Source organism: Planctobacterium sp. R6 (assembly GCF_055755215.1).
Genome location: NZ_JBVTQY010000031.1, coordinates 1 through 56672 on the forward strand (window position 1 = coordinate 1; position 56672 = coordinate 56672).

A 56672-nucleotide genomic window follows, 5' to 3' on the forward strand; every position below is an offset into this window, starting at 1 on the left:
TTTCACTCAAACCTGTCATCCACCCCCTGTCTAACAATACGAAAAACTGAGGCGACAACTATCCTGACACAGGGGGGTACCGAGAAGCCGGAGCCATCAGCCTTGACTGGGTAAGCTCTGTCGAAGACGAAACCAAAAATAACTATTTTAGCTGCCCCAGAAGCCGTCGCAGTCGCTGCCTGATTGATCCCGATGTGTTTGATTTAAGTGGCGTCAGCTATTTGCTGACCACTATTTCTGTGCCCATCCTCTCGCGGGGTGAATTTATCGGCGTTGTGGGTGTCGACTTTGATGCCAATTTCGTAAAAGCCCTGATGACCAAAAGCGATGCTGCCCTGTTTGACGGCAAAGGCGAAGTGATGCTGCTGAGCGAAACCGGCAATATTATCGGCTACAGCGAAGACGCCGGTGCCTCCGGTAAATCGGTGTCTGAACTGGGGGGAAGTTTTGAACGGGAACTGGACGCTGCGGTTTCGGCCAGCGGCAATGTCTATTCCAGTAATCATCAGGGGCGCATTAACGTGGTTACGCGCACCGAAATTGGCGGGGTAGACAAACAGTGGTATCTGCTGGTGAGTGTGCCTGAGGATGTCATGCTGGACACCTCAAATCGCCTGCGGGATGAAATCTCTGCCCGCAGTGATGCGGCCCTTTCACAATTGATTATCGCCGCGGTTATCCTGGCGGCAGTGGGTTTCTTTGGCATCACCTTGATATCCAACCAGATAGTTAAACCCATCGAGAAAATCCGCGACCTGATGAAAGATATCGCTGAAGGTGAAGGTGATCTGACCCGCCACATCCGGGTGTATGTCAATGATGAAACCGGCGAGCTGGCCACCTGGATCAATAAATTTATCGATAACCTGGCCAACATCGTACGCACCATCGACAGCAACGCCAGTTCAGTAAACGCCGGCTGTGAAGAAAGTCAGCAGGTTGCCAGTTTATGTGGCCAGGAGCTGGCAAAGAGCCGCGATTCGGTGGACCGCATCGTATCTGAAGCGGAGCAAATGTCACTGGCCTCACTGGAAGTCACTAAAAACATTCAGCACGTAGCAGAAGTCACCGATGGTACTAACCAGCAAGTACTGGAAAGCAGTGCCGCCATGGATGATCTGGTGAGCACCATGGGTCAGGTCAATAACGAAGTGAATAAAGCCACCAATGTCATTGGTCAGCTAAACGACGATATCGAACAAATCACCCACATTTTGACCACCATTCAGAACATCGCCAATCAAACCAATTTATTGGCGCTGAATGCCGCTATTGAAGCCGCCCGGGCCGGTGAACAAGGTCGCGGTTTTGCGGTGGTAGCAGATGAAGTCCGCACTCTGGCCAGCAGTACCCAAAGCGCAGTAGAAGAAACACAAAATATCATTCAGAGTATTCAAACCGGCTCAACCCAGGCGGTGGATGCCATGGCGCACGGCAATCAGATCACCACCGCTGCCACCTCCCTGGTGGAAGAAACCGGTAATCATCTAAACGGTATTCGCCAATCCATGGAGCAAATCACCGGTATGACCTCGGTAATTGCTGCGGCGGCTGAAGAACAGAATCAGCTGGCGCATAATATGTCGAACGATATCAACAAGGTGGGCAGCGATGTCAGCGGTGTGGCACAACGCGCCATCGATCTGGCAGACAAATCAAAAGTACTGGCAATGAGCAGTCACAACCTGATTGAGATTGTGCACAAGTTTAAAGTGTAGCGAGACTGCCAATGAGTGTGAGCCAATGCTCACACTCCCCCTGATTTACTTAACGTGTTTGCCGCCGGTCCAGCCACCTTTTTCTAACACGGTCTTACCCAGGGCTCTTGGCGCCTCTTCCAGGTCGGTGGCCATGGAATCATTCCAGCGATTGAGAAAGCCATACAGGCAAATCGCCCCCAGAATTTCCACAATTTCGTCTTCCGACCAATGTTGCTTCATGCGCACCATCAGTGGTTCATCTACCGCATTGGGCACACTGCCTGCTGCCAGCGCATAGTCCAGCGCCACCCGCTCTGCCTCGGTATACAAGGGGCTGGTTTGATACTCCCATACCGCGGCCACCTTTTCCTCGGATATACCGTGAATTTTAGCGGCAATCAAACTATGAGCTTCACAGTACTGACAGCCTGCTGCGCGACTGGCGAAATGGGCTAACAGGCGTTTAAACCCCAAATCAACAACACCGTCTTTGGCCATTACAGCCTGGGTCAACACGCCGAATCCCTTCACGATTTCAGGACGTCTTTGCATGGTGAGCAACGAGTTGGGAACAAAACCCAGAATATCCACAAAAATATCGAAATGCTCGGCCAGTTCCGGCGTTGTTTCTGGGGGTAGCGGGGCTAAATGTGCCATGAATTTTCCTCTGTCAGTAATTATTGGAATAATGAGAATAATTTGAATAGTGAAGATAACAGACCTACCATGGAGCGCACCTGTTGCAAACGAATTACCTGGTCAGGGGGTGTAATCTTTGGCGAACAAAATGTGATTCGTTACGGGTTGAATAAATCAAAAACAGCGCAATATTAAAGCCTTCAGATTTTTGCTGTGAAACTTGTATTCTCTGTCAGACTACAGAGGTAACAGCGTTGCTAATATCTGGTCACTCTGGACTCATTCTGAACACGGGAACTTACTATGCATGCACTCTCCATCAAAGGCCTGAAAAAAACCTACAAGGGCGGCACACAGGCATTAAAAGGCATAGACCTGACCGTGCAGGCCGGTGACTTTTTCGCCTTGCTGGGCCCCAATGGCGCAGGCAAGTCTACTACCATTGGCATTATCAGTTCACTGGTCAACAAATCCGAGGGACAGGTGGAAGTGTTTGGCCATTCCATCGACACTGAACTGGAAGCGGCCAAAGCCTGTATTGGTTTAGTGCCTCAGGAGTTTAATTTCAATCAGTTCGAAACCCTGTTGCAAATCGTCTGCAATCAGGCCGGCTTTTATGGCGTACCCCGCCCACTTGCACTACAACGGGCTGAAAAGTACCTGAAGCAACTGGACCTGTGGGAAAAACGCAATCAACCAGCCCGCACTTTATCCGGTGGTATGAAACGCCGCCTGATGATTGCCAGAGCCTTAATGCATGAACCTAAAATGCTGATTCTGGATGAGCCCACTGCCGGTGTCGACATCGAAATCCGTCGTGCAATGTGGGGATTTTTAAAAGAAATAAACCAACAGGGCATTACTATCATCCTGACCACCCATTATCTGGAAGAAGCCGAAATGCTGTGCCGCAATATCGCCATCATCGACAAAGGCGTTATTGTGGAAAATACCAGTATCAAAGGATTGCTCAGCCAGCTGATTATGGAAACCTTTATACTGGACCTGCCCGGCTGTAGCGCCGATCCAAAACTGGAGGGCTTTATCTACCGCATGCCGGATGTGCATACCCTGGAAGTAGATATTCCCAGAGACAATAGCCTCAACAAATTGTTTCAACAGTTGACCGACAAAGGCATTGAAATCATGAGTATGCGCAACAAAGCCAATCGACTGGAAGAGTTATTTGTCAACCTGGTAGAAAATGGCCGCAAAGCACAACAACAGGAGGCCAAATAATGACTCACTATAACTGGGTAGCCTTAAAAACCATCTGGCGTAAAGAGATCACCCGTTTTACCCGCATTTGGGTGCAAACCCTGGTTCCCCCGGCGATTACTATGACCCTGTACTTCGTGATTTTTGGCAGCCTCATCGGTAGCCGTATTGGCGAGATGGGTGGCTTCTCCTACATGGAGTTTATCGTACCCGGTCTGATCATGATGTCGGTCATCACCAACTCCTACGCAAATGTGTCGTCGTCGTTTTTTAGCTCTAAATTTCAGCGTAATATCGAGGAACTCATTGTGTCACCAGTGAGCACCTGGGTGATTATTGCCGGTTATGTGGGCGGTGGCTTAAGTCGCGCCGTGTTAACCGGTATCATTGTCACAGCGATATCCCTGCTGTTCGTAGATATCAGTCTGCACAGCCTGCCCGTTATCATCGTCACCCTGATCCTCACTTCCACCCTGTTTTCACTGGCCGGGTTGATTAATGCCGTTTTTGCCAAAACCTTTGACGACATCAGTATCATTCCGACATTTGTATTAACGCCGATGACCTATCTGGGAGGGGTGTTTTACAGTCTGAGTTTATTACCGGAATTTTGGCAATGGGTAAGCAAAATTAATCCTATTGTGTATATGGTCAGCGGCTTCCGTTTTGGCTTCCTCGGGCAGTCTGATTTTACCGTCATGACATCATTGCTGGTGCTGGTGATTTTTAACCTGGTTTTCTCGGCAATCGCCTGGCGCCTGATTTCCACCGGCACCGGAATTCGCTCCTAAAATGCAAGGTAACTCCCGCTCAATCAGCACCAATCAGCAGGACATCCATGACAAATTGCCGGAGATTGTTCTGCGCCACCAACGCAGTGTGAATCAAAAACCGATTCAGCCTCATACAGAAGCGGCTTTTCAGCAGATATCGGCCTGGCTGGCAACGTTTGAGCAGCGTTCAGTCATTCTGGACTCCTGTTGCGGCATCGGAGAAAGTACCTGGCGACTGGCAGAGCAGTACCCTGAAGCTCTGGTGATTGGTATTGATAAATCCGCCGTACGCATTAACAAACACGGCAAACAGGATGAATATCAAGGCACCGAAAAGGGCCAGCACGCTGATGATTCTGAAGTGATTTCTGGTGGCAGTAACTATCGGGTGATACGCGCTGATGTCATTGATTTTTGGCGTCTGGTAAGGGCAGCCAACTGGCCGGTGACAAAGCACTTTTTACTGTATCCCAATCCCTATCCCAAGTCTGCTCAGGTACAAAAACGCTGGCATGCCAGTGCCTCACTGCAGGATGTACTGGCGATTGGGGGAGAACTGACGGTGCGCAGCAACTGGCAAATATACATCGAGGAATTTGCCACAGCGTTAACCCTTTGTGCTAAATCCCCGCGTGTTTCACAGGTAGAACAAGGCGTTGCCATCACGCCCTTTGAACGCAAATACTGGAACAGCGGGCAACAAAGCTGGCAGGTCAACTGTTCGCTCTGAGCCAGGCACAGTAATCAACGCACAGCAGGCATCGCCTGACTGAAGTAAAACCCCTGACCGTATTCAATATTGAGTTTTTGCATCGCCGTCAGGGTTGCATGGCTTTCGATGTGTTCCGCAATAACTGCGACGTCATTCAGTCGGGCTTTTTGCAACACCTTGCGCAGCGCTTCCGGCTCCTTAGCTGTTAACGATTTTAGCGCATGACTTTCCACCTTCACGCCATCTATCGGATAGGACAAAACGCTTTCCAGTTGCTCACAGGGCGCACTGAATCGGTCCACCACAATCTGAATATCCAGGGTTTTTCCCAGCAGCAAAAAGGTTTTAAATTGTTCCGGGTAACTGAACAGAGTGTGAGCACAAATCTCTAAGGTTATGCGGTGAGCGTTGGGATAATCCCGCAAGCTGCGTTCAATGAATACCGCCGTCTGAGGATCAAGCACGTCCTGTTCAGTAATGTTGATGCTCCAGTTAACCTGTTTATCCTTGAAATACTGTGCACTTTGGTGAAACACCTTCTGGGTCAGTTCTCCGTGGCAACTGTTTTTCTCCACCAGATACAAAAAGTCACTGGGCAGGAAAATCTGCTCCCCAGGGTATATCAACCTGGCGAGACACTCATAACCCCACACGGAATTATCAGAAAGATCCATGATTGGCTGGAAAAACGGAACAACATTTTCGAGGTTGAAATCCCGACTGATTTCACGCACTTGCATATTATTACTCTGCCTGTTGAATCGCAGGGCGGTAAAAATACTTAACAGTCTTAACACACCTGCTATTTTTGAATATAGCAGCTAACCGGATCTTGTCGAATTCTTGCTGATTAGACCTGTGATTGCAGAGTATTCGATAAAAAAGTAAACTAGCCCGTTAGCTGTTCCGGGCCGCCGCTGAATGGGTATTTCAGGGCTTTTTGTGGCGGATTCAGCCAGAATTAAATGCAACTGTTGGTTCGGCAAACCAGCGCGAAGTGAGAGAGAGTTTTGAAAAAAGCGGAAGCAAGCCTGGAGCACCTGTATCGGGTGTTTACCGTTCCCGAGCAAGGGGACTCCAAACTGGCAGAAATAGAACAACAGTTGTCGGCCAACTTGTCAGAATTTTTGGGCCAGCACGTGGTCACACAGGCCCGTTCATTAGAAGATCTGGAACGCGATTTTGCCGATTTTCGGGTACCCGAAGAGCCCGAATTTGTTTCCGCACACGCTGAACATTTGCTGGACAAACTGGTAGCCAATTCAGTCAATACCTACTCGCCGACGTTTATCGGTCACATGACGTCTGCACTGCCCTATTTCCATTTACCTCTTTCCAAACTGCTGGTCGGTCTGAACCAAAACCCGGTGAAAATAGAAACGTCCAAAGCCTTTACACCACTGGAGCGTCAGGTCCTGGGTATGCTGCACAAGCTGGTTTACGACAATGACGACAGCTTCTATCAGGCTCATTTGCACAGTGCTCAGCGCGCCTTAGGCGCGTTTTGCTCCGGCGGTACCATTGCCAACATTACGGCGCTGTGGGTGGCACGCAACAATTTGCTGCGCGAATCAGGCGATTTTCGCGGCGTAGCCAAAGAAGGTGTTGCCGCCGCTATGCAGCATTACGGCTATAAGAAACTCGGGGTAATTTGTTCTCGCCGTGGCCATTACTCGTTGTCTAAAGCAGTGGATTTACTGGGTCTTGGACGGGAACAACTGCTCACCGTTGACTGCCCGGGACAAACATTATCGGCTGAAAAAGCCCTGCAAACTGCACAAGAATTTGAAGCTCAGGGCAATAAGGTCATTGCCATCGTAGGTATTGCAGGCACCACCGAAACCGGGCACATAGACCCGCTTAATGAACTTGCCGACGTGGCCCAACAACTGGGTTGCCATTTTCATGTAGACGCCGCCTGGGGCGGTCCTACCTTGTTTTCAAAAACCCATTCGACCCTGTTGGCGGGAATAGAAAAAGCCGATTCCGTCACCATCGATGCGCACAAACAAATGTATGTGCCTATGGGGGCAGGTATGGTGCTGTTTAAAAACCCGGAGCACTCCAATGCCGTGCGCCACCATGCCAACTACATACTCAGGGCCGGTTCCAAAGATTTAGGGGCCACCACCCTGGAAGGCTCCCGCAATGGCATGGCCATGCTGGTGTATTCAGCATTACATATTTTTGGTCGCAGTGGTTATGAATTACTGGTGGACCAAAGCATTGAGAAAGCCAGATTGTTCGCGCAGCTCATTACTGATGATCCGGACTTTGAACTGATCACAGATCCCACCTTGTGCATTCTTACTTACCGCGTTTGCCCGCGAGTAGTACAGGCCCAGTTAACACAGGCCACAGACAGTGAAAAACAAAAAATTAATCAGCGTCTGGATGACTTAACCGTTCGGGTACAAAAACAACAGCGGGAGTCAGGCAAGTCTTTTGTTTCCCGAACCCGTCTGGAAGTCGCCAAATACCAGGGGCAAACTATCACTGTATTCCGGGTAATCCTGGCCAACCCACTCACCACAAAACAAGATTTGTTGGATATTCTGGCTGAGCAAAAGGCCATTTCCAGCACCACTCAGGTGTTTCAAAAACTCATCGCCCCGGCAGCCTGATCGGCAAACAAAAAAGCCACCTTTGCAGAGGTGGCTGTTTCAGTTCAGCGAGTAACTCCCGGTTAAGAATCTAATCCAGACTTACCGGCAGGTTGTCTATCAGGCGGGTTTTGCCTAAAAAGGCCGCCGCCAGAATCACCAACTCGGTATCTTCGTGACTGGGATGCATCAGGGTTTCAACACAGCGAATTTCGATGTAGTCGGTTTTAAAACCGGCGTTATTCAGAAACAATGAATGCTCTTTCACCAGTTGCCGGAAGTCTCTGCGACCGGAAATGATCTGTTCCGACAGAGTCATCAGGGTGGCATATAACTTAGGGGCGATGGCTCGCTCTTTATCGTTCAGATAACCATTGCGACTGCTCATCGCCAGACCGTCAGATTCGCGTACAGTTGGCACGCCGTGAATAGTCAGGTTCATGGACAAATCCTGAACCATGGCCCGAATGACCTGCAACTGTTGGAAGTCTTTCTCACCAAAAAAGGCGTGATTGGGCTGCACCATATTAAACAGCTTGCAGACAATAGTCGCCACACCACGGAAGTGACCTGGTCGGCTGGCGCCACAGATCATGTAGGACAAACCTGGTACTTCCACAAAGGTTTGTTGCTCAAGCCCGCGGGCATAAATGGCCTCAGCATCGGGGATAAACAAACAATCAACACCCAATGCTTCGAGATACTCACAGTCCCGTTCCATGGTTCTCGGATAGGCATCCAGATCCTCATTAGGCCCAAATTGCATTGGGTTAACAAAAATTGACACTACCACCACATCACACACTTTTTTGGCTTCTTTCACCAGTTGTAAATGACCGTCGTGTAAATTGCCCATGGTAGGTACAAAGCCAATAACTTTGCCGTCGATTTGCCAGCTGCGTCGCATTTCCCGCAACTTGAGAATGTCAGAAACTTTCTGCATGAATTTGCCTCTAAAAAACCTGAGAGAATCGTCGTCAGCTTACGCGCATTGCGTTCTCAGCCTAGTCGACAAAACTGTGAGCCTCGTCCGGAAACTGCCCGTTTTGCACTTCTTCGATAAATTTCGCCACGGCACTGCGGATATCGCCGGTTTCCTCCAGATAGTTTTTGGAAAATTTTGGCATGTAGTTGGCGCTGATACCAAACATATCGTGCATTACCAGTACCTGGCCATCGGTTTCAGGCCCGGCACCGATGCCAATAACCGGGATGGACACTGCGTTAGTGATCTGCTCTGCCAAACCGTTGGGAACACACTCCAGCACCAGCATTTGAATGCCTGCCTGCTCCAACTGTTGCGCATCCGCAATCATTTTTTGTGCTTTTTGTTGATCACGGCCCTGTACTTTGAAACCGCCGAAAACATTCACCGACTGAGGCGTTAATCCCAGATGGCCACAAACCGGAATACCACGGGTAACCAAACCTTCAATGGTTTCCAGTAACCATTCGCCACCTTCCAGTTTTACCATCTGTGCCCCGGCGGCCATGAGTTTTGCTGCATTTTCATAAGCCTGCGCAGGAGTGGCGTAGGACATAAATGGCATATCCGCCACCACCAGGGCCCGTTCAGTGCCATTTTTTACAGACTGGGTATGATAGGCAATATTGTCCACCGTGACCGGTAAGGTGGAATCTTCCCCTCGCAGTACCATGCCCAATGAATCACCAATTAACAACACATCTATACCGGCCTGATCAAACAACTTGGCAAAGCTGGCATCGTAGGCAGTTAATACGCTTATCTTCTGCTTTTCCTGCTTCATTTTCAGCAAGACGGAAGTGGTCACTTTTTTCATAAAACTACTGCCTTATTCTCAAGGTTACGGGTAATCAGTATCAACCGGCGTCTTTTCAAACGCGCGTTTAATGCTGCACTATACGAAGAAACCATCTGATTTCAAGCGATCTGAATATTCTTTGCCGCCAGCAATTCGGTCAGTCCGTTTTTCGGGACTGCCTGCAACCGTTGTCTGACGGTGCTGCCATCCGGCAAGCTGAGCTGGGGTGCGATTTCAAAAAGTGGGTATAAGACAAATTCGCGGTGCTGAAAGTGATAATGAGGCACAGTGAGATGCTCGGTATTGATGACGCGTTGTCCGAACAAAATAATATCCAGATCCAGGGTTCTTGGCCCCCAGCGTTCCGCTTTTCGTGTTCTGCCCTGCTCAAGCTCAATGTTTTGCAGCGCTTTTAACAAAGCTTCCGGCGTCAGCAAACTGCTAATAGCTGCGACCGCATTGACATATTCCGGCTGGTCACTGGGCCCCAGCGGCGTGCTACTGTAAAAACCGGAATGCTTTAGCAGCTGGGTATCAGGAAGACGTTTAATTGCCGACAAGGCATTGTGAAGTTGCCGCACCGGGTTATTCAGGTTGGCGCCCAGTCCGATGTAGACGATTTCCCGGGTCACGACTTTTTATTGTGAAAGTGACGTTTTCTGCGCGCCGGTTTACCATCTCTGCCTCGCAGATTGGCCAACATCTTTTTGCGCTGTGGTGCCCCGGCATCCTGAAATTCAGTCCACCACTGTCCCACTTCGGCGATCTCACCGCCTTCCACATCACCACGCAAAACTAAAAAGTCATATGCGGCTCTGAATCTGGCGTGTTCAAGGGTAACCCAGGCCCGCTTGCCAAAGCGTTTGGGTAAACGATGCTGTAGTAACCAGATATCGCGGATCACGGCCGTAAAGCGTTTGGGGATCATAATGCGCTGCATTTGGCGATGTAATACATCATTCATGGCCATAATAAAGGCATCGTGGCGGTTAAATCCCCCTTCGCTCATGTGTTGCTCCTGCCGCTCTTCAACGGCATACCACATCACAGCGGCATAAAAGAACGCGGGCGTCACCCTTAACCCGGAGTTGATGCGGTTGTCGGTATTAGCCAGCACCTTTAGTAAAAACTGATACTCTTTACCTTCGGGGTTTTCCAGCAAGGGCTGAATCTGCGGGAACAGTTGACCAAACAAATGATATTGGTGCATCAATTTAAAGGTAGCCACGCCGGCCCCATTGATAAACAGTTTGATCACTTCTTCAAACAATCTGGCGGGTGCCACATTGCTCAGTAAATCAGCCAGTTCTGGAATAGGATCACTGGCTCTGGCGGTGATGGTAAAATCCAGTTTGGCCGCGAATCGCACCGCTCTGAGCATTCTGACCGGATCTTCACGGTAACGGGTTTCAGGATCGCCAATCAGTTCCAGTTGTTTTTTAGCAATGGCGTCACGTCCATTGGCAAAATCGCGGATACTGTAATCTGCGATATTGTAGTACATCGCGTTAACGGTAAAATCCCGGCGCTCCGCGTCTTCTTCAATTGAGCCAAATACATTGTCTCTGAGTAATTGTCCGGCTTCACTTTGCTGGCTGGTTTGGGCTCTGTCGTTGTCTTCCACCTGGTGGTGACCGCGAAACGTTGCCACTTCGATAATTTCCCGACCAAAAACAATATGCGCTAACCGGAAACGACGACCAATCAATCGACAATTGCGAAACAGACCTTTAATTTGCTCAGGGGTGGCGTCGGTGACCACATCAAAATCTTTGGGATGATGGCCCAGTAACAGATCGCGCACACAGCCGCCTACCAGATAGGCCTGATGACCGCTGCCATGCAGTCGATACAGTACTTTTAAGGCATTAGGGCTGATGTCATCACGGGAAATCGAATGCTGACTGCGAGGCACCACAACATCGCCAGAGAGTTGTTCGGCAACGATTTCGGGTTCACCTTTTCCAGTGAATGCGTTCCTTACTTTGTCAAATACCCTGGAAATAATATGCCTGACTCCGATCTTGCTGGGTTTAGGTAAGAATACCTGAAAATTAGATAAGCTGAGAAAATATATCCTGAAAAATAAGCGATTCGCCAGCTTTTTCGGGCGCGGATTTTAAACTAATCGGTCACTAATTTGAATAACTTTTCGTCAACACCAGCGCCCGGTTACCTTTTTTTCCAGTGTTGAGGGTAAATTGTCCGGGTTCCAATGTTGCACGGCCCAGTTCAACAGCCGGTCTTTATCAGTGCGGAGTAATTCTGGCGGAATATCTGCCCCTAAAAAATCGAGTGCAGAGCACAGGTTTTGCTGCACCTGAGTCTCGTCCAATTCCGGACTGTGATTTTGTTTACTTAATTTTTTACCCGGCGAAGAAACAGCTAATGGAATGTGTAAAAACGAGGGGGTGGGATGATGCAGCAAATTGTAAAGCACCAACTGACAAGCACTGGGCAGCAACAAATCCGCACCGCGCACCACCTGGGTAACATTCTGCTGTATATCATCCAGCACGGCCACCAGGTGATAACCAAAAATTCCGTCCCGGCGTTGCAGCACAAAATCTTCGTTTATAACCTCATCCGGTACCTGAATCTGGCCCAGTCTGGCGTCATTTAACGCCAGGCTTTGCCCCGGATTTTTGATGCGTACGGCGCAACCTGGCTGAGATAATTTTCGCGCCCTGCAGAAACCGTCATACAGAGTTCCCCTGGCCTTTATGGCTTGCCGGGTACAATCACAATAGTAACAATAACCCTGCTGTTGCCACCGGGTCAGGGTCTCCCGGTAGTAGTCCAGATGCTGACTTTGATAATACACTGGCTCATCCCAGTACAAGCCGTGGGCTTCCAGCGTTTTTAAAATGCTGTCCGTCGCCCCGGGTTTCACTCTGGGTTGGTCAATATCATCAATGCGCAGTAGCCATGTACCCTGCTGTTTTTTAGCTATCAGGTAACTGGCCAGGGCAGTGACTAATGAGCCAAAGTGCAGGTTACCACTGGGCGAAGGTGCAAAGCGCCCACGGTACCTTTCGGTCCCGGGCTCGCCCTCTGCGGCGGGTGTATTCTGAACCATGGAAAAGCTCACTTTTCGGACATAAAAAAAGCTGCAATTTGCAGCTCTTCTTATTTAACCTAGCAGTTGCTTTTCTTTAATTTCAGCCATGGTTTTGCAATCGATACACATATCAGCGGTAGGTCTGGCTTCCAGACGTTTTACGCCAATTTCTATACCGCAAGAATCGCAAAAACCAAAATCATCTTCTTCAATGCGCTTCAGAGTCTTTTCAATTTTCTTGATCAACTTACGTTCACGGTCACGGGTGCGCAGTTCTAAACTAAACTCTTCTTCCTGCGCGGCACGGTCAACCGGGTCCGGGAAGTTGGCAGCTTCGTCCTGCATATGATGCACTGTGCGATCCACTTCTTCACGAAGTTGATCACGCCATGCCAACAGAATCAACCGGAAATGATCCAGTTGCTTGCTGTTCATATATTCTTCGCCGTCTTTCTCCTGGTAAGGCTCCAGGCCAGCCAGCGCCAAAAGCCCTAACGTTTTACCATCTTTACCTGTCGGCATAGGTCAACTCTCCTAAACGACTATGAGACCTGCTAAAAAGGGTCGCTATCTTATACAAAAATCTACAAAAAGAGCAATATTTGATATTTGCTCACCTACAATACTTGCTAAACGCGGGTTGTTGGCGGGCTAACAAACCACTGATCACCCGGCAGATTGACACAATTTTTATCGCTGGGCAAATATGGTGTTCATTTATCGCTTTTCAAGCAAAAAATTTTAATAACTGGCTAACAACTGCTTGTTTTTTCGCCTAAACATCGTAAACAAACGGGATTTTCTTGTTTAACACGATTTCTTTTTCACTGATATCGCAGCCATAAGCAAAGACTTTGACGCCTGCCTTGATGGCCTGACGCATTAAATCGAAGTATTCAGGGTCCAGTTTTTTGGCGATAGCCACACGTTTAATGCCGGTGTGCTGCACACAAAATAAAATGCCAGCATTGTTGCCCTGCAATGCCATGTAGGTGAGCTCTCTCAAGTGCTTTTGGCCCCGCTCTGTAACAGTATCCGGGAACAAACCTAAGCCTTTTTCAGCCAGTGTGACGGATTTTACTTCCAGGTACATTTGCGCGTGGTCACTGTTGGAAAGCAGAAAATCCACTTTACTGTTTTCGTTGCCAAACTTAACTTCCCGTCGGTATTGTCCGAAGGCACGAAACTCTGCCAGACGACGTTTATTCAGAGCCTCAAACACTAACTTATTGGCATTGTGAGTGTTAATACCTATCTTGTTGTAATCGTGATCAACGGCAATTTCCCAGGTGTACTTAAGTTTTCGCTTCGGATCATTATTGCTGCTCAACCACACCTTAAAACCGGGCTCAGCACACCCGGTCATGGCACCGGTATTGGGACAATGCGCCGTAACAATGCTGCCGTCTTCCAGGGCGACATCCGCTAAAAAGCGCTTATATCTTTTGACCAACGTGCCGCAAATAAGTGTTTTTGGAAATTGCATAGTGAAGCAGAACCTGTCGGGACATTTAAAGTGGGCAGTGATTGTGTCAAAATTCCCGGCGATAACCAAATACATTCTAAGGATGCCACATGTCAGAAACCCCTACCCAAGGCCAATTATCCGTTGTGCTAAGCACGTCACCTACGCCGGCCCCGTGGAACCCCAATGGGCCACTTTCCATCACGTCAGAAGGGGCAAGTATTCACCTGCCAGGCGATACCGCAACGCAACTACAACAGATTAAGGTGGCCGCCAGAAAACTGGCCACACTCACCCAGCGCGTCAGCCTGCAGGGAAACTGGAATGACGATCAGTGTATTGCCTTTTGTACCAGTTTTAACGACGCCAGACTTCGCTACGAGGTGACTTTTGCTGAGCAGCAAAATACGCCGGCCGTGAGCAATGCCTTAAGAGCGCACGCATTTACCGTCGCGCTGGTGAACGATACCCCGCAAAATGTCTCGCCCGAAGCGTTAGCAGAACGCGCCGTAAACTGGCTGACCGAACTGGCACCTGACGCCATTTCCCACAAGATGATTGTCGGCGAAGAACTGAAAAAAGCCGGATGGAACGGAATTTACGAAGTGGGCCGCGGTAGTGATCGGCCACCTGTGCTGTTGGATCTGGATTTTAATCCAGGTGGTGATCAGGACGCCCCGGTTCACTCTGTTTTAGTGGGTAAAGGCATTACCTTTGACAGTGGTGGATACAGCATTAAGCCCAGTGAAGGCATGTTGTCGATGAAATGTGACATGGCCGGTGCTGCCACCGTTACCGGCGCACTGGGATTGGCCATCATGAACGGTCTGCAACAGCGCACCCGTCTGATTTTGTGTTGCGCTGAAAATCTGATCAGTGGTCATGCTTACAAACTGGGCGACATCATCACTTATAAAAATGGTCTGACGGTTGAAGTGGTTAACACGGATGCAGAAGGTCGGCTGGTACTTGCGGATGGTTTGTTACTGGCCAGCGAATACCAACCTCGCAGGATCATTGACGCCGCCACGCTTACCGGGGCCGCCATGGTGGCCGTAGGTAGTCATTACAACGCCCTGTTTAGCCGGGACGATGAACTCAGGGCGCTGGCAATGCAGATTGCACAAGAAGTGCATGAACCCGCATGGCCATTACCTTTGGAAGCCTTTCACCAGGACAACTGCCCGTCACCCTATGCTGATACCGCCAACAGTCGCCCACAAAAAGGAGGCGGCGCCGGAGGTGCCAGTAACGCAGCAGGATTTTTGAGTCGATTTGTGCCCAACGACGGACAGGGCTGGCTGCATGTAGACCTGGCAGCGGCATTTAACAGCAGCGGCACAGACACCCAACCCGCCGGAGCTACAGCTCAGGGCATTCGCATGCTGGCGAATTTACTCAACTGACAGGGAATACCAGTCAGCGATGATAAGTGACGGGTAAAAAACCGGATTAAAGGATCGTGTCCGAAGCACGCTCCTTTAATCCGGACTCTGAATGAATGGCTTATATTCCGCCCAGACGTTCTGCCAGTTCCTTGTATTTTTCCACATCTGTGCGATCAAATAGCGGATCACCGGCAGCGTCTTTTTCCTTGGCATTTAACAAATGTTCTCGTTCCAGTCGTTGCACCCGAACGTCTTGTATTCCCAGATACTCTGCAACTTCAGCGACCGTCATTAAACTCATTGATTTTCTCCTCCCGATTTATTTTTCTTTGCTTATCAGGGATTTATTGGTTAACAAAATAGGCCAGATAGCTTGCTAATAAAGCCCCCGGCGGCCAGAGTAGTCTCTGGTGGTAAACTTAATAGATAGCACAGAATTGGCAAATAGGTAAACAAAGCACATTTTTTGTATTGGGTGAAAACGTTGTACGCAACGTTAAATCAGGGCAAACTAGCGCGTAAAACACTGACAGAGTTTCCACTTGGCCAAACTAACGATTTTTCAACAGGTAAGAGAATTTAACGACTGGCGTGCCAGTGCATTTGCGTTAACCTTACTGGAAAGAATGTATCCCAATTACCACCTTTTTTGTGAACTCACCGGTTTTTACGACGCTGAACAATTGCGTCACACACTCAATAGTCTCTGGGACTGGTTAGGATCACCGAAAACCAAAATCAATTTTGAATCGCAACGCTTAAAACTGGATGAAGCCACGCCGGACATTAACAACTTTGACAATTACGGCGTGTATCCGGCATTGGATTTTGCCGTGTCATTGGACTCGGTGTTAAACCTGATTTCCGGAGAAGACGCACAGGGCGCCGTGGTTGTAAGCAAAGTATCTCAGGGCTGTGTAGAAGCCTACATAGAGGCATCTGAAGGCGAACAGGAAGACATTAAACAACATCCTCTGATGAGTTGGGAAATTGCCTTTCAGGCGGAATTGATTGCCCTGTTGCAGGGGAAGATCAAACGCAATAACGATCTGGTCAAGCGCTTAAAAGCACTCGCTGTTGAGGAAGGGATCAGTAATATCGGGCTGGAGATTGTTTAAAGTACAAAATTATTCAACAAAATCAGCCCCCAGGTCAGGGTCAGCAGCAGCAACACAAAAAATACCGCGGCTGAACCAATATCCTTGGCCTGTTTTGATAGCGGATGCAATGATGTACTGATGCGGTCCACTGTCGCCTCAATCGCACTGTTCAACAACTCGACGATCACCAGTAAAAATACCGGCATCAGCAAAAGTACCAGCTGCTCGACGGACGTGCTGAGCAAAAAAGCCAGCGGACACATCACCGCCGCCAATGTCAGTTCCTGACGAAACGCCGACTCATGTTGCCAGGCCAGACGAATGCCGTCCATTGAGCATTTTGTGGCCTTAAACAACCGGGCCAGCCCGGTGCCATTGGGTTTGTTGTGCATTAATTAAAAGCCTTTCAGGGTTGATATTGCAATAACAGCGAAGACACTTGTCGTGTGTTCTTCCGTTTTATTTCCTGCAGTGATGCTGGTATTGACCATGCCAATTCGATTTCATGCTCAATATAAATTAAGGCGTTATCTTGCAGTAAATTGTGATTCAGTAAAGCCTCAACCACAGGTTGTAACAAATTCTTCTTAAACGGCGGGTCGATAAACACAATATCAAACTTCTGATCACAGGTACCTAACCAGGTCAGCGCATCCTGATTGACAATCTGCAGCGCCTGCTCATCGGCATTCAGTAATGTGCGTATATTGCGCAGTGAGCCGGCAATGTCTTTTTGCTTTTCCACCAGCGTGACCTGCCGAGCATGGCGGGACAATGCTTCCAGCCCTAACGATCCTGAACCGGCAAAAACATCGAGACAGGTTGCGTTTGCCACATCCTGCATCAGCCAGTTGAACAGAGTTTCTTTGGTGCGGTCGGTGGTGGGACGCAAGCCTTCACTGCTAATCACCGGTAACTTGCGTCCACGCCATTTTCCGGAAATGATGCGAATGAAACCTGCTGATTTCGATGAAGCTGATTGTTTAGCGCGCATTGAAGCCTGGCTCCCCTGTGATATGATGCCGTTCCAAAAAATAACGGGAAATTTGTGTCGGGCACAAGTTTACCAAACTCCCCCTCCGGGATCTGCAAGACAATGCTCTGTATAGTTCATGATATGAATAGATAATGATCGATACAGATAGTGTGCGGATGACCTGGATTGCTGAAACATCAGGAATTACACGTACGATGTCAAAATTTTTTGATTGGTTTAACAAAGATAAAAACCCAAAAGATGCCCCGGCGACTGATCAGCCTGGCCAGGAAGACACGCAGGAGCAGGTCACCGGGCAGACTGCACAGGAGGTCCAGCCAACAGAAGAGCCGGTAACCGAAACAGCTGAAACTATCGCTCAGGACAGCCATGAAAAAGCCGACACAACGACAAAAGAAGAAAACTTCTTTTCCCGTCTGAAACGCGGTCTGGCGAAAACCGGTGACAATATTGGGTCTGGCATGGCCAACCTGTTTCTGGGTAAAAGCATTGATGATGATTTATTTGAGGACCTGGAAACGCAACTGTTGACGGCCGATATTGGTGTTGAAACCACGACCCGGATCATTGATGAACTCACCGAGCAGGCCAGTCGTAGCCAACTAAAAAATGCCGATGAGCTGTACCCGGTACTCAAGAATCAGATGAGTAACATGCTAACCGCCATCAGCGCCCCACTGGTTATTGATGACAGCAAAACCCCCTTTGTTATATTAATGGTGGGGGTTAACGGTGTGGGCAAAACCACCACCATAGGTAAGCTGGCTAAGCAATTGAAAAACCAGGGTAAGTCGGTCATGTTAGCCGCCGGGGATACCTTTCGGGCAGCCGCCGTTGAACAACTACAGGTATGGGGTGAACGCAATGATATTCCGGTGATTGCACAACACACCGGAGCGGACAGCGCCTCCGTATTGTTTGACGCCCTGCAGTCTGCCAAAGCGCGCAATGCCGACGTGTTGATTGCCGACACCGCAGGCCGTCTGCAAAACAAAGACAACCTGATGGAAGAGCTGAAAAAAGTCGTGCGGGTCATGAAAAAACTGGACCCCGAAGCACCACACGAAATCATGCTGACCTTAGACGCCGGCACCGGACAAAACGCCATCAGTCAGATGAAATTGTTCAGCGACGCCGTTGGCATTACCGGCCTGACACTCACCAAGTTAGATGGCACCGCTAAAGGCGGCGTGATCTTCGCGCTGGCTGATAAATTTAATATCCCGGTGCGTTTTATCGGTGTTGGTGAAGGCATCGATGATTTGCAGACATTTGACGGCAAGACATTTATTGACGCATTATTTGAAAAAACCAAACATTAACCATCGTCGGATGCGAATCAGGCCACAATGATCAAGTTTGAAGAAGTCAGCAAAACCTATCCAGGCGGGCATTTGGCCTTAAGCAAGGTCAACTTCCACGTTGCCCCCGGAGAAATGGTCTTTCTTACTGGCCATTCCGGGGCCGGTAAAAGCACCTTATTAAAACTGATCAGCCTGATGGAACGCCCCAGCGTAGGCCGGGTATACATCAACGGCCATGATTTGAGCCGCATTACCCGACGTGACGTCGCTTACGTGCGCCGCGATATCGGTATGATTTTTCAGAACCATCAATTGCTGATGGACAAAACCGTGTTCGACAATGTCGCCCTGCCTCTGGTGATCGAAGGTTATTCCCGCAAACAGATCTATGCCAGAGTGCACGCAGCGCTGGACCGGGTTGGCCTGCTACACAAGCAAAACAATCCACCGGCAACCCTTTCCGGTGGTGAGCAGCAGCGGGTTGGGATTGCCCGGGCGGTGGTCAATCGTCCGCCCATTATATTAGCCGACGAACCCACAGGTAATCTGGACCCGGCCCTATCCCTGGAAATTATTCGCCTGTTTGAAGCCTTCAACAAAGCCGGGGCATCTGTATTTATCGCCACCCATGATTTGGGACTGATTGCGCGCATGCACTACCGCACACTGACCCTGAAAGGGGGCCAGATGATCAACGACGGCCTCACTGAAACGCCAGGAGTGCAGGCATGAGCCTGTTATTTAAGAGCCGTCAAAGCGGGGCACAGCAACATCAGATCGGCCTGTTGCAAAAACTGCTGATGTTTTTTACCAGTCATTTTCGCCAGTGCATTGCCAGTTTTGGCGAAATCATCAGAACACCACTGGCCTCAGTAATGACGATTGCGGTGTTGGGCCTGAGCATTACCCTGCCCGGCACCCTCTATGTGCTGGTGAAAAACCTGAATAATATCAGTGCCGATACCCAACAGGCGGCGGAGATCTCGGTGTTCCTGAAACAACAGGCCAGCGACGCTGACATTCAGCAACTGATCAAACGCATACGCACCTGGCCGGAAATCGAAAGCCTGACCTTTGTGTCTGCCGATGATGCCCTGGAGGAATTTCGCAGACTATCCGGTTTTGGTGATGCCGTTGATTACCTGGACAGCAATCCTCTCCCCAACGTATTGCTGGTGTATCCCAGTGACAAATTCGGCACCCCAGCCACTGCCAAAACCTTACTGGATAATCTCATTCAGGAGCGCGAAGTGGAATCGGGCAAACTGGATATCGAATGGCTGGAACGGCTACATGCCATACTTGCCATTGCCAACGAACTGGTTACCATGATCGCTTTATTGCTGTTTATCGCGGTAATACTGATTGTCGGTAACACCATCCGACTCAATATCTTCAACAAACGCAGCGAAATATTAGTCATGAAACTGGTAGGTGCCACCGACAGCTTTATTCAGCGTCCGTTTCTCTATACTGGTTTTTGGTATGGGTTTCTGGGCGGGATTATGGCCTGGATCACCATTGCCATTTTGCTCTGGTGGATGTCCTCTAACATTGAAGATATTTTAGCCCTGTATAATCAGGACTTTGACCTTGCTGGTATGAGCTTTTCAACCCTGATGTCAATGCTGGGTATATCCATTTTCATGGGTTTGGCGGGTTCAGCGATTTCCGTGTCCCGCTATGTCAGTCAGATTGAACCCAGGTAAATAGATAATGGACCGGGTATTAGGCAATGCTCATACGCATCGCGTTACTCCAGACCACAGCCTGGTTGTAATACCCGTGCAATGCCTTTTGCTCTACCTTGAGCGCCTGAGACAGCTTACGGGTTTTTTGCCAGTTCGCAGTTTCAAAGGTTTTTGCCAGCTCCAGATAAAACAATAAATTATTCTTTTCGCCGCACAAGGCCCCTTTTAAATCATCGGATAATGGCAGGTTTTCCATCAGATTGTTCATATTGCGATCCAGCATGGCATCGATCAGGGAAAACAGCCCCACCAGAAAGCCTTTAGGCGGATTTTCCGGATCGTTTCGGGCGGCCGCTAAGAGTTCGCAAAACTTGGCCCGAATTAACGACACCTGGAGCAATTCCATCGGCTTGGCATCGCCCAGATTGGCCAGCGCCAGCAGCGCAATAAACTTCTTCAATTCCAGCGCCCCCATATAATTTAAGGCATGGCGCAATGAGGTAATTTTGTTGCGTTTATTCACCGTGGGATTGTTGATAAAACGCAAGAGCATGTACGACAAAGCCACATCCCGCTCAATAATGTCGTTAATGCGATCAAAGTTCATTTCTAATTTGGAGCTTTCGCTGATGAGTTCCAGCAAGGACAATTTGGAATTGGGAATGTTCTTTTGCTTCATCACCTCAGGCCGGGCGTAGAAGTAGCCCTGAAAGTAATGACAGCCCATCTCCTTATACAGCTCAAACTCTTCATGGGTTTCCACTTTTTCAGCCACGATTTTCACCTTGGCATCGAGAAACTTAGGCACGTGTTTTTTAATGGTTTCGTAATCGCTCTCGCGAATATCCACCTTCACAATATCAATATAGGGCAGAAACACATCCCATTTGGGATCAAAATCGTGATCGTCCAGTGCCAGTTTGTAACCCAGTTGCTTAATGTGTTTACAGGCAGCCAGCAATTCTTTGCTGATGGGGGCAGTTTCAACGATTTCGATAACCACGGCCATCGGATCAAGTGAAGTGGGAAAACGGTATAGCAGCGTGTCTTCATAAAAATTGATGAACGACACTTTGCCACCGGTGATTTCATCCAGGCCCAGTGTTAAATGGTTACTGGCCAGAATCTTAGAAGTCGCTTCGTCGGGGGCGACATTGGGAAAACAGTTTTGTTTGCCATCCCGAAACAATAACTCGTAACCAAACACATTCTTATCGCGGTCCAAAATGGCCTGACGTGCAACGTATGCAAACATTCTTCTACCTCTTGGGTAAACAAGACTGACCTGTTAACCCTCTACCAATAAGTAATCGAAATCCCGGTGCATAAAACTCTGTTACATTTCATAGGTGATATTCATCCCTGTGACACGAAACAAAATTAAACTTTAGCAGGTCTGACAACGTAACAACAAATATAAATCCGTCGATGTCGCTTAAATTTACAGCAAACAGGCGATGCATTTTCGTTTTAAGGCACCGACTCTGGTGATCTTCAGCCCACTGTGCTAGCATGCCAGCGGCAAAAAATAAAGAGGTAATTATGAGCACAAAAATACAGTCCATGGCCTTAAGCATTCCACAAAGCGGAAGCCTGGATTCGTACATTCAGTATGTGAGTGGCATCAACATGCTATCCGCTGAAGAGGAACGTGCATTGGCGACCCGTTTGAGAGAAGACGAAGACCTGGAATCAGCCAGAAAGCTGATCATGTCGCACCTGCGTTTTGTGGTGCATATCGCCAAATCATACTCAGGCTATGGCCTGCCCCAGGCAGACTTAATTCAGGAAGGCAATATCGGCCTGATGAAGGCGGTAAAACGATTCGACCCCACCATGGGCGTGCGCCTCGTTTCATTTGCCGTACACTGGATCAAGGCAGAAATTCACGAATACGTACTGCGCAACTGGCGCATCGTAAAAGTTGCCACCACTAAAGCGCAACGCAAATTGTTTTTCAATCTGCGCAAAGCCAAAAAACGCCTTGGCTGGTTCACCCATGAAGAGGTGCAAACCGTTGCTAAGGAATTAGGTGTCAGCACCAAAGAAGTATTGCAAATGGAAGCGCGGATGAGCAGTCAGGACCAGGCGTTTGACCTGTCGGCTGACGACGACGAATCCGGCAGTTTTGCACCAGTTCAGTATCTGGAAGACAAAAGCGAAGACGTAGAAACGTCAGTGATCAATGCCGACTGGGATCAAAACGCTTCTGCCCGCTTGTACTCCGCCATTAAAACGCTGGACGAGCGTAGCCAACACATACTGCAAACCCGCTGGTTATCTGATGAAAAGACCACATTGCAGGACCTGGCAGACAAATACAATGTCTCTGCTGAGCGCGTACGTCAGATTGAAAAGAACGCCATGAAAAAGCTGCAAAACGCCATGAGCTAAACGCTAACTGGCATAGAAAAAAACGAAAGCCGCATGTTTGCGGCTTTTTTATTGCGTGTAACTTACCCAAGGTTCACACCAGCCAGCCTGTTTTTTGACCGGATTTAATGTATTTTGTGTATGACAGAAAACGGAAACTGACTAAATACGAACCGGCAATGAAATTGCCCCATTTTAGTCAGTGAACTTTTAATATTTCTTAACGGGGCTCTTAACGGGACAGCCATCACAACTGTACATCAATACATTTTCCAAACCCTACCCTGCGGCGGGAGAACCGTGACGAGGCTGGCGCTAAATCACTTTTCTTTAATCAGTTCCAGGGCCGAAGTAAAGTCCATATCTGAACGTTCTTTAAAATCAGCAGACAGGCGATCCCGGTAGGAGCCATCCGGCGACAGTAGATATTTGTTGGGGGCGGGTGTGACATCCATTAAATCAAAACGCAAAGCCTCCAGTGCTTCAAACCCGTCGGTGCAATACAGCTCTCCCCAACTGGTGAAATAAATCACTTTCAGCTCTTCGGTTTCGGGTTTGTGGCGACGACTTTCAAAATTGATCACCGCCAGACAGTTAATAATGCGATAAGGTACCAGTAAGGCATTGCGCTTTATTTCCGAGATGCGTACCGGCGGGAATAGCGTCTGAAATACTTTGGTGAGTTCCAGTAGATCTCGTTCCAACACGGGTTCGGCATGATAAGACAACATAATCCTGGTCTCGCTGTCCATGATGCCATTAAAAACGCCCCATAAGATAAGTTCTACCGGATTCCAGGCACTTTTCATCAACACCTTTCCCAGCGCCGAGTCATTCCAGTCTATCTGATTGCCGCGATACAGGCTCCAGCGCCGGCGATTATTGCTTTGCGGTTCGGCTTTAACAGTGACAATTTTGCAGTAGGTACCATCTTCAAAGGCACTGCGCAGATAATCGATTTTATGCTCTTTTTTAGAGTAGAAGGAGTCAATTTTACGGCCGATAACAGTAACATCTTCTTTGCTTACCAATTGCTTTTGGTGGGAAATTTTCACCGAGATACGGCGATAGCAACCAATCAGAAATGCGTGAATGCGCTTGCCGATTTGTGAAAGATCTTTGAAATCCCAGTATTTGATGCGATCAATTTTTTTGATTTTCTCCCGTGACCAGCCCCATTGCTCCACGTAGGCCATGATGATTTTGCGTTTAAAATGAAAGGCGTTTTCATCTGCTGGCAAACTTAAGCCACAGTCACTTTTGATATACAGACACAACTGCAACAGTTCAACAGTATCCTGCTCGCCAAGCTCCTGATAGTACCGAATAATCTGTTCAAACATCAGGCCATAGGGATCGATGTGTTCCTGCTCGCCCGGAGCACGGGTGCCATTGTGTACAGCACTGCGCAACTGGCTACACAAGGGTTGCTGACTATCAATATTAGCCAGAAACACTTCCAGTTTGGCCATTTTCAGCACCGATTTAAACGGCGAGTCCATGGCCTTGCTGATTTGCCAGATGGCAGCGCCAAACAATTCTGCGGTATCCATCTTTTCTATATTGCCCAGGTCCATAAACCACTTAGGCTCAGGCGAAACACCGTCCTTTAGGGAACTCAATAACTGCTGATATTGTTTGTCGGTTGCCCCTTCGTGCAATAACCACCAAAAAGGCGCTTTCCCTGCTACCACGATATTGGTGGTGTAAAATTCGGCCTTCAGGAATATCGCCTGAGCACTACCCGAACTCTCACCATCTGCCACACCAAAATCGTTGTTGCGCACTTTTTCAATATCCGACAAAAAGAAGTGTACTTCCATGCCAAAGTGTTTTTCGGCCCATTGTTCAATCTTGTGCAACTTACTCTGCAACAGGCGAAAATGGGCATTTTTATAGCGTGTGCCATCGACGCACACCCAGTAGTCAAAATCCGATTGTGACGACTGTGCGATGGTGCCGATACTGCCCATTAAGACCAACGATTCAATCATCCGGCGCTTGGGCCAGATAGGTTTTAAATCCTCTATCAGGGCTTTTTGGTCGGGAAATATACGGTGTAGCGCATCTTTCAACTCTTCCCTTAGCGAGTAATTGACAAGGCCCAGCGGGGTTTGGGGATCTTCAATGTAACCTGGAAAGGCCGGGTGATTGATATGCAATAAAAACGGAATGATATGAAATGCATCGCGTTTTTCTGACGGCATGAGTTCCAAAGCCCGTTCCGTTCGGGCTTTGTTATACCTGAGTACCCGCAATAACCGGATCGTCAGGTTTTGTTGAAGATTGGTGCTCATATCCGTCGTTCAGCAAACGCCTGTAAAGTGGGCAAGATTTTGATTTTAAAAAGCAAATCAACTTTTGCTACAAAAATCAACTAAATATGACCAATATTAGGCCAACTTTGGCCCGTATGCGAACTCAGCCTTGTATTGTCGGAGGATGAAACGGCCTGAATATCCGGATTGTGAGGCCGTTTTGTCAGTCTTTGAGCGGCAACACCCAATAAACACCGTGAAATTCCGCCACCGCTTTATCACCATCCTGAATATTGACCTGCAACTCCAGCCGGCACTTTTTCTTGCGTTCAACGTAATTAAACTTGCCGCTCAGGGTTTCAATATTACAGATGGCTCTGGGTTCAGCGGTTACCGGCTTGTGATAATGAATATTGGCATCCCCCAGCACAATATCACCAGTAAGGCCGCGCTCTTTTAACTGCAAAAAGATCATGCCCCAACCGGTGAGTGTCGCCAGTGAATAAATACTGCCGGCGAACATGGTGCCATGCAGATTGATGTTTTTGTTCAGCGACGCTCTGGCTTCCAGAGTTTTACCACTGTATTGATGCAGCACGATGCCCATTTGCTCAGAGATGGGAATGGTTTCATACCAGGTTTTCTGCAGCTCACTACACCATTTGGGATGCAACCTGACGATAGACTGCATATCCAGTTTTTTTACCATGTGTTGGCGTTTTTGTTTGCCTAAGGCTTCCGGTGAGTCTTCAATTTTATACCCTGCTGCCGCAAAAAAGGCCACCGAGGTATCCAGGCTGTTGGTGACTGCCCTGGTCGCGCCCTGGCGTTTGGCTTCTTCTTCCAGGGCACTTAATATCAGACTACCCAGGCCTTTTTTACGATGCTCAGCAGAGACGGCAATATGCCTGATTTGAGCTTCTTCCTGAACATTCAGATGAACCCGCCCAACGGCGACTATATCCCCTTTAGGCGACAACAACATGCGATGTTCCGCTACGCTCTCGTATTCGTCTTTTTCAGACCCCGGAGGAAAGTTAAAAGGCTCCCGTAACACTTGCCAGCGAAAAGAAAAATAAGCATCCAATTGCTCTGGCGTTTCTGGCGTACTAATTCGATACATTCACTTTGGCCTTATTTCGTGGTTACATAGACAAACCAGCACAGCACCACCCCGTTTTTTGGGAGCCTGAACTCTGTTTCATCTGAACGATTTACAAAACAACCCACGTATTTTGCATTTTGAGCGTCCCGGGTCAACTGCTCTGACAATATCAGAAAATACAGAATACCGTTGGCTTTCTATTAATGATGCTGTGCAAACGGTGATGTCTTTGCACTCGCCACACCAACCGGTATTGCCTCACCTTAGTGCATTGTTGCTGTGCTTTTATTACCGCCAGCGCCCTCAAAAAGTCACCGAATTAGGATTGGGTGGCGGCAGTTTACAGCGCTTTTTCCGTTACCACTTTCCTTTGTGTGAAATACGCTCAATCGAATATTCAGCCCAGGTAATCCGGCTGTTTGAGCAGTGGTTTTGGCCGGCCGGTTCACCTTATCAGATTGTACAACAGGACGCACAGCAAGCCATTAAAGATGTAGCAGCGCAAGATCTGCTGTTTATTGATCTTTTTGCTGAACAGGGCAGCCCGGATTTTGTTTTTAGTAAAAACTTTTATCAGGATTGCAGTAAAGCGCTGAATCAGGATGGTCTGATGGTGATTAACCTGCTCAGCGCCAGCTGGCTGCAGTCAGAGCAACTACTGGAAATTCTCAGCGAGCTGCAACTGCAGTTTCGCATCCTTGCGGTACCAGGTTACCAAAACAAAGTCATTTTTGCCGCCCGACAGGCGCTACCGGTCATGGACTTTGATTCGCAACTGCAACAGGTCGCGAGGCAATATCAGTTAGATCTGAACGCCGTGGTGTTTATGCGCTAAATGTGCAACCAAAAGGTTGTCGGGCCTTCGTTTACCAGAGCAACCTGCATGTCTGCCGCATATTGACCGGTTTCACAGGGCACGCCGTTGTTACGCACCGATTGGTAAAAATGCTGATAGAGCTGTTTTCCCAGCTCGGGATCACCGGCTCCGGAAAAGCTGGGGCGATTGCCCTTTTTGGTATCAGCCAGCAAGGTAAACTGCGACACCACCAGCACCGAACCTTCCGTTTGTTGCACATTGAGATTCATTTTGCCTTGCTCATCGGGAAAGATGCGATAGTTGCACACCCTCTGCGCCAGCCGCTCCGCTTTTTCCCTGGTATCACCATTCTCTACCCCTAACAACACCAGTAAACCCTGGTCTATTTCGCCCACACACTGGCCCTCAACAGTCACTGAGGCCGAGCTGACGCGTTGTAATAATGCTATCAATGTTGCTCCTTTTTCATTCAGTTATTACCGATATTTACCACACCCGATTCGAAATCGCTTACAAATATCAACTGGTAAGTTTAAAAACTTTGTTTTATTTTAAGCACATACCGAACACCGTTAACAGCTAAACAGAAGGAAACGCGTATGTCAGGTCAAGGTTCAGGCGGCAATGTAATCGCTGCATTATGTAATATTTTCATTCCCGGATTGGGACAGTTAATTCAGGGCCGTATCATGATGGCGTTGCTGTTCTTTCTGGTATGTACTGTCAGCTATGGTTTGGCGGCAACTGTGATCTTTATTTTTATGTGGCCGGTAGGCGCAATCTTCCATTTATGGGCCATTATTGACGCCGCAAAGTTTAAGGCCAGCTGATGAAACACCTACTAGCGACTTGTCTGGTGCTACTGCTCAGTGCCTGTCAGTCCACCTATTATTCCATCTGGGAATCGATGGGTGTTGAGAAACGCGACATTCTGGTGGACAGAGTAGAGTCAGTTAATGAGGCTCAGGAAGAAGCACAGCAGCAATTCTCCTCGGCACTGGAAGAACTGTCCGCCTTAATCAACTTCGACGGCGGTGAGTTGCAGGACGCCTACGAGCAAATTAAGGATCAATACGATGCCAGTAACGACAGTGCAGAACGCCTCATCAGTCGTATTGACAAAGTAGAATCGGTAGCAGAGGCCTTGTTTGATGAATGGCAAGATGAATTGCAACAATACAGCAATGAAAGTCTACGACGCGATAGTGAGCGCAAACTAAAAGAAACTCAACGACGCTACAACAGTTTGCTCAAAGCCATGCATCGTTCTGCGGACAAAATGCAGCCGGTGCTTACCGCACTCAATGACAATGTGCTGTACCTGAAACACAACCTGAATGCCTCTGCGATTGGAGCATTGCAGGGAGAATTTGACAAAATCAGACAGGATATTCAGGTGCTGATAAACGAAATGAACAGCGCCATTGCGCAATCTTCAGAGTTTATCAATAGTATTAAAGCCCCTTGATCCGATCAGCCTGATACCTGTATCAGGCCGATTCTTCCGGTTCGTTGGTATAGGAGCTTGTTGCAACCTGCTCGTCTTCTGGTTTGGGCCGAATATTCAGGATACGCCATTTTTCCACCTGTACCGTTAACACAGCGCCTAACAAGACAATAACCCACGACAAATAAACCCAGACAAACAAAATAGGCACAGCCGCCAGCGCGCCATAAATAACTTTGTAAGACGGAAAGCTGGTAACATAAAGTGCAAAGACTTTTTTCCCTAACTCAAACAATACAGCAGCAAACACCGCCCCGGCTGCGGCATCTTTTGCCCGTACCATCTGATTGGGCACCACCATGTACAGAATAAAATACACACCGAAAGAGATAAGAAACGGCAGAACCCGCAGAACAAAGGTGGTTATGCCTGGCGTGTATTCTTCCGCAAAGGTGGTCAGAGAAATCAGATAGGAAGTCATGGCCAGACTACTGCCCACCAGTAACGGGCCCAATGTCAGTACCATCCAGTAAATCGCAAAGGTGAATATCTTGCGCCGCTCGATGTTGGTGCGCCAGATATGGTTCAGGGTCTTGTCTACATTGGAGATCAGCAGCAGCGCCACCACCACCAAAAAGCCGATACCGATAATGCCCATTTCCGATGCATTGTTGGCAAACTCAAACACGTAGCGCCTGATGGTATCTCCGGCGGCGGGCACAAAATTGTGAAAGATAAAGTCTTCGACTTTAACCCGAATGCTTTGAAACGCCGGAAACGCCTGCAAAATGGCAAAAAACATCATGATAAAAGGCACCAGCGACAACAACGTCACATAGGCCAGGTGACCGGCGGTCACTGCAACCCGATCTTCTTTGCACTGGGTTAAAAAAGACCGGGTAAACTGAATCGCTTTGGGGCGAAGTCGCCGAAACAGTCGTTTAAGTTTTTGCAAAATACACTCAAAAATCGAAAATTTTTGACAGTGTAGCCTGGTTAACCGCGCACGCCCAGCATATGACAGATGGCGTAACTCAATTCACTGCGGTTCAGGGTATAAAAGTGAAAATCTTTCACACCTTCTTTTGCCAGCACTTTTACCGTATCCATGGCAATGCTGGCGCCTAGCAGGTTGCGGGTAGTCTGATCATCATCGTCCAGACCTTCAAACATGTGATGCAGCCAGTTAGGCACATGTACATTGGTAAAACCGGCGAAGCGTAACAAGGTTTTATAATTGGTTACCGGCAGGATACCCGGCACGATATCGATATCAATACCGGCGGCTGCGGCGCGATCTCTGAAACGCAAAAACACCTCGGCGTCGAAGAAAAACTGAGTGATAGCCTGAGTTGCACCGGCTTCAGCCTTGCGTTTCAGATTAAGCAAATCAAATTGCGAATTAGGGGCATCGGGATGGGTTTCCGGATAGGCTGCCACAGAAATGTCAAAGTCAGCCACTTCCTTGAGTAATTTCACCAAATCAACCGCGTAGGAGCGGTGCTCAGTTGAGCCTTCGGGTAAATCGCCTCGCAGCGCCACAATCCGACGAATGCCCGACTCCCAGTAATCCTGCGCAATTTGCACCAGTTCTTCCCGTGAAGCGTCCACACAGGTTAAATGCGGGGCTGCATTGATACCCTTTTCGTTTTGAATGCGCTTAACCACTTCGTGAGTGCGATCCCGCTCACCACTGTTAGCACCATAGGTAACTGACATAAACTTGGGATTAAGCGGCGCTAAGCGCTCTACAGAATTCCAGAGAGTTTGTTGCATGGCTTCAGTTTTAGGTGGGAAAAACTCAAAAGACACCTGAATATTTTTGATTTCAGACAAAGTCTGATTAAGAGCATCTATGCCCTGCGCGTACGAAACCATGTTAACCTTAAGCAATTTAGACGTTTAGATGGCTAAATGTAATTAAACACCGTCTGGACGTCAAGCAGTTTAGCCATCTAATATTGATTAGTTTCCCAGAGTCATTAGAATTAAAGCTTCTGACTCATAATCATTAACAGGGTTTCCCACCATGGCAGAATGGAATGGTAACTATATAGATCCGTACGCAGAACACGGAAAAAAGAGTGAACAAGTTAAAAAAATAACGGTTTCTATACCGCTCAAGGTATTGCAGGTACTCACTGACGAGCGTACCCGACGCCAGGTTAACAACCTGAAACACGCCACTAATTCGGAATTATTGTGTGAAGCCTTTTTGCATGCGTTTACCGGGCAGCCTTTGCCCAACGACAATGATTTAACCAAAGAAAACGCCCATAAGATTCCGGAAGAAGCCAGACGCATCATGGCAGAAAAAGGCATTGAAATTGAAGAGGATGAAGATTAAGCCGGTAAATTGAAGGAGCCGCGTAGCGACTCCTTGCGCTAACTCATAGCGTTTAGTTCAATCCCCCTTCACGGGTCATGTTTTCATTTCTGTCAGCGTGGACAATCACATTATCTTCAATGCGAATTCCGCCGTAAGGTTTTAATTCTGCCACTTTATCCCAGTTGATATATTTAGATTCCGGGGTGCTCCGTAAATCCGCCAGCAGACTATCAATAAAGTAGAGGCCGGGCTCAACCGTAAACACCTGATCGGCTTCAACTGTGCGTGTGCAACGCAAAAACGGATGTGCCTCAGGTGAAGGTTTAGCCGTGCCGCGATCATCCGCCATGTGCCCACCTACATCGTGCACCTGCAATCCCAAAAAGTGACCTATCCCATGCGGGAAAAAGGTGGAAACGATGCCTTGCTCCAGGGTATCGGCGCCACTCAGGTTAACGATGCCAAAATCTGACAACAACTGCGCTACCTTTTCGTGGGCTTTAAATTGCAGATCCGCATATTCAATACCGGGTTTGAGCATATCAATCAGATCCAGGTTTACCTGATCCATGTGCCGGATCAGATCAGCAAACTCCCCATCCTGCTGAACATAGGTACGGGTGATATCTGCCGCATAGCCATGATATTGCGCACCAGCGTCAATTAAAAAAGTACGACTCTGTTGCGGTGCGTCGATATCCCGCACGCTGTTGTGCAGGATGGCGGCATTTTCATTCAGGGCAATAATACTGGGATAGGGCAATTGCTCATCGGTATGGCGAGTCGCTGCCAGGTAGGCGAGATGAATATCCAGCTCGCTTTTGCCCGCTCTGAACGCCTGTTCTGCGGCCCGGTGGCCCTGGATAGCGATCTTGTTCGCCTCACGCATACAGTACTTTTCATAATCGGTTTTGTAAGCGCGATGATAGTGCAGATAATGTAAGACCCGATCCGGATTAACATTGCTAAATCCCAGTGCACTGGCCACTTCCAGATATTCGCCGAGATAGGCGTGCTTTGCTTTGTCGTAAGGCAGGTACTTTTCCACCGCATTGGGTTTCGCCAGTAAATGGATATCGAATTCGTCAGTCCAGAAGTCGTTCGGCTCTTTAGGCACTTTGTGCCAGAAGTCCACCGGCAAATAAAACACCAGCTTCGGCTTTGATTCGCCATCCAGAATTAACCAACAGTTGGGGTTATCAACCACCGGCAGCCAGGCTTTAAACAGGGGAGAAACGGCGAACGGATAATAATTGTCGTCCAGAAACTTGATTTTGCCCTGTCCGGAATGAATCACAATGCCATCAAGCCCTTCGCGCTGCAAAGCCTCACGGGTACGTGCCTGCATCACGGCGATGTGTTGTTGAAATTGGGCTTTGAGTTCTGACATAAAAGGCGGCTCCTTCTTATAGGGTAGCTTCTGCTACGAAACGAATGAGGAATAATAAATGATGGTATCTCGCCATCTCCGGAGTGTAAATGTTACAGCCCAAAGTCGTTGCCATTAAATATGGTTAACTGTCAGGTTCCGGCTCCACCTATTGTCATCTGGGCATAATCTTTAAAGTAATTATATTCATTGCCCAATAGCAGGTGATAAATCTGTTTATAAGCCAGCACTGCCTTTACGTAATTGCGGGTTTCCCGGTATGGGATGTTCTCAATCCAGATATCTGCTGCCATAGACTGACCTTCCGGCACCCAGGTTTTCACCCGGTGCCAGCCGGCGTTATAAGACGCTGTCGCCAGTACAATATTTTTATCCATGCGCTGCATCAGGTAATTCATATATTGAGTGCCCATATCCAGATTGAACTGCGCATCGTACAGTTGTCGGGCGCGAATTTTGCGCTTTTCCATGTATTGTACGGTACTGGGCAGCACCTGCATCAACCCGTAAGCACCTGCTCCCGAACGGGCATCCGGTTTAAATGAACTCTCTCTTCTGGCAATGGCAAAGGCCCAGGCCGGGCTGATGTCATTGCGCTCTGCGCTGGCCATCAGATCCGATTTATAGGCCAACGGAAATCGTTTTTCTACGTCATCGAGATAACCGGAGTTGGAAAAGGCGTGAATCGCCTGATCGTGCCAGTCCCACTGACTGGCGAGCGCAGCTGCCAGTTGCTGAAGCTCAGTAGGCAACGTCGGGATCAACATATTCCATTCACGACGAGCTGAGGTTTTGCGCTCCAGTTGAATAAACTCAACTATGCGCTGCATAGCAGGTTTGGCCATTAGTTGCCTGAACTGAGTTTCCTGTTGTTGGTAGGGGCGGTTTTGTAAATTCACTTCCATGCCCAACTTACCGCTGGCCATAAAACCATAATAATGACGATTCTGCGCCAGCTGGGTGAACAATCTGTTTGCAGCGTCCTGATTGCCGAGTAACTCCAGGGAGCGTGCTTCCCAATACTGAAAAATCAGATCCTGGGTCATGCCATCCGGGATAGCCCTCAGTACTTCCAGCGCATGGTGCCAGTTTTGCTCCCGCAAAACGTGAGTTAAATGCCAGAGGTACACGTCTTCTTCCTGCAAGCCGCTGGCTTTTTCCAGCCAGCTTTCTGCCTGCGGGTGATTTTTTGAGGCCAAAGCGATAGCAAAACGCTCAGTAATCGCTTGCTTTTGCTCTGCACTGAAAGAGAACTTACGGGCATAATCCCGCCATGTCTCCAGTGCCAGTTCCGGATCGCGCCAGATCAAACGGCGTAATCCATAGGTAATAATGCGCGTTTCAATAGCTGGGCGTACGCCGGTAAACTTCGACTGTCGCGATAGCATGCTGGGCGAACGGCGCACCGACAACCACAAATCCGCCAGATATTTTTCTGACTCCGGCAACAAACGCTTTAAATAGGGAATAAGGGTGCTGTTGCCGCCATCAGCGGCCAGCTCGATGCGCTGTAATACAATGTCTTTACTTCTTCTGCCGGCATCCCGCCATTGGTCAAACAAAGGATCACATTCATTGGGTTGTGATTTTCCCACCAACCACAGCGACTGAATTTCTTCCAGATAGGTGTCCAGCCCCTGTCTGGCAATATCGAAAGCGATGCGTTGACACAAGAGCGCAGTATCACCCACCTCGGCGTAATACTTTAAATACAGATCGTCGCGGTTTTGACGAGCGAGGTGTTGCAACCATTTCTTGCGCAATGGACGTTCCATTGGCGTGTCTACGTATTCTGTCAGAAACTCCGCGATGGCATTTTCGTTGGAAATATAGGGGTAACGTAACAGCGTTTTGTAGGTAACGTAGGGCCACAGCGGATAATCTTTGAGGTTTTGTTTTAGTAGTTTGTACTCACTACTATTTGGCCGGTGTGCGATTTGTTCAGCACGTTCAAACCACTCCCGCAACTGCTCAGGCGCAACCGCCTGCGCTGCACCTTTGACAGAGACCAGTAAAAACATCGATACAGAAAGTAAAAAAACGCCCTGTTTTATTGCACGCATTGACTACCTTTTTTGTCGTATTCTCTCTATCTTTAGCCTTCAGACTGCGAGCAAATTCGCGGCCTTAGGTAACGGCTTTTATACCGTTCGAAACAAAATGAAATTAAAAATTCAAACAATTGTTTGAATTTAGGTTGAAATTTAACATTTCTTCAACAACAATGTTGCCACCCTACATCAGACCGTGCCAGTGATTTTTTGTTTCAATCTGGTTAAAGGCTCTGAAAAAGCACAGGAGAAACCAATGTTATTTGAAGGCCAATGCCTACAAGCCAGCCTGAATGAAAATGGTATCGCAGATATTGTTTTCAATGCGCAAGGCTCCGTCAACAAATTTGACCAGCAAACTGTATCAGAATTAAATGAATTGTGTGCTGCCATAGAATCTAACGCTGATATCAAAGCCGCCGTGGTGCGTTCCGCCAAGTCCACCTTTATTGTCGGTGCCGATATTACCGAGTTCACCGGTTTATTTGCAGAGCCCGAAGAAACGCTGCTGCAATGGGTAGCCAATACCTCCAAAGTATTTGACCGTTTTGAAGATCTGCCCTTCCCTACTGTTGCCGCCATTAATGGCTTCGCGCTGGGCGGTGGCTGTGAAATGACGCTGGCCTGTGATCTGCGGGTTGCAGACAGCACTGCCGCCATCGGCTTGCCAGAAGTTAAACTGGGCCTGATGCCTGGCTTTGGTGGTACTGTGCGTTTGCCACGGGTTATCGGTGCCGATAACGCCATGGAGTGGATGACCACAGGTAAAGACCGCAATGCGGAAAAAGCCCTGAATGAAGGTGCGATTGATGCCGCTACCGCACCAGAGCTATTGGTGGCGGTTGCCAATCAGATGGCCGCCGATGCAGCCGCCGGAAAGATTGACTGGCAGGCGCGTCGCACAGCGAAAAAATCGCCTCTGAAGCTGAATCGCAACGAAATGATGATGAGTTTCGCCACTGCCAAAGGCATGGTATTTGCGCAGGCAGGTAAACATTACCCGGCACCGCATATGGTGGTAGAAACCCTTGAGAAAGCCGCTACTTTGGATCGCGAAGGCGCGTTGAAGCTGGAAAACGAAGGCTTTGTAAAACTAGCCAAATCTGAGGCCGCTACGGCCCAGGTAGGTATTTTCCTGGCAGACCAGGTAGTAAAAGGCAAAGGTAAAAAGCAGGCCAAACAAGCCACTAAAACCTTTGAACAGGCAGGTGTGCTGGGCGCTGGTATCATGGGCGGTGGTATTGCCTACCAGTCTGCCGTTAAAGGCACCAAGACCATCATGAAAGACATCGCAGAGCCAGCATTAAAACTGGGTCTGGATGAAGCCAGCAAAATCCTCGATAAGGGTATGCAGCGAGGCAAAGTCAACAGCAAGAAAATGGCGGCGACTCTGAACAACATCGTACCAACTCTGGACTACAAGGCGCTGGAAAACGTTGATATCGTCATCGAAGCTGTAGTGGAAAACCCCAAAGTTAAAGGGATCGTATTAAAAGAAACCGAACAGACCGTGGCCAAAGATGCCATCATTTGTTCCAACACCTCGACGATTTCTATTAACGCACTGGCAGAAAACCTGGAAAACCCGGAGCGTTTCTGCGGTATGCACTTTTTCAATCCGGTCCACAGAATGCCGTTGGTGGAAATCATTCGCGGGGAGAAGACCACGGATGAAACCATCGCCAACGTGGTGGCCATGACCCTGAAAATGGGTAAAACCCCGATTGTGGTCAACGACTGCCCGGGCTTTTTAGTGAATCGCGTGTTATTCCCTTATTTTGCCGGCTTCAGCAAGTTACTGCTGGACGGTGCTGACTTCGTAGCAGTCGATAAAGTAATGGAAAAAATCTTCGGTTGGCCAATGGGCCCGGCTTATCTGCTTGACGTTGTGGGTATCGACACCGCCGACCACGCCGCAGATGTTATGGCTGACGGTTTCCCTGAGCGCATGAAGAAAGTGGATAACGACCCAGTGACCCTGCTGTATAAAGCGGAGCGCTATGGTCAGAAGAACCAGAAAGGCTTCTACAACCACGGTCTGGATAAGCGCGGTAAACCGCAAAAAACGCCAGCGGAAGAAGCTTACGAATTGATGAGCGCGCATGTGGCTGACAAGCGAGACTTTGAAGCTGACGAAATCATTGCACGTCTGATGATCCCAATGGCCAATGAAGCCATTCGCTGCCTGGAAGAAGGCATTGTAGATTCCGCCGCTGAGGCCGACATGGCCCTGCTTTACGGCCTGGGCTTCCCGCCGTTCAGAGGCGGCATTTTCCGCTACATCGATACCATGGGTGTTGCCAACTTTGTGGCACTGGCAGACAAGTTTGCCCACCTGGGTGAAGTGTATCAGGTGACTGAAGGCACTCGCGAAATGGCCAAAAACAACCAGAAATACTGCGGATAAGGGGGAACTATCATGAAAGAAGTAGTAATAGTAGATTGCATTCGTACCCCTATGGGGCGCTCTAAAGGCGGTGTATTCAGAAACGTTCGTGCTGAAACCTTATCAGCTCATCTGATGAATTCACTGTTAGCCAGAAATCCGGCCTTAGATCCGGCTGATATCGAAGACATTATCTGGGGTTGCGTACAGCAAACCAAAGAACAGGGCTTTAACGTCGCCCGTAACGCACAATTGTTAACTGACATTCCGCGTCACGTGGCAGCAGTCACGGTTAACCGTCTGTGCGGTTCTTCTATGCAGGCACTGCACGATGCAACACGCGGTATCATGACAGGTGCTGGCGATGTGTACCTGATTGGTGGTGTTGAACACATGGGCCACGTGCCTATGAACTTTAACGTAGACTTCCACCCAGGCCTGGCAAAATACACTGCCAAGGCCTCAGGTAGCATGGGCTTAACTGCCGAGCTGTTAGGCAAACAAAATGGTATTTCCCGTGAACAACAGGATGCCTTTGGTGCCCGCTCTCATCAGAAAGCCCACGCTGCAGCGTTAGAAGGCCGCTGGGACAACGAAATCGTTGCCACTGAAGGCCACGATGCCAATGGCGCTCTGGTAAGCGTCACCCATGATGAAGTAATCCGTCCGGAAACCACAGTGGAAACACTCGGAGGCCTGCGCCCGGTATTTGATCCAGCTAATGGTACGGTAACCGCCGGTACCTCTTCTGCGATCTCAGACGGTGCCTCAGCCATGTTGGTAATGTCTGCTGATAAAGCCAAAGCATTGGGCCTAACACCCAGAGTGAAAATCCGCGCTATGGGTGTGGCGGGTTGTGATGCGGCAATCATGGGTTACGGCCCGGTACCTGCCACTCAAAAGGCACTTAAACGCGCCGGTATGGATATCAAAGATATTGAACTGGCAGAGTTTAACGAAGCGTTCGCAGCACAAGCCCTGTCCTGTATCAAGGCACTGGGCCTGATGGATAACTACGACGAGATGGTTAACCTCAATGGTGGTGCTATTGCACTAGGTCACCCACTGGGTTGTTCCGGTGCGCGTATCAGCACTACCTTAATCAATCTGATGGAAGCCAATGACAAATCTGTCGGCCTGGCCACCATGTGTATTGGTTTAGGACAAGGTATCGCCACCATCTTTGAACGGGTCTAAATAAACCGTTTCCACAGCAAAGGGCAACTTAGGTTGCCCTTTTTTATGCCTGCTGAAAAACTGTACTTTAGTACAGGTGAATTACATTATCTTCTGCTGTAACTTGCATCTTATGGTCTTTCCAATGGTACGTAACACAATGAAAACACTCACCGTAACACAGCGAAAAATGGTTTATTTTCTGATGGCATTCTTACTGATTGTTGCCTCATTCAACAACCTGAGCAGTTTTGTTGTAGCTTTTATTGATGGATTTGTTCAGGGCTTCAATGCGGCAATAAGCTAACGTTATGCTTACAGGAATAAATCACATCACCTTTTCGGTGAATTGTCTGGATACTTCCCTGCAATTTTACAGCGATGTACTTGGGTTTAAACCTGAAGTCAGTTGGGATAAGGGGGCTTATCTTTCATCACCCGGGATTTGGTTGTGCTTGTCTCTGGGGCAAGCCAAGCCCTCACAAGATTACTCCCATCTGGCCTTTTCAGTTACCGAGGGGCAGTTTGACGGCCTGAAACAAAGTATCTTAGCGGCGGGATTCGGCACCTGGCAAGATAATCGCAGCGAAGGAGACTCCCTGTATTTTCTGGACCCTGATGGCCACAAGTTAGAGATACATTGTGGTGATCTGCAACAGCGTCTGGATGCTTTAAAACATAATCCTTACAAAGGACTAAAGTGGTACGAATAATCGCGCCAAATTCGTTAAAAAATTAAGTGGCAAACAAATAGGCCTGGTCTTTAAACGATTTAAACTCCAGGCGATTGCCGGAGGGGTCTTTAATAAAAAAAGTGCCTTGTTCGCCTGGTTTTCCGGCAAAGCGGATGTAGGGTTCCAGAACAAATGGTACCTGCTTAGTCTTAAGGCGAGTCTGCAGTGCCTGCCAGTCGTCCCAATCCAGCACTAATCCAAAATGCGGGACGCCAATGTCCTTGCCGTCCACCAGATTAATGGTTTCGTTGAGTTGCATACTTCTGTCTAAGTGAGTCACCAACTGGTGGCCCCAAAAGTTCCAGTCGATCCAGTTGCTGGAAGAGCGTCCTTTTTCACAGCCCAGAATCTCCCCATAGAAGCTCTCAGCGGCCTCTAAATCGTGGACAGGAATGGCAAGATGAAACGGGTTCAGCATAGTTTTACCTTTACTACTCAGGACAGCATTTTTAACATTTTAAGCTTTTTATCGGTGTAGGGTGGATAACGGACATCTACATCCAAGGCGAAGCTACGCTCCATCACCGCTTTTAAATGACTGAAGGTGTCAAAACCCGCCTGACCACAATAACTGCCCATGCCGCTGGTACCGACTCCGCCAAACGGCAGGTCCTGGTTGGTCATAAACATCATGCCGTCATTCACACAAACGCTACCAGCACTGGTTTGTTGCAGTACGCTTTGAGAAACGGATTTATCTTTACTAAATATGTACATGGCCAGAGGTTTAGGCCGCTGATTGATAAAATGCACGGCTTCATCGAGCTTGCGATAAGTCAAAATGGGTAGGATCGGACCAAAAATTTCCTGCTGCATGAGCGGTGACTCCGGATCCGGTTCAGCGACCAGGGTTGGTGCAATAAAACGACTGTCCTGGTCACCCACGCCGCCCGACAACACCGTCTGCCCATCCAGCAAGCCCATGATCCTCGACCAGTGACGCTGATTGATTATACGCGCATAATCGGCACTTTTACTGGCATCTTCGCCATAAAATTCCTGCATTTTTTGCTGCAACTTAGCGATAAAAGTCTCTTTTACACTCTCATCCACCAGCACATAATCAGGTGCGACACAGGTTTGCCCGGCATTCATCCACTTACACCAGGCAATGCGGGCAACAGATACATCCAGATTGGCGCTTTTATCCACGATGCAGGGACTTTTTCCTCCCAGCTCTAACGTCACCGGTGTGAGATGCTCAGCCGCCGCTCGCATAACCACTTTACCGACAGCTTCGCCACCGGTATACAGGATGTGATCAAAGCGCTGTTGCAACAGCGCTGTAGATTCTTCTACCCCCCCTTCGACCACCGCTACTGCGTCGCCGTCCAGATATCTGGGTACCAGTTCCGCCATAAGCTTTGACGTATTCGCTGCCAATTCAGAAGGCTTTAAAATGGCACAGTTACCGGCAGACAGCGCAGCGACATAAGGGGCAATTACCAGTTGCCAGGGATAATTCCAGGCACCAATAATCAAAGCCACACCCAGAGGTTCTGGTTGAATGTAGCTCTTACCGGGCATAGCCACTAAGGGCGTTTTGACTTTGCGAGGTTTCATCCATTTTTTCAGGTGCTTAATGGTATGGTCCACTTCCGTAGCAATATAGGAAATTTCAGCACTCCAGGCTTCAAGCTGACACTTGCCCAGATCGGCCAGTAAGGCGTCACGAATTTTATCTTCGTTATCCAGTGTCATCTTCTTCACTTGCTGCAGTTGCTGAATACGCCATTGCAACGAGCGAGTCTTACCTGTGGCATAGGTATTGCGCAGGCGATTTACTATATCGGGAATGGTATTTAACGTTTTCGCGTCCATCGTAGCTCCTGAAAAACCAACTTAGAGCAAAAAGCCGCTAACAAGCGGCTTTTTTAATTAGGCATCATAAGGATGAGTTAAAATGATGGTCTCATTTCTGTCAGGTCCGGTAGAGACTATATGTACCGGCACACCTGTCACTTCTTCAATGCGTTTAATGTAATCTTTCGCCGCTTGGGGTAGTGCGTCAATTGTTTTTGCACCGAAAGTATTATCTGACCAGCCCGGCATGGATTCATACACAGGAGTAACGGCTTCATAGCCATCGGCCGCCATCGGAGGCACATCTTTGATATTGCCGTCAGCATCTTTATAACCGACACAAATCTTCAGCTCTTCCAGGCCATCCAATACGTCTAACTTAGTCAGACAGAAACCAGATATAGAGTTAATTTGCACTGCACGCTTCATGGCTACGGCATCAAACCAACCGGTGCGGCGTTTACGGCCTGTGGTGGCCCCAAATTCGTGACCTTTAACGCCCAGATGTTCACCCACGGCATCGTCTAACTCCGTAGGAAACGGACCAGAGCCCACTCGAGTGGTGTAGGCTTTAACGATACCCAGCACATAATCCAGATGTAACGGACCAAAACCGGCACCTGTGGCAACACCACCTACCGTAGTATTGGATGAGGTAACATAAGGATAAGTACCGTGGTCGATGTCCAGCAACGTGCCCTGGGCACCTTCGAACATGATTTTCTTACCTTCCAGACGCGCTTTGTCCAGCAGATCGGTAACGTCTACCACCATGGATTTTAAAATATCCGCAATGGCCAACACTTCCTGTAAAACTTTGTCGTAACTGACAGGCTCAGCTTTGTAATAATGCTGCAGCGCAAAATTGTGATATTCCATCACTTCTTTGAGTTTAGCTGCGAAGCTCTCCACGCAGAACAAGTCACCAACACGCAATCCACGACGTGATACTTTGTCTTCGTAGGCTGGACCAATACCACGTCCCGTGGTACCGATAGCTTTATTGCCACGAGCTTGCTCACGCGCCTGATCCAAAGCGATGTGATAAGGTAAAATCAACGGACAAGCTTCACTGATAACCAAACGCTCTTCTACCGGCACACCACGCTCTTTCAGCATGCCAATTTCTTTCATCAGCGCTTCCGGGCTTAATACCACGCCATTACCAATTACACAGGTAACATTGTCGCGTAAAATACCGGATGGAATAAGATGTAAAACGGTTTTTTCACCGTCGATTACTAAGGTGTGACCAGCGTTATGCCCACCCTGATAACGCACTACGTATGAAGCTTTGTCTGTTAAAAGGTCGACAACCTTACCCTTGCCTTCGTCACCCCATTGGGTACCAAGGACCACTACATTATTTGCCATTGACTTCGCTTTGGTTGAAAGTTAAGCGGGGATTCTACCAAGTTGAGTGCCCTGATTCACCTTTTTTGTCCCAAAAAAAGCGGAAAATGGCATTATTTGGCACGGTTATTCCTAAACCAGTAATAACCACAGCAGGATAGCACCACCCAGCACCATTGCAGCCCCGACTTTTTGCAACTGAGCAGCCGGCAGCTGAGACAGGCTGTGCAAATATTTTTGCCAGCGATTGGGGAAAAGCAGGGGCCAAACCCCTTCCAGAATCAACAACAGCGCCAATGCCAGCCAGAGACTATCCACCGTAGTTTTCCAGACAACTTAAATCGATATCTGCAATAGCATGATAAGGGGCAAACCCAAACCGCAACCGGTTGCCCCGATAGTCGGTTTCAATCTTGTGGGCTTTCAGATAATCGTGCAAAGTTGCGGTAATACTGGCGTCCGGCAGTTCAAAGGTCAAAAAGTGCCCGTGGTTTTCTGGATTTACCATCATCAAGCGTGATTCGGTAAGAACTGATTGCTTAAGACCAAAAACATGGTTTAAAAATGCCTGCTGTAATTGCTGCACATGCTGATGAATAGCCGCTACAGTAACCTTTTCCTTTTGCCACAGATCGAATACGGTCAGTTGTCGGTAAATACCTGAATAATCCATGGTAGAGCCCGCATAATGGAAACCATTGGTGGCATAGTCTACCTTGCGGGACTTAAATTTTTGTAACTCACCAAATTCAGCATACCAGCCGGTGTACAGAGGCCGATTCAGGTAGCCTTTGGGCACATGCATAAAACAAACACCTTCGCCTCCCTGCGCGTACTTATAGCCTCCGGCAAGGTAAAAAATGCGATTTCGATGCTTTTCAATGTCTACCGGTAACGCACAAAACGCGTGATAACCGTCGATCATAATCAGGGTATCGGGATTTTTTACCGCTGACACCAGAGCATCCAGATCCTTTAATACCAGACCCGAATTGAAAAACACCTGACTGCAAAACACCAGATTAGGATCATTGTATTCGATAGCATCCATAAATCGTGACTGAAAGGATTTCACCGGCTGCACCGGCACCTTAATCACGTGGATATTATTAAACTCATCGAGGCGATTTACCTGTCGGGTAAAGCTGTGGAATTCACTGTCGGTGGTAACAATCGTAAGCTCCGATTGCAAATCCATGCCACTGATCACCCGAAACAGGAGTTCATGCGTATTGGGAGCAAAAACCAATTGCTCAGGCAAATTGGTGTTGAGCAATTTGGCAATGTGGCTCTGCAGGCGCGGTACTTTTTCAGCAAAAAAATAGCCCCACTTATCATCGACGAACCGTGCTGAGTCATCCCAGTAATCCAACATGGCCTGACGGCTGACATCGGGCCAGTAGTGATGACTGTGACAGGCATAGTGCTGCACACCCTGATTGGCGTTCAGAAAATGGGTGTAGTGGTGCTTTAACATGCCTGTCTCCGTAAACTCGTTTGAGCGGAACTATACAAGTAATCGCGTAAGATTACTGCGCCTGACAATGAAAAAACCCGCTAAAAAGCGGGTTTTTATGTAACACTAATCGCGATGCTGATTAGTTTTGCTTTTTCATGTATTTGAAAAAGTCGTTGTTGGGCTCTACTACCAGTACGTCTTGTTTGCTGTTAAAGCTGTTGCGGTAAGCATCCATACTTCTTAAGAACGCATAAAACTCAGGGCTCTTATTGTAGGCATCTGCATAGATTTTGGCAGCAGTGGCATCACCTTCACCACGCAGTTGTCTGGCGTTACGCTCTGCATCAGCCAACATAACAGTGACTCTGCGGTCGATATCGGCGCGAATGATTTCTGCCTGTTCCTGACCTTCAGAGCGATGCTCTTTGGCCACCGCAGTACGCTCGGCACGCATCCGGTCAAAGATTGAATTACTGACTTCCAGTGGCAGGTTAATCTGCTTAACCCGCACGTCAACGATTTCAATTCCCAATTCGTCAGAGCTTTGCGAGGATTGCTTTAATGCTTCGTCCATCAGTTCAGAACGTTCACCAGAAACAATCTGCGAAATGGTGCGTGTACCAAACTCGGTACGCAAGCCGTTGTTTACCTTTTGCTTTAACAGCGCTTCCGCCTGTTCTTTGATACCGCCACGTGTTGCCAGGTAGTACTTGGCAAAATCGCTGATACGCCACTTAACGTACAAATCCACGATCAGGTCTTTCTTTTCAGATGTCACGAAACGACCCGGTGAATCGTCTAACGTCTGCACCCGCGCGTCCAGTATTTTGACTCTGTCAAAGAAAGGCACTTTAAAGTGTAAACCAGGTGCAAATACGGTGGTTTCATTCGTGTCGGCATCCCGTTTGACTTTACCAAACTGGATTACGATACCACGCGTACCTTCCTGCACCACAAAGAGTGAATTAAAACCCAAGAAGGCAATAATCACAGCAATAATCAATGTTAAGTTTTTCATAGCTTAGCCTCTCCCTGAACGAAAGCGATCACCGCGAGAAGAACTCGGCGCGGTATTCGTCGATGTACCAGACGCATCATTGTTATCACGTAAACCTTCTATCGTGCTACGACTGGCAGGGGTTTGCGAGTTTTGCTGTCTTTCTAAAATTTTGTCCAGAGGCAGATACATCATGTTTCCGCCGCCCTGCGTATCCACCACAATTTTGCTGGTATTACTGTATACCTGCTCCATCGTTTCAAGATACAGGCGCTGACGGGTTACTTCCGGTGCCGCTGCGTATTGGGGTAGCAACTCTTCAAAGCGGGCCACTTCACCACGGGATTCCAGAATAACACGCTCTTTATAGGCCTGTGCTTCTTCTTCCATTCTGCGCACCTGGCCACGGGCGCGAGGCTCGATTTCTCTGGCATAAGCTTCAGCTTCACGGATAAAGCGTTGTTCATCCTCCTGAGCCGCAATCGCGTCATCAAAGGCCGCTTTAACTTCCTCTGGTGGTCTGGCATCTTTAAAGTTAACGTCTGTGATGGCGATCCCCATGTTGTAAGGGTTGATCACACTTTCCAGTTCTTCCCAGACTTGTTGGCGAACCACTTCACGGCCGCTGGTTAGTACGTCATCCATTCGTGAATGCCCCACCACATAACGCAAGGATGCGTCCAGCGCCTGCAGTAAGCTCTCATCAGGTTCAGTTACCGCGAAAGTATACTGATAGGGTTCAACAACCCGATACTGTACTTCCATTTCGACTCTGACCACGTTTTCGTCTTCTGTCAGAATGAAGCCGGACGCCGGGATATAGCGAATGGTTTGCACATCAACCGGGATCACTTCGTCAACAAACGTCGGACGCCACTGCAGACCCGGCTCCACCAATGAGTGGAACTGGCCAAAACGCAACACAACGCCGCGCTCAGCTTCTTTTACGGTGTAAAAACCACTGACCACCCAGATGGCCACCAGAACACCGATTATCACACCGGCACCCAAGCCACTCAGGCCTTTTCCAAAGGAAGGTCCATTGCCTGAACCTCCTTTAGAACCACCAAATTTTTTAAAAATATTTTTAAAAATATCGTCTAAATCTGGTGGGCCCTGATCGTTGTTTTTACGATTTTTCCAGGGATCATTGTTGTTCCCACCCGGCTCATTCCAGGCCATGTTGTTCTCCACAATTAATCAAAATTCATGATTTGGATACGTAACTTACTGGAAGTTCCAAAAAACTACCAGCACTGATCCAATGTAATCTTAATGCTCGATAATGGTATTAATATCCGCATCGAAGCGCTTAGCTAACCGATGCCAGTCTTTGGCTGGCATGCGGATATCCACAAGCCAGTCTCCGTCGTCGGCGTATTCTTCCGCTGATATACAATTCATCGCATATAAAGCGCCTTTTAAGCGGCCTAAAGCCGGCGGCACCCGAAGCCGATATTGCACCATCTTTTCTGATAAACACTCAGTGAGGGCATTTAGTAATAAATCAATCCCCAGCCCTTGTTGTGCCGACAACCAGACGCGGATTGGTCGCCCTTCGTCATCCCGGTCTATTCGGGGCTCAATCCCCTCCATCCGGTCTATTTTATTGCAAATTATCAACTGTGGTACGTCATTGGCTTCAATTTCGTTCAAAACCGCATTTACCTGGTCGGTGTTTTCTCTGAAACGTTCATCGGAATAATCGACAACGTGCAGTAATAAATCCGCCGACTGTGTTTCCTGCAACGTCGCCTTAAATGCGGCCACCAGATCGTGCGGCAGATGACGAATAAAGCCTACCGTATCAGCCAATATTGCCGCACCCACATCTTGTAACTGAATTTTTCTGAGGGTGGGATCCAGGGTGGCGAACAACTGGTCAGCGGCATATACCCCGGACTCTGTAATGGTATTAAACAGCGTAGATTTACCTGCGTTGGTATAGCCCACCAGCGATACAGTGGGTAATTCGGCGCGTTCCCGTGAACGTCGACCTTGCTCCCGCTGCTTTTGTACTTTCGCCAGACGCTTCAATATGCTTTTGATGCGTTCCCGCAGTAACCGCCGGTCAGTTTCTAGCTGAGTTTCACCCGGACCGCGCAAACCAATACCGCCTTTTTGGCGCTCAAGGTGCGTCCAGCCCCGAATCAGGCGGGTAGAAATATGTTTAAGCTGAGCAAGCTCTACCTGCAACTTACCCTCGTGAGTTCTGGCCCGTTGCGCAAAAATATCGAGGATCAGACTGGTACGGTCCAGCACCCGGCACTTACAGAGTTGCTCCAGATTGCGTTCCTGGGAAGGGGAAAGACTGTGGTTAAAGATCACCACATCAGCATCATTGGCGCGTACGGCGTTAGCGATCTCTTCCGCTTTACCGCTGCCCACGAAATATTTTGGGGCCGGATTTTGACGAGACCCCGTGACTATATCAACTGCATTGACACCTGCCGATGACACCAGCATTTGCAATTCCTGCAAATCTTCTTTGCTCTGTTCATCGGAGAAGTATATATGTACTAATACAGCCTGTTCACCAGCTTCATAACGGTCAAACAAGCTTCATTTCCTTGATTGGGTAATTATTCAGACTGAATATTATCTCCATCTCCTTGATCGTTCGCAACCATTGGAATCGCTCTGGCCGGTACGACAGTAGAAATTGCATGCTTGTAAACCATCTGGCTTACCGTATTTTTTAACAAAATGACGAATTGATCGAAGGACTCAATTTGTCCCTGCAGCTTGATGCCATTTACAAGATATATCGACACGGGAACACGTTCGCGACGCAAAGCGTTCAAAAACGGGTCTTGTAGTGATTGTCCCTTAGCCATTTTCAGCCTCTTGTTCTTCTTATCTTTTTTGTTGTTCTGGTTGTGTGTGCTGCCCACAATTGGGCAAGTCAAATACAGTATACAGGATTTACCTGGACTGTATACACTCCTGATATTTGGGTCTTACCACAGCAAATTCAAGTTACAACTTTGAGAATAAGTCTTTGACCCTGTTAACGTTATTATCGGCAAACGTATCCAGCCAATGTAACTCCGGCCAACCTCTCAGCCAGGTTAATTGACGCTTGGCCAATTGCCTTGTAGCGACGATACCACGGTATCGCATTTCGTCAAAATCATACTTTCCTACAAGATATAACCACATTTGACGATAACCAACGCACCGCATAGACGGCAAATCCAGATGCAAATCCGTGCGTTGCATCAACCGCTCAACTTCATCCTGAAAGCCATTTTCCAGCATAATATCAAAGCGGCGTTCAATACGTTGGTGTAATACACTTCGATCCTCGGGGGCGATCCCAAGTTGAAGTATATTATAGGGTATAGATGACGACCGTGTTGCCGTCAATTCTGTCATGGATTTTCCCGATATCCGATATACTTCAATAGCGCGCATTAGTCGTTGTGGATCATTGGGATGAATACGGGCTGCAGATACCGGATCGATGCGCTGCAATTCCTGATGCAATGCCTGCCAGCCATGAGTTTCAACGTCTGCACTGATCTGCTGACGCACAGTATCGTCTGCTTCCGGTAACGTGGAAATGCCATCGGTCAGGGCTTTGTAATACATCATAGTACCGCCCACCAGCAAGGGAATACGCCCGGTTTGCGTAATATCCTGCATTTCACGCAGCGCGTCATCTCGAAACTGGGCGACGGAATAGGATTCAGCCGGGTCCAGAATATCAATCAGGCGGTGAGGCGCTTTTTGTTGTTCCTGCTCAGTGGGTTTTGCAGTACCGATATCCATGCCCTGATAAATCAGCGCGGAATCAACACTGATAATTTCGCACAACCCACTTTGCACCAACTCAATCGCCAGATCCGTTTTTCCTGAGGCGGTGGGTCCCATCAGGAAAATGGCTTTAGGTAGCCCTTGTTTATCAGTTGCCATGAAATTCTTGTAACCATGTGTGAAGTGGCACGGGAACAATGCCCTGTTCCGCAAAGTTTTCCAATGCCACGCTTTGCGTATATTGCTCGAATAATTGCTGTGTATCCACCTGCCCGTCAAGTTGCCAGTACCGCGCCAGACAGTGCAAGAGTGAAGCTAATGTGCATTCGTCAGCGTCACTCAGGGCCGTTATAATATCCTGCCAACGCTGATTTCTGGCCCCCACCGGCACCTGCTTCAGTATCAACTTATTGTGATAAGGTTCCAGCTTCATGCCTATTCGGGCGGCGTTGTGACACAGGGTTTCAGTGTCAATCTGACTGTTTTTAACGACAGAGACCGGCAACAACAAAGGTTGAGATACCGGGCTTTCAGTCAGATAGCGAGCTTGCAAATAATGCACAATCAAGTTTTGCATCGGTACAAAATAAACCTGCTCTTGCTTGTGTAACAGCCAGCCCATTCCCGGTACTTCAAACCCCCTGCTGTACTTTGCCTGAGCAGACTCCTTATGTTCTGGATGCGGAACATCGGTCTGCGACACAGGTGGGCGCATAAGTTGCGTATAATTACCCGCGGCTTCCTCAATGGTGGTTGCGGATTGAGATTTATAGCTACCCTGATACCGTCCGGTTTGCGGCGTATAACTTTGCAGCGGTTTTATATAGTCGCGGTCCGGCTGATAATTGTGTCTTTGGGAAGCCGGTTTTGCCGTCAAAGCAGACCCGGAATCCGCGGTTGCCTCAGGCCCGGCCTGCTCAACAGCGCAAGCACCACCGCTATTCAGAGCATCATTCACCGCGGAATAGATAAAGTCATGCACCAGACGCGCCTGATGAAAACGCACTTCGTGTTTCGCCGGGTGTACATTCACGTCGACTTCGTGATGAGGCAGGGTCAGATACAAGACAAAAAATGGAAATTTATCCGGCGGTAACTGCCCTTCAAATGCCTGCCGGATAGCATGCAGAATTAATTTATCGCGCATCATACGGTTATTAACAAATACATACTGAGTATCGTTCACCGATCGAAAAGCACCGGGCCTGGACACCCATCCCAGCAGTCGAAATTGCTGATACTGGCTGTCCAGATACAAAAAATCCTGACTAACGCTGGTGCCGCATATCTGCTGGATGCGTTTTATCTGCTCGTCATCTGAGGTTATCGCAGGCAAAGATTTAACTAACTTGCCGTTGTGTAGTAGTTTCATTCCCACGTCAAATCGGCTCAACGCAATACGCGTGAACAGCGTTTCGATATGATTGAATTCGGTTTTTTCGGTGCGCAGAAACTTTCGACGGGCAGGCGTATTGAAAAACAAATCCAGCACTTCCACACTGGTGCCCTGTGGGTGAGCCGCAGGCTCAACAAGCACCTGCATATCGCGGCCTTCGCTTCGGGCTTGCCAGGCTTCGGTTTGTTGTTCAGGACGAGACGTCAGAGTCAATCGCGACACCGAACTGATACTGGCCAAGGCCTCACCGCGAAATCCCAGGGTGGCAATGTGCTCCAAATCTTCCAGTTCAGCAACCTTACTGGTGGCATGACGACTCAGCGCCAGCATTAATTCATCTTTGACAATGCCCGACCCATTATCGGTTACTTTGATTTTCTTATGTCCGCCCTTTTCCACATCGATAGTTATTTGTGTGGCGCCCGAATCTATGCTGTTCTCCAGCAGTTCTTTCAGCACGGAAGCGGGACGTTCAACCACTTCCCCGGCAGCAATTTGGTTCGCCAACCTGGCGGGTAACACTTTTATCGGCAAGAGACTTCGACTCGTTGTTTAACTTTGCGGAATATTTAAAACCTGGCCTATTCTGACAATATCAGTATTGAGATTGTTGGCCTTTTTTAAATTGTTAACGCTGACATTATAACGCAAAGCCAGTTCGCTGAGGGAATCTCCGCGTTCTACCCGGTGGGTGCGATTTTTAGGTCTTTGCTTTGCCCATAACGTACCATCAGGTGGGCTGTTTAAAAAGTGTGACCGTATCCCTTTGAAGATAGACTGAGCCAGATTTTGCTGATGTTTACGCCAGTTCAGGTTTTTCTCTTCCTTAGGATTGGAAATAAACCCCACTTCCACCAGCACCGAAGGGATATCCGGCGATGTTAACACTGCCAGACTGGCTGCCTGCGGGCTTTTCTTGTGCAGTTTCATCATGCCTTTAAGTTCAGATAATATATTGCGGCTGACGTCATAACTGGTGGCAATGGAATGGTCCATGGACATATCCAGCAGTGCCTGCGTTAAATAGCGCTCGTTGTTGGTATCCTGGATCACCTCAGCAGCACCGCCTAACAGCTCGGAATGCTGTTCGGTGTTTTCCAGCCAGCGACCTAACTCACTGTTGGCCCGGCCAGTGGATAAAACCCATACCGATGAGCCATTGGGTTGTGGTTGCGTAAAGGCATCAGCGTGTACTGACACAAATAAATCGGCTTTCTTTTCCCGCGCAATTTCAGGCCGGCGATTGGGTGTCAGATAATAATCGCCGGTGCGGATCAATACAGAGCGCATCCCCGGTTCGCCATCCACCAGTTTTGCCAGCTCCCGTGCCACTTTCAGGGTGACATTTTTTTCAAAAGTACCACCACGGCCTATTGAGCCGGGATCTTCTCCACCGTGCCCGGCATCTATCGCGATAATAATGTCCTGATGACGTTTGTTCACCGGCTGCTCGATCATATTGCGCTGCGAATCCCGCTCGTCAGGTAAATCGACCACTAAACGGTTGCCATATGGCGCAGTGGGTTGCAGGGAGAATATTTGCGGGGTGACCTTCTTGTCCAGTTCCAGCACTATGCGCACATCGCCATTGGCCTTTGGCCGGCTGTAACGGATTTTTTTAACTAGCTCACTGCTGTTATCAATTTTTGCAAAATCCAAATCGCCTTTGGTATCGGCTAAATCAATAACCAGTCGGTGGGGGTTCTGCAGGGTAAACCAGCTGTATTTAGGTTGCTGCTGTAAGTCCAGTACAACGCGGGTATTGGTGGGCGAAGGCCAGATGCGAACACTGTTGATGGAATTATTGCTGGCATGAGCTTCAGGCGCGACAAGCCCTCCGCTAACCGGATAGCACAAAAAAACCAGCAGGCAGTAGCGCAACAATATCTTCATTGATACATATTATTTTAATTGTTGTATCAGTTCCCTTGCCTTGGGAGACCTTCCTAGAAGTTCTATACTACGCCCTTGGTCGGTAAACTCAATAGTTATCTCCAGATCCGGGGCTGGCAGCCAACCGGCACCTTTTTCCGGCCATTCGATCAGATTAATCGTGTCCTGTTGCTGATAATCCCGAATCCCCATAAATTCCAGTTCTTCCGGATCAGCCAGCCGATACAAATCGAAGTGAAACACTTTAAAGCTACCTAAATCATAGGGCTCTACCAGGGTGTAGGTAGGACTTTTTACACTGCCCTGATGGCCAAGTCCGGCGATAAATCCCCGACTAAAACAGGTTTTCCCGGCGCCCAAATCGCCATTCAGGTGAATTGTCCAGGCCTCGGGGTTTTGCAGGCAAAACCGGGCGAGGTTTTGTGCGAGTTGTTCCGTATCCTGTTCGGAACGACTCTGAATCGTTTGTTTCATGTGAACGCACTCCGGATCAATCGCGTTTTTCGGTGTTAATAAGTCGACGTATATATGGGAACAAATCACTGGCTAACAAGCCAATCTGACCATTTTCTTGTGCTGCCAGGTCAGCCGCGCAACTGTGCAGACAAACACCGTACAGGGCACTCAGGCGGTTACTCATTCCCTGGGCCAGCAGAGCCCCCAGAATACCGGTTAACACATCCCCCATACCTCCGGTGGCCATACCCGGATTGCCATTGTTGCACACCCAGGTGTTTTCCTGGGATGCGATCAGCGTGCCCGCACCTTTCAACACAGCCACAGCCTCAAAATGTTGAGTCAGGGTAGCCGCCGCCTGATAGCGATCAGATTCAATGGCATTGGGGGTGGATTTTAACAAACGCGAAGCCTCAGCGGAATGAGGTGTAATAATTGCCAGATTTTTCGGGATCGCCAGGCGATAATGTTCAGCAATCAGGTTCAGGGCATCGGCATCAATCACCAGGTGTTTGTGAAACTGCAGGCTATGCTGCAACGTGGCCTCCAGTAAAGTCACAGACCACAGATCTTTTCCAAGACCTGGCCCAATGGCAATGGCATTGGCCCAGGACAAGGTATCAGCCAGTTGTTCGGTACGGGTTTCTACCATAATTTCCGGACGAGTACCGTTTATAGTAGAACGCGAGCCCGGATGACAAAACACTTTAACCAGTCCGGCTCCGGTGCGCAACGCACCTTCAGCGGTGAGTCGGATTGCGCCGGCATAACTTTCATTGCCGCCAATACAGAGTAATTTTCCCATCGCGCCTTTGTGGGCGTTGATGCGTCTTTTGGGTAAGGGCGGCAGCATCTGAAAGTCAATGATTTTACCTACCTGCACTGCAATACGTTGAAACTCACGACCAATTCCCAGGTCAAAAAAGTGCAGATGGCCGCAATACTGTTTGCCTTCACCGGTTTTTAGGCCGCTTTTAATGCCCACAAAGGTGCAGGTATCATCGGCCTGCACTGCAACGCCTGAAGCATAGCCTGTATCGGCGTTCATGCCGGAGGGAATATCGATGCTGACTACGGTAATAACACTGTCGTTGAGGCGCGAAATCACTTCGGCATAAGGAGCTTTAACGGCGCCTTTAATACCTGTGCCCAGCATCCCATCGACACAAAGATCATACTGATTGAAATCCAGGTTGTGGGCTGTGCGGGTTCCACCTTTTTGGCTCAGCCATTTACTGCGCGCCAGTCTGGCATCGGCAGACAGCTTTTGCGGATTGCCCAATTCGCACACATCACACATCAACCCCGCTTCCAGTGCCAGTCGTGCCACCACATAGGCATCACCACCATTGTTTCCGTGTCCTGCCAGCACAATCAGTTTTTTAACATGGCTATATTGTTTAATTATCAGTTCGTAAACAGCCGCACCGGCGTTTTCCATCAATTGGTAGAGACTGATCCCCGCCAGTTCAGCGGCGCGCGGCTCCACCAGACGAACCTGGTCTGCGGTATAAATATTGTGTGTTAAACTCTCTCGTTGAAATAGGTTTTTAAAGGTTTTCAATGTCTGCCCTTCCCGACGATACTTATACTGAGCTCAGCAAAAAAATTAAAATCTGGGGCCAGGAACTTGGGTTCCAGCAAGTAGGTATCGCTGATATTAACCTGGAAAGTCATAAAATAACGTTACAGAATTGGTTAGACAATGGATATTACGGCGATATGCATTGGATAACCGAGAATACCGACAAACGCCTGGACCCGGCTAAATTGGTGCCGGGCACCCTGCGCGTTGTCAGTGTCTGCATGGCTTACCTGCCCGATGATGCACAATTTGCTAAAAACCTGAAAGATGATCAACGGGCCTATATCAGTCGCTACGCCACAGGCAGAGACTATCACAAAGTGATGCGTAACCGGCTAAAAAAGCTGGGGGAGAAAATATCAGAGCTGGTACCGTCAGCGCAGTGGCGGCCCTTTGTGGATTCGGCTCCGGTGCTGGAACACGCACTGGCAGAAAAAGCGGGGATCGGCTGGACCGGTAAACACAGCCTGACCCTGAACAGCCATGCCGGCTCGCTATTTTTTCTGGGGGAGCTTTTTATCAACCTGCCTTTGCCAACAGATACCCCAACTGAAGAGAAGTGTGGTAGTTGTGTAGCCTGCATTACTGTGTGCCCCACCAAGGCCATTGTGGCCCCGTATGTGGTAGACGGCAGGCGCTGTATCAGTTACCTGACAATCGAAAACAAAGGTGACATTCCCGAAGAATTTCGTCGCGCCATCGGCAATCGTATCTATGGATGCGATGACTGCCAGTTGATTTGTCCGTGGAATCGCTATGCTCAGATCAGTGACGAACCGGATTTTAAAATCCGCCACAATTTATCGCAGGCCACTTTACTCGAACTGTTTGCATGGGATGAGTCAACCTTTCTGAACAAGATGCAGGGATCTGCCATCAGACGTATTGGCTTTCAGTCCTGGCAACGCAACATCAGTATTGCGCTGGGCAACGCTCAATACAGTGAGGCAGTTTTGCAGGCCTTACAGCAAAAACAGCATGACGCTTCAGCGCTGGTGCAGCGTCACATTGACTGGGCAATTGCCGAACAATTACAGAAAAAAGCAAAACAGGCGAAAGAATCCACCGGGCGACTGACCCTGAGGTTAATTCGCACTATCGAAAAGGGCATGCCAGACAGTGCCTGACAGCCATGTGACTTAGTTGCGCAGCATATATCCTTCACCGCGAATGGTCTGGATGATGCGAAACGGTTTCTCATTGTCGTTTAATTTTTTACGTAAACGGCTGATACTGATATCCACAGCGCGGTTATTTTCCGGAATATCCAGATCAGAAACCTGTTCTACGATTTCTTCACGGGGCACCACCTCGTTGTATCTGCGCGCCAAAGTGGCCAGTACTTTAAACTCGTGCTGAGTCAGTTCGATGCGATTGCCATCCACGTCAAACAGTGCCCGACGTTTTTGGCTCAACACGTATTCGTGGAAGGTTAAATCTTCATCCTGAGTTTCCACAACCAGCGGTAGTCCCAGCACGTTTTTGATCCGTATCAGTAATTCTTTGAGGGAAAAGGGTTTGCCGAGGTAATCTTTGGCACCTAACTCCAGGCCCGCCACTTTGTCATCATCAGTTTTGCGGCCTGAAATGATCATAATCGGCGTCGCTGTGCGCTTCACTAACTTGCGCAAAATAACCAGACCGTCTTCATCCGGCAAGGTCAGATCCAATATAATGAGGTCGAAATTACTTTTCGCCACCTGCGAAAAACAGTCTTTGGCGGTTTCCACCGGTGTGATGGTAAAGCCATTTCCCGACAGAAACACATCCACCAAACTGCTCATTTCCTTGTCGTCCTCAACTAACAGTACGCTGGACATTTAGCTACACCCTACAATTTTTGTGGAAATTATATAGACATCTCCACATCATAGTCCATTTTGGATCTATCACGCAAAGTTTCTTTACTGCTTGAATTATATGAATTATTTCATTCACAAAATGTAACAATTGCAGCTGCCTGAACGCCGTGTTCAGGCAGCGCAATGATAAAAGACCGGATGTTCTGTCAATTGAAGCCGCGCCGCTGCCCCTGTTTATCTGTGGTACTGGCCGCTCAGTTTATGGACCGCGTGAATAAATGCACCGGCTTTTTCCGGATCGATATCAGGATGAATTCCATGGCCCAAATTAAACACATGACCAGTGCCTTCACCAAATCCGGCCAAAATTGAGGCAACTTCCGATTCGATGCGCTCGACCGGGGCATGCAGCATACAAGGGTCCATATTCCCCTGAATCGCCACCTTGTCGCCCACCCGAGCGCGGGCATCAGCAATATCAGTAGTCCAGTCCAGTCCAACCGCATCACAACCTGTCGCGGCAATGGCTTCCAGCCACTGTCCCCCATTTTTGGTGAACAGGGTTACCGGTACTTTGCGGCCTTCGTTTTCACGGATCAGACCGGCCACGATTTTTTCCATATACTGCAAGGAAAATTCTTTATAGGCCTGCGGCGACAACACGCCACCCCAGGTATCAAATACCATCAGCGATTGTGCCCCCGCTTTAACCTGGGCATTCAGGTATAACACCACTGAATCGGCTAATTTATCCAGCAACAGGTGTAGGGCGGCGGGATCGGAAAACGCCATTTTCTTGATTTTCCCAAAGGTTTTCGTTGAGCCACCCTCTACCATGTAGGTGGCCAGAGTCCAGGGACTACCGGAAAACCCTATCAGTGGCACACTGCCTTGCAACGCGCTGCGAATGGCTCTGACGGCATCCATCACATAACCGAGTTCCGATTCCGGATCGGGAATCGGTAACTTTTCAACGTCAGCCATATTGCTCAAGGGGCGTTCAAACTTGGGTCCTTCACCGGTTTCAAAGTACAGCCCCAGTCCCATCGCATCCGGGATGGTCAAAATATCGGAAAATAAAATAGCAGCATCTAAGGGATAACGACGCAAAGGCTGTAGCGTAACTTCGCAGGCCAGCTCGGTATTTTTGCACAATGACATAAAATCACCGGCCTGAGCGCGGGTGGCTTTGTATTCTGGCAAATAGCGACCAGCCTGACGCATCATCCATACCGGCGTAACGTCGACAGGTTCTCGTAATAATGCTCTGAGATAACGATCATTCTTTAGGGGATTCGGATTGCTTTGCTGGGTCATAATACCTTACGCCATGGGCAGTTGAGAGAATTTTAGAAACCGCGCTATTCTACACAAAAACAAGCCAGGAAAGAGAACTTTTGCGACTATTGATATTTTTTTAAACAAAAAAACTTGTCATTCTTTTTAATTATCTGCTATAACTTATTGCAGTTAACGACTTCCAAACAATTAAGAAGCCTGAATTAACAGGACCAAGACGCTAACAGAAATTAGGGCCCTTTCTCCGGAAAGGGCCTTTTTATTTTGTTCGGCGACGCATTTCTGAGGTAATTAACCTGAGATCTGTATAAGGCTTAAAGTCGAGTGATATTGATACTCGGCTTTTTTGCCTGAAAAGTATAGGCAATG

General features: G+C 48.5%; 56 protein-coding genes. 20 read left to right on the forward strand and 36 right to left on the reverse strand.

All coding sequences use genetic code 11. The features are described 5' to 3' along the window. Window positions 1-194 precede the first annotated feature (194 nt). On the forward strand, window positions 195-1718 hold the full coding sequence (locus AC0J20_RS17080) for a methyl-accepting chemotaxis protein (protein WP_473022645.1): 1524 nt from the start codon (window positions 195-197) through the stop codon (window positions 1716-1718). 45 nt (window positions 1719-1763) lie between these two features. Here the strand turns inward: AC0J20_RS17080 and AC0J20_RS17085 are convergent, their stop codons facing one another. After that, window positions 1764-2357, reverse strand: a complete 594-nt coding sequence (locus AC0J20_RS17085) for a carboxymuconolactone decarboxylase family protein (protein WP_473022646.1) — start codon at window positions 2355-2357, stop codon at window positions 1764-1766. Window positions 2358-2642: 285 nt separating this feature from the next. Between AC0J20_RS17085 and AC0J20_RS17090 the strand changes: the two genes are divergently transcribed. From AC0J20_RS17090 to trmB, 3 genes are read left to right on the forward strand one after another with little or no spacing between them, the layout of a single operon-like run. Further along, window positions 2643-3578, forward strand: coding sequence for an ABC transporter ATP-binding protein (locus AC0J20_RS17090; RefSeq protein WP_473022647.1), 936 nt, complete (start codon window positions 2643-2645; stop codon window positions 3576-3578). Continuing rightward, on the forward strand, window positions 3578-4348 hold the full coding sequence (locus AC0J20_RS17095) for an ABC transporter permease (protein WP_229529898.1): 771 nt from the start codon (window positions 3578-3580) through the stop codon (window positions 4346-4348). Before AC0J20_RS17090 ends, AC0J20_RS17095 begins: the two co-directional genes overlap by 1 nt. A 1-nt stretch (window position 4349) precedes the next feature. Continuing rightward, window positions 4350-5060 carry a tRNA (guanine(46)-N(7))-methyltransferase TrmB gene (trmB, locus tag AC0J20_RS17100; RefSeq protein WP_473022648.1) on the forward strand — a complete coding sequence of 237 codons (711 nt, stop codon included), beginning with the start codon at window positions 4350-4352 and terminating at the stop codon, window positions 5058-5060. A 14-nt stretch (window positions 5061-5074) separates the two neighbouring features. Here trmB and AC0J20_RS17105 read toward each other — a convergent pair whose 3' ends face one another. Further along, window positions 5075-5782: an EAL domain-containing protein gene (locus AC0J20_RS17105; protein WP_473022649.1), complete on the reverse strand. Its 708-nt coding sequence runs from the start codon at window positions 5780-5782 to the stop codon at window positions 5075-5077. Window positions 5783-6052: 270 nt separating this feature from the next. On the opposite strand from AC0J20_RS17105, the gene panP reads away from it, so the two are divergent. Next, window positions 6053-7666: a pyridoxal-dependent aspartate 1-decarboxylase PanP gene (gene panP / locus AC0J20_RS17110; RefSeq protein ID WP_473022650.1), complete on the forward strand. Its 1614-nt coding sequence runs from the start codon at window positions 6053-6055 to the stop codon at window positions 7664-7666. A 70-nt stretch (window positions 7667-7736) separates the two neighbouring features. On the opposite strand, the gene panC is transcribed toward panP, so the two are convergent. The 7 genes from panC to sfsA form a co-directional block, all read right to left on the reverse strand. After that, on the reverse strand, window positions 7737-8588 hold the full coding sequence (panC, locus tag AC0J20_RS17115; RefSeq protein WP_229529894.1) for a pantoate--beta-alanine ligase: 852 nt from the start codon (window positions 8586-8588) through the stop codon (window positions 7737-7739). Window positions 8589-8649: 61 nt separating this feature from the next. After that, window positions 8650-9447: a 3-methyl-2-oxobutanoate hydroxymethyltransferase gene (gene panB / locus AC0J20_RS17120; protein WP_473022652.1), complete on the reverse strand. Its 798-nt coding sequence runs from the start codon at window positions 9445-9447 to the stop codon at window positions 8650-8652. Window positions 9448-9548: 101 nt separating this feature from the next. Beyond that, window positions 9549-10061 carry a 2-amino-4-hydroxy-6-hydroxymethyldihydropteridine diphosphokinase gene (folK, locus tag AC0J20_RS17125; protein ID WP_473022653.1) on the reverse strand — a complete coding sequence of 171 codons (513 nt, stop codon included), beginning with the start codon at window positions 10059-10061 and terminating at the stop codon, window positions 9549-9551. Continuing rightward, complete coding sequence (gene pcnB, locus AC0J20_RS17130; protein ID WP_473022680.1) at window positions 10058-11344, reverse strand: polynucleotide adenylyltransferase PcnB; 1287 nt, start codon at window positions 11342-11344, stop codon at window positions 10058-10060. Before pcnB ends, folK begins: the two co-directional genes overlap by 4 nt. A gap of 240 nt (window positions 11345-11584) precedes the next feature. Beyond that, window positions 11585-12508 (reverse strand): tRNA glutamyl-Q(34) synthetase GluQRS, encoded by a 924-nt coding sequence (gene gluQRS, locus AC0J20_RS17135; RefSeq protein ID WP_229529891.1) that lies wholly within the window; start codon window positions 12506-12508, stop codon window positions 11585-11587. Between the two features lie 54 nt (window positions 12509-12562). Continuing rightward, a complete protein-coding gene (dksA, locus tag AC0J20_RS17140) occupies window positions 12563-13012 on the reverse strand; it encodes an RNA polymerase-binding protein DksA (protein ID WP_229529890.1) in 450 nt (149 codons plus the stop codon). A gap of 253 nt (window positions 13013-13265) precedes the next feature. Then, a complete protein-coding gene (gene sfsA / locus AC0J20_RS17145) occupies window positions 13266-13976 on the reverse strand; it encodes a DNA/RNA nuclease SfsA (RefSeq protein WP_229529889.1) in 711 nt (236 codons plus the stop codon). A gap of 89 nt (window positions 13977-14065) precedes the next feature. Here sfsA and pepB point away from each other — a divergent pair, with 89 nt between their 5' ends. Next, window positions 14066-15361 carry an aminopeptidase PepB gene (gene pepB / locus AC0J20_RS17150; protein ID WP_473022655.1) on the forward strand — a complete coding sequence of 432 codons (1296 nt, stop codon included), beginning with the start codon at window positions 14066-14068 and terminating at the stop codon, window positions 15359-15361. Between the two features lie 100 nt (window positions 15362-15461). Here the strand turns inward: pepB and AC0J20_RS17155 are convergent, their stop codons facing one another. Continuing rightward, window positions 15462-15644 (reverse strand): MerR family transcriptional regulator, encoded by a 183-nt coding sequence (locus tag AC0J20_RS17155; protein ID WP_229529887.1) that lies wholly within the window; start codon window positions 15642-15644, stop codon window positions 15462-15464. Window positions 15645-15885: 241 nt separating this feature from the next. Between AC0J20_RS17155 and AC0J20_RS17160 the strand changes: the two genes are divergently transcribed. Then, window positions 15886-16461, forward strand: coding sequence for a YjaG family protein (locus AC0J20_RS17160; RefSeq protein WP_229529886.1), 576 nt, complete (start codon window positions 15886-15888; stop codon window positions 16459-16461). Here AC0J20_RS17160 and AC0J20_RS17165 read toward each other — a convergent pair. Together AC0J20_RS17165 and rsmD are read right to left on the reverse strand one after the other, a co-directional pair. Next, a complete protein-coding gene (locus AC0J20_RS17165; protein WP_473022656.1) occupies window positions 16458-16835 on the reverse strand; it encodes a diacylglycerol kinase in 378 nt (125 codons plus the stop codon). The genes AC0J20_RS17160 and AC0J20_RS17165 overlap by 4 nt on opposite strands. Before the next feature lie 14 nt (window positions 16836-16849). Beyond that, window positions 16850-17437, reverse strand: a complete 588-nt coding sequence (rsmD, locus tag AC0J20_RS17170) for a 16S rRNA (guanine(966)-N(2))-methyltransferase RsmD (RefSeq protein ID WP_473022658.1) — start codon at window positions 17435-17437, stop codon at window positions 16850-16852. Between the two features lie 197 nt (window positions 17438-17634). On the opposite strand from rsmD, the gene ftsY reads away from it, so the two are divergent. Genes ftsY through ftsX form a run of 3 tightly spaced genes read left to right on the forward strand, consistent with a single transcriptional unit; the run spans window position 17635 to window position 20453 of the window. Further along, window positions 17635-18762, forward strand: a complete 1128-nt coding sequence (gene ftsY, locus AC0J20_RS17175; RefSeq protein WP_473022659.1) for a signal recognition particle-docking protein FtsY — start codon at window positions 17635-17637, stop codon at window positions 18760-18762. Between the two features lie 27 nt (window positions 18763-18789). Further along, on the forward strand, window positions 18790-19476 hold the full coding sequence (gene ftsE / locus AC0J20_RS17180) for a cell division ATP-binding protein FtsE (protein WP_229529882.1): 687 nt from the start codon (window positions 18790-18792) through the stop codon (window positions 19474-19476). Then, window positions 19473-20453: a permease-like cell division protein FtsX gene (ftsX, locus tag AC0J20_RS17185; protein WP_473022660.1), complete on the forward strand. Its 981-nt coding sequence runs from the start codon at window positions 19473-19475 to the stop codon at window positions 20451-20453. The genes ftsE and ftsX overlap by 4 nt, the downstream gene beginning before the upstream one ends. A gap of 19 nt (window positions 20454-20472) precedes the next feature. Here the strand turns inward: ftsX and AC0J20_RS17190 are convergent, their stop codons facing one another. Continuing rightward, a complete protein-coding gene (locus AC0J20_RS17190) occupies window positions 20473-21690 on the reverse strand; it encodes an EAL and HDOD domain-containing protein (protein WP_229529880.1) in 1218 nt (405 codons plus the stop codon). Between the two features lie 287 nt (window positions 21691-21977). Between AC0J20_RS17190 and rpoH the strand changes: the two genes are divergently transcribed. Beyond that, a complete protein-coding gene (rpoH, locus tag AC0J20_RS17195) occupies window positions 21978-22829 on the forward strand; it encodes an RNA polymerase sigma factor RpoH (protein WP_473022661.1) in 852 nt (283 codons plus the stop codon). A gap of 299 nt (window positions 22830-23128) precedes the next feature. On the opposite strand, the gene AC0J20_RS17200 is transcribed toward rpoH, so the two are convergent. Together AC0J20_RS17200 and AC0J20_RS17205 are read right to left on the reverse strand one after the other, a co-directional pair. Further along, window positions 23129-25105, reverse strand: coding sequence for a class I adenylate cyclase (locus tag AC0J20_RS17200; protein WP_473022663.1), 1977 nt, complete (start codon window positions 25103-25105; stop codon window positions 23129-23131). A 184-nt stretch (window positions 25106-25289) separates the two neighbouring features. After that, window positions 25290-26189, reverse strand: a complete 900-nt coding sequence (locus AC0J20_RS17205) for a bifunctional GNAT family N-acetyltransferase/hotdog fold thioesterase (protein WP_229529876.1) — start codon at window positions 26187-26189, stop codon at window positions 25290-25292. A gap of 211 nt (window positions 26190-26400) precedes the next feature. Here AC0J20_RS17205 and AC0J20_RS17210 point away from each other — a divergent pair, with 211 nt between their 5' ends. Continuing rightward, a complete protein-coding gene (locus AC0J20_RS17210) occupies window positions 26401-27006 on the forward strand; it encodes a spermidine synthase (protein ID WP_473022664.1) in 606 nt (201 codons plus the stop codon). On the opposite strand, the gene dtd is transcribed toward AC0J20_RS17210, so the two are convergent. Next, window positions 27003-27440: a D-aminoacyl-tRNA deacylase gene (gene dtd / locus AC0J20_RS17215; RefSeq protein WP_473022665.1), complete on the reverse strand. Its 438-nt coding sequence runs from the start codon at window positions 27438-27440 to the stop codon at window positions 27003-27005. The genes AC0J20_RS17210 and dtd overlap by 4 nt on opposite strands. Before the next feature lie 147 nt (window positions 27441-27587). Between dtd and AC0J20_RS17220 the strand changes: the two genes are divergently transcribed. Further along, entirely contained in the window at window positions 27588-27818 is a 231-nt protein-coding gene (locus AC0J20_RS17220) for a hypothetical protein (protein ID WP_229529873.1), read from the forward strand. After that, window positions 27818-28456, forward strand: coding sequence for a DUF2959 domain-containing protein (locus AC0J20_RS17225; protein ID WP_473022666.1), 639 nt, complete (start codon window positions 27818-27820; stop codon window positions 28454-28456). The genes AC0J20_RS17220 and AC0J20_RS17225 overlap by 1 nt, the downstream gene beginning before the upstream one ends. A gap of 22 nt (window positions 28457-28478) precedes the next feature. On the opposite strand, the gene AC0J20_RS17230 is transcribed toward AC0J20_RS17225, so the two are convergent. Further along, window positions 28479-29390 (reverse strand): virulence factor BrkB family protein, encoded by a 912-nt coding sequence (locus AC0J20_RS17230; protein ID WP_377307069.1) that lies wholly within the window; start codon window positions 29388-29390, stop codon window positions 28479-28481. Between the two features lie 41 nt (window positions 29391-29431). Then, window positions 29432-30313 (reverse strand): methylenetetrahydrofolate reductase, encoded by an 882-nt coding sequence (gene metF, locus AC0J20_RS17235; protein ID WP_229529871.1) that lies wholly within the window; start codon window positions 30311-30313, stop codon window positions 29432-29434. Between the two features lie 151 nt (window positions 30314-30464). Between metF and metJ the strand changes: the two genes are divergently transcribed. Further along, window positions 30465-30782: a met regulon transcriptional regulator MetJ gene (gene metJ, locus AC0J20_RS17240; RefSeq protein ID WP_229529870.1), complete on the forward strand. Its 318-nt coding sequence runs from the start codon at window positions 30465-30467 to the stop codon at window positions 30780-30782. Window positions 30783-30834: 52 nt separating this feature from the next. On the opposite strand, the gene pepQ is transcribed toward metJ, so the two are convergent. Together pepQ and AC0J20_RS17250 are read right to left on the reverse strand one after the other, a co-directional pair. Then, the gene (gene pepQ, locus AC0J20_RS17245; RefSeq protein ID WP_473022667.1) at window positions 30835-32154 is read right to left on the reverse strand and encodes a Xaa-Pro dipeptidase; all 1320 of its coding nucleotides are present in this window, start codon (window positions 32152-32154) and stop codon (window positions 30835-30837) included. 131 nt (window positions 32155-32285) lie between these two features. Then, window positions 32286-34217, reverse strand: coding sequence for a transglycosylase SLT domain-containing protein (locus AC0J20_RS17250; protein ID WP_473022668.1), 1932 nt, complete (start codon window positions 34215-34217; stop codon window positions 32286-32288). 244 nt (window positions 34218-34461) lie between these two features. Between AC0J20_RS17250 and fadB the strand changes: the two genes are divergently transcribed. The 4 genes from fadB to AC0J20_RS17270 all read left to right on the forward strand — a co-directional run bounded on the left by fadB (window position 34462) and on the right by AC0J20_RS17270 (window position 38480). Further along, window positions 34462-36612 (forward strand): fatty acid oxidation complex subunit alpha FadB, encoded by a 2151-nt coding sequence (gene fadB, locus AC0J20_RS17255; RefSeq protein WP_473022669.1) that lies wholly within the window; start codon window positions 34462-34464, stop codon window positions 36610-36612. A gap of 12 nt (window positions 36613-36624) precedes the next feature. After that, window positions 36625-37788, forward strand: a complete 1164-nt coding sequence (gene fadA, locus AC0J20_RS17260) for an acetyl-CoA C-acyltransferase FadA (RefSeq protein ID WP_473022670.1) — start codon at window positions 36625-36627, stop codon at window positions 37786-37788. A gap of 139 nt (window positions 37789-37927) precedes the next feature. Next, window positions 37928-38074, forward strand: a complete 147-nt coding sequence (locus tag AC0J20_RS17265; RefSeq protein ID WP_473022671.1) for a hypothetical protein — start codon at window positions 37928-37930, stop codon at window positions 38072-38074. Between the two features lie 4 nt (window positions 38075-38078). Then, window positions 38079-38480, forward strand: coding sequence for a VOC family protein (locus AC0J20_RS17270; protein ID WP_473022672.1), 402 nt, complete (start codon window positions 38079-38081; stop codon window positions 38478-38480). A 22-nt stretch (window positions 38481-38502) separates the two neighbouring features. Here AC0J20_RS17270 and AC0J20_RS17275 read toward each other — a convergent pair whose 3' ends face one another. The 14 genes from AC0J20_RS17275 to AC0J20_RS17340 all read right to left on the reverse strand — a co-directional run bounded on the left by AC0J20_RS17275 (window position 38503) and on the right by AC0J20_RS17340 (window position 53181). Continuing rightward, window positions 38503-38919: a VOC family protein gene (locus tag AC0J20_RS17275; RefSeq protein WP_229529863.1), complete on the reverse strand. Its 417-nt coding sequence runs from the start codon at window positions 38917-38919 to the stop codon at window positions 38503-38505. Between the two features lie 17 nt (window positions 38920-38936). After that, window positions 38937-40322 (reverse strand): aldehyde dehydrogenase family protein, encoded by a 1386-nt coding sequence (locus AC0J20_RS17280; RefSeq protein WP_473022673.1) that lies wholly within the window; start codon window positions 40320-40322, stop codon window positions 38937-38939. 57 nt (window positions 40323-40379) lie between these two features. After that, on the reverse strand, window positions 40380-41678 hold the full coding sequence (locus AC0J20_RS17285; protein ID WP_229529861.1) for an adenylosuccinate synthase: 1299 nt from the start codon (window positions 41676-41678) through the stop codon (window positions 40380-40382). Window positions 41679-41789: 111 nt separating this feature from the next. Next, window positions 41790-41975 (reverse strand): DUF2065 domain-containing protein, encoded by a 186-nt coding sequence (locus AC0J20_RS17290; protein WP_473022674.1) that lies wholly within the window; start codon window positions 41973-41975, stop codon window positions 41790-41792. Further along, window positions 41968-43134: an aminotransferase class V-fold PLP-dependent enzyme gene (locus AC0J20_RS17295; protein ID WP_473022675.1), complete on the reverse strand. Its 1167-nt coding sequence runs from the start codon at window positions 43132-43134 to the stop codon at window positions 41968-41970. Before AC0J20_RS17295 ends, AC0J20_RS17290 begins: the two co-directional genes overlap by 8 nt. 121 nt (window positions 43135-43255) lie before the next feature. Then, the gene (gene hflC, locus AC0J20_RS17300; protein WP_229529858.1) at window positions 43256-44134 is read right to left on the reverse strand and encodes a protease modulator HflC; all 879 of its coding nucleotides are present in this window, start codon (window positions 44132-44134) and stop codon (window positions 43256-43258) included. A gap of 3 nt (window positions 44135-44137) precedes the next feature. Next, window positions 44138-45295 carry an FtsH protease activity modulator HflK gene (gene hflK / locus AC0J20_RS17305; protein ID WP_229529857.1) on the reverse strand — a complete coding sequence of 386 codons (1158 nt, stop codon included), beginning with the start codon at window positions 45293-45295 and terminating at the stop codon, window positions 44138-44140. A 90-nt stretch (window positions 45296-45385) separates the two neighbouring features. Next, window positions 45386-46672 (reverse strand): ribosome rescue GTPase HflX, encoded by a 1287-nt coding sequence (gene hflX, locus AC0J20_RS17310; RefSeq protein ID WP_229529856.1) that lies wholly within the window; start codon window positions 46670-46672, stop codon window positions 45386-45388. Between the two features lie 23 nt (window positions 46673-46695). Next, the gene (gene hfq, locus AC0J20_RS17315) at window positions 46696-46950 is read right to left on the reverse strand and encodes an RNA chaperone Hfq (RefSeq protein WP_229529855.1); all 255 of its coding nucleotides are present in this window, start codon (window positions 46948-46950) and stop codon (window positions 46696-46698) included. Between the two features lie 142 nt (window positions 46951-47092). Continuing rightward, a complete protein-coding gene (gene miaA, locus AC0J20_RS17320) occupies window positions 47093-48031 on the reverse strand; it encodes a tRNA (adenosine(37)-N6)-dimethylallyltransferase MiaA (protein ID WP_229529854.1) in 939 nt (312 codons plus the stop codon). Further along, on the reverse strand, window positions 48021-49802 hold the full coding sequence (gene mutL, locus AC0J20_RS17325) for a DNA mismatch repair endonuclease MutL (RefSeq protein WP_473022676.1): 1782 nt from the start codon (window positions 49800-49802) through the stop codon (window positions 48021-48023). The genes miaA and mutL overlap by 11 nt, the downstream gene beginning before the upstream one ends. Before the next feature lie 18 nt (window positions 49803-49820). Then, a complete protein-coding gene (locus AC0J20_RS17330) occupies window positions 49821-51161 on the reverse strand; it encodes an N-acetylmuramoyl-L-alanine amidase (RefSeq protein ID WP_473022677.1) in 1341 nt (446 codons plus the stop codon). A gap of 9 nt (window positions 51162-51170) precedes the next feature. Continuing rightward, window positions 51171-51635: a tRNA (adenosine(37)-N6)-threonylcarbamoyltransferase complex ATPase subunit type 1 TsaE gene (gene tsaE / locus AC0J20_RS17335; RefSeq protein WP_229529851.1), complete on the reverse strand. Its 465-nt coding sequence runs from the start codon at window positions 51633-51635 to the stop codon at window positions 51171-51173. Between the two features lie 16 nt (window positions 51636-51651). Further along, window positions 51652-53181, reverse strand: a complete 1530-nt coding sequence (locus AC0J20_RS17340; protein ID WP_473022678.1) for an NAD(P)H-hydrate dehydratase — start codon at window positions 53179-53181, stop codon at window positions 51652-51654. On the opposite strand from AC0J20_RS17340, the gene queG reads away from it, so the two are divergent. Continuing rightward, a complete protein-coding gene (queG, locus tag AC0J20_RS17345) occupies window positions 53181-54329 on the forward strand; it encodes a tRNA epoxyqueuosine(34) reductase QueG (RefSeq protein WP_229529849.1) in 1149 nt (382 codons plus the stop codon). The two genes, AC0J20_RS17340 and queG, sit on opposite strands and share 1 nt — an antisense overlap. Window positions 54330-54341: 12 nt before the next feature. Here the strand turns inward: queG and AC0J20_RS17350 are convergent, their stop codons facing one another. Beyond that, the gene (locus AC0J20_RS17350; protein WP_229529848.1) at window positions 54342-55022 is read right to left on the reverse strand and encodes a response regulator transcription factor; all 681 of its coding nucleotides are present in this window, start codon (window positions 55020-55022) and stop codon (window positions 54342-54344) included. 216 nt (window positions 55023-55238) lie between these two features. Continuing rightward, complete coding sequence (gene hemE / locus AC0J20_RS17355) at window positions 55239-56321, reverse strand: uroporphyrinogen decarboxylase (RefSeq protein ID WP_473022679.1); 1083 nt, start codon at window positions 56319-56321, stop codon at window positions 55239-55241. Between the last annotated feature and the right edge of the window lie 351 nt (window positions 56322-56672).

What these genes read in the sequence shown, in the direction of transcription:
- AC0J20_RS17205 (WP_229529876.1), bottom strand. Translation starts at nt 26,189, where the DNA reads ATGTATCGAATTAGTACGCCAGAAACGCCAGAGCAATTGGATGCTTAT.
- AC0J20_RS17090 (WP_473022647.1), top strand. Translation starts at nt 2,643, where the DNA reads ATGCATGCACTCTCCATCAAAGGCCTGAAAAAAACCTACAAGGGCGGC.
- AC0J20_RS17350 (WP_229529848.1), bottom strand. Translation starts at nt 55,022, where the DNA reads ATGTCCAGCGTACTGTTAGTTGAGGACGACAAGGAAATGAGCAGTTTG.
- AC0J20_RS17285 (WP_229529861.1), bottom strand. Translation starts at nt 41,678, where the DNA reads ATGGCAAATAATGTAGTGGTCCTTGGTACCCAATGGGGTGACGAAGGC.
- AC0J20_RS17200 (WP_473022663.1), bottom strand. Translation starts at nt 25,105, where the DNA reads ATGAGCACCAATCTTCAACAAAACCTGACGATCCGGTTATTGCGGGTA.
- trmB (WP_473022648.1), top strand. Translation starts at nt 4,350, where the DNA reads ATGCAAGGTAACTCCCGCTCAATCAGCACCAATCAGCAGGACATCCAT.
- hflK (WP_229529857.1), bottom strand. Translation starts at nt 45,295, where the DNA reads ATGGCCTGGAATGAGCCGGGTGGGAACAACAATGATCCCTGGAAAAAT.
- AC0J20_RS17275 (WP_229529863.1), bottom strand. Translation starts at nt 38,919, where the DNA reads ATGCTGAACCCGTTTCATCTTGCCATTCCTGTCCACGATTTAGAGGCC.
- rpoH (WP_473022661.1), top strand. Translation starts at nt 21,978, where the DNA reads ATGAGCACAAAAATACAGTCCATGGCCTTAAGCATTCCACAAAGCGGA.
- AC0J20_RS17190 (WP_229529880.1), bottom strand. Translation starts at nt 21,690, where the DNA reads ATGTTTGCATACGTTGCACGTCAGGCCATTTTGGACCGCGATAAGAAT.
- ftsY (WP_473022659.1), top strand. Translation starts at nt 17,635, where the DNA reads ATGTCAAAATTTTTTGATTGGTTTAACAAAGATAAAAACCCAAAAGAT.
- AC0J20_RS17155 (WP_229529887.1), bottom strand. Translation starts at nt 15,644, where the DNA reads ATGAGTTTAATGACGGTCGCTGAAGTTGCAGAGTATCTGGGAATACAA.
- gluQRS (WP_229529891.1), bottom strand. Translation starts at nt 12,508, where the DNA reads ATGGTTCAGAATACACCCGCCGCAGAGGGCGAGCCCGGGACCGAAAGG.
- AC0J20_RS17105 (WP_473022649.1), bottom strand. Translation starts at nt 5,782, where the DNA reads ATGCAAGTGCGTGAAATCAGTCGGGATTTCAACCTCGAAAATGTTGTT.
- AC0J20_RS17225 (WP_473022666.1), top strand. Translation starts at nt 27,818, where the DNA reads ATGAAACACCTACTAGCGACTTGTCTGGTGCTACTGCTCAGTGCCTGT.
- AC0J20_RS17330 (WP_473022677.1), bottom strand. Translation starts at nt 51,161, where the DNA reads ATGAAGATATTGTTGCGCTACTGCCTGCTGGTTTTTTTGTGCTATCCG.
- AC0J20_RS17250 (WP_473022668.1), bottom strand. Translation starts at nt 34,217, where the DNA reads ATGCGTGCAATAAAACAGGGCGTTTTTTTACTTTCTGTATCGATGTTT.
- panC (WP_229529894.1), bottom strand. Translation starts at nt 8,588, where the DNA reads ATGCAGAAAGTTTCTGACATTCTCAAGTTGCGGGAAATGCGACGCAGC.
- hfq (WP_229529855.1), bottom strand. Translation starts at nt 46,950, where the DNA reads ATGGCTAAGGGACAATCACTACAAGACCCGTTTTTGAACGCTTTGCGT.
- dksA (WP_229529890.1), bottom strand. Translation starts at nt 13,012, where the DNA reads ATGCCGACAGGTAAAGATGGTAAAACGTTAGGGCTTTTGGCGCTGGCT.
- miaA (WP_229529854.1), bottom strand. Translation starts at nt 48,031, where the DNA reads ATGGCAACTGATAAACAAGGGCTACCTAAAGCCATTTTCCTGATGGGA.
- metJ (WP_229529870.1), top strand. Translation starts at nt 30,465, where the DNA reads ATGGCAGAATGGAATGGTAACTATATAGATCCGTACGCAGAACACGGA.
- fadA (WP_473022670.1), top strand. Translation starts at nt 36,625, where the DNA reads ATGAAAGAAGTAGTAATAGTAGATTGCATTCGTACCCCTATGGGGCGC.
- fadB (WP_473022669.1), top strand. Translation starts at nt 34,462, where the DNA reads ATGTTATTTGAAGGCCAATGCCTACAAGCCAGCCTGAATGAAAATGGT.
- panB (WP_473022652.1), bottom strand. Translation starts at nt 9,447, where the DNA reads ATGAAAAAAGTGACCACTTCCGTCTTGCTGAAAATGAAGCAGGAAAAG.
- AC0J20_RS17085 (WP_473022646.1), bottom strand. Translation starts at nt 2,357, where the DNA reads ATGGCACATTTAGCCCCGCTACCCCCAGAAACAACGCCGGAACTGGCC.
- pepQ (WP_473022667.1), bottom strand. Translation starts at nt 32,154, where the DNA reads ATGTCAGAACTCAAAGCCCAATTTCAACAACACATCGCCGTGATGCAG.
- ftsE (WP_229529882.1), top strand. Translation starts at nt 18,790, where the DNA reads ATGATCAAGTTTGAAGAAGTCAGCAAAACCTATCCAGGCGGGCATTTG.
- hemE (WP_473022679.1), bottom strand. Translation starts at nt 56,321, where the DNA reads ATGACCCAGCAAAGCAATCCGAATCCCCTAAAGAATGATCGTTATCTC.
- metF (WP_229529871.1), bottom strand. Translation starts at nt 30,313, where the DNA reads ATGGTTTCGTACGCGCAGGGCATAGATGCTCTTAATCAGACTTTGTCT.
- AC0J20_RS17165 (WP_473022656.1), bottom strand. Translation starts at nt 16,835, where the DNA reads ATGCACAACAAACCCAATGGCACCGGGCTGGCCCGGTTGTTTAAGGCC.
- AC0J20_RS17280 (WP_473022673.1), bottom strand. Translation starts at nt 40,322, where the DNA reads ATGGACGCGAAAACGTTAAATACCATTCCCGATATAGTAAATCGCCTG.
- queG (WP_229529849.1), top strand. Translation starts at nt 53,181, where the DNA reads ATGTCTGCCCTTCCCGACGATACTTATACTGAGCTCAGCAAAAAAATT.
- tsaE (WP_229529851.1), bottom strand. Translation starts at nt 51,635, where the DNA reads ATGAAACAAACGATTCAGAGTCGTTCCGAACAGGATACGGAACAACTC.
- AC0J20_RS17265 (WP_473022671.1), top strand. Translation starts at nt 37,928, where the DNA reads ATGAAAACACTCACCGTAACACAGCGAAAAATGGTTTATTTTCTGATG.
- AC0J20_RS17095 (WP_229529898.1), top strand. Translation starts at nt 3,578, where the DNA reads ATGACTCACTATAACTGGGTAGCCTTAAAAACCATCTGGCGTAAAGAG.
- AC0J20_RS17270 (WP_473022672.1), top strand. Translation starts at nt 38,079, where the DNA reads ATGCTTACAGGAATAAATCACATCACCTTTTCGGTGAATTGTCTGGAT.
- AC0J20_RS17295 (WP_473022675.1), bottom strand. Translation starts at nt 43,134, where the DNA reads ATGTTAAAGCACCACTACACCCATTTTCTGAACGCCAATCAGGGTGTG.
- sfsA (WP_229529889.1), bottom strand. Translation starts at nt 13,976, where the DNA reads ATGCAATTTCCAAAAACACTTATTTGCGGCACGTTGGTCAAAAGATAT.
- ftsX (WP_473022660.1), top strand. Translation starts at nt 19,473, where the DNA reads ATGAGCCTGTTATTTAAGAGCCGTCAAAGCGGGGCACAGCAACATCAG.
- pepB (WP_473022655.1), top strand. Translation starts at nt 14,066, where the DNA reads ATGTCAGAAACCCCTACCCAAGGCCAATTATCCGTTGTGCTAAGCACG.
- AC0J20_RS17220 (WP_229529873.1), top strand. Translation starts at nt 27,588, where the DNA reads ATGTCAGGTCAAGGTTCAGGCGGCAATGTAATCGCTGCATTATGTAAT.
- rsmD (WP_473022658.1), bottom strand. Translation starts at nt 17,437, where the DNA reads ATGCGCGCTAAACAATCAGCTTCATCGAAATCAGCAGGTTTCATTCGC.
- hflC (WP_229529858.1), bottom strand. Translation starts at nt 44,134, where the DNA reads ATGAAAAACTTAACATTGATTATTGCTGTGATTATTGCCTTCTTGGGT.